This is a genomic window from Geminicoccaceae bacterium, assembly GCA_020638465.1.
In the GTDB taxonomy this organism is placed as follows: Bacteria; Pseudomonadota; Alphaproteobacteria; order Geminicoccales; family Geminicoccaceae; genus JAGREO01.
In genome coordinates, this window is the sequence record JACKIM010000001.1 from 1585987 (window position 1) to 1640781 (window position 54795).

Below are 54795 nucleotides of genomic sequence, written 5' to 3' on the forward strand. Positions count from 1 at the left end.
TGAATGGAGACGATCATGCGCGAAGTAATTCTCTCCCTGGCAAGTCGTGACGATGTGACCGGGCGGGCGCTCGCGGCGTTCAACGGCGAGCAACAGGGCCACCGCATCTCGTTCGCCTCGCCGGAACTGCTTTGGCAGACCCTGACGGCCAAGCGCTGGGAGTTGCTGCAAGCGATGATCGGTCAGGAACCGATGAGCATCCGCGAGACCGCCCGCCGGATCGGCCGCGACGTGAAGGCCGTTCACGGCGACATTCACGCGCTGCTCGATGCGGGCGTTCTGGACCGCCACGACGATGGCCGCATTCATTTCCCCTATGACGCGGTACGGGTGGATTTCATGCTCACCAAGGCGGCTTGAGACGTACGGAGACTATGCGGAATTCTGTGCCCTGGCGTGAGGGCTATGCCATCTGCAAGTTCCATAGAACGTCACCGGCTCGATTTCGCAGCGTGCCCCCCCCACCCAGCACAGACGATAAAAGCGCACTCTGATAGTCGTTTCCGGGCGATTACGGGCCATGCCATGTTTTTTTCGCCGCTCACGCTTGCGTCTGCTCGGAGAGAGCGGGCGGTACAGTCACCTGCTCGTCCCCACCTTCGCCAGTGACAGGAGCCTCGGCCAGCTCGCGGAACAGGTGCCCGCTCTCATGCAGCACGGTCGACAGGTTGGCCTTCTCGAACAGGCGGATGGTCGTCCGTTCGCCGAACGTGATCGAACCGCGCGCAGTGGCCCCCTTGTTTTGTTGATATGATGACCCGTTTTTGTCATTATTGGCTGAGCGTCGTGCCGGTAAGGTCACTCCGGCAGCCCCAAAAAGGTCTCGCAAGGTGCCGAATGTCGCTTGTGGGCGGCGCGCCTTTCTTCCTCTCTTGCCGCGCTCGGGCTTTGTCGCACGGTCTTCGGTATCGTAGGCGGTAAGCAACCACGCGCCCGACGTTCCTTTGTATTCGAGTTGCACGACGGCTTTCGTGGTCTTGCTCTCAAGGGTGATTTGTTGCTTGGGGCGGTTCCTGTTCTTGACCTTCATTCCGGCCAGCCGCTCGGGCAGGTCGGCTATGACTTCCGGGTGGTGGTCGATGAGCTTTGCCAGCCCGAAGCCCTTTCCCCGGCTGTCGCCGCTATGCCCCCATGCAAGGGAGATCGGACCGACTTCGGGGTGCCAGAGCGCTCCGGGCGCTTCGCCTTCCTGCCGCCGTTCGAGTTCGAGCGCGGCGCCGACATAGTCGCCGGCGAAGTCGCGCAACACCGGCCCGAATGGCCCGGTTTCCCCGTCCTCCTGAAACAGCGTCCTGCCTTCCAGTGCCTTCCGGATGCTGGCGGTTCTCCCGGAATGGGCCTGTCAGTGGGCCGCTTCTTGTCCCGGCAACGTTCCAGCGCTCCATCGCGCAGCGGCAAAGCCCTTGCCCGCATGCAACGAGGCTCCGGCCATGGCCAGTGCAAGGGCGGTCACAAGGTCGCCATGATGACCGCGTCCGCGAACATCGATCCTCCCGCCATTGCTGGTGAAGTCCATCATTTCCCCGGCCAGCGCGCCCGCTCCCGGCAACTCGCCCGGCACGGCAATGCGGCGTCCGGACAGCGCCGCCATGAGGGGGCGGAACAGGAGCACCTTGGGAATGGCAAGGGCATTGCCTGATATCTGCCTCGCCGTTCTCCCGCCCGTTATCGTGACACCCAGCGCCGGCAATCCTGCCAGCACGGCCATTTCGTGCACCGCCCGCCCGACTCCCGTCGCGTCGATGGACAGCGAGGCGGGCGCAAGCGAGGCGGCGCGTGCCACCATGGCCGCGTAGGATGTGCCGAGCGGCAGGCGTTCGAGATGACGGGCATGCCAACGCTCCCCGTCGGGCACGACGCCCGCCAGTGCGGCCGGGTCGCGGGCCTGCCCGACATCCAGCCCGAAAAACATGCTCACGGCCGGTCCCAGAGCTTCGCCCCCCACACGCTGGATGGGCCGGGCTGGGGGACGGTGAACACAGAAAACCCGTGCGGGCCTTGCGGACGGACGGAAAGCCCCTCATGCAGGGCCACGCCTGTCGCAATCACAAGGTTTTCACCGGCGTGGCCCGATACGGCGTCGAAGTCATCGTCATCGATACGTGGCGGTTTCTCGCGAATGGCTGCCAGCTGGGAGGTGAACCTTTCCGCCAGCGACAGGGCGCGGGCCACCTCGAATGTCTGCTGTTCGAGGGAAAGGCGAAGATCCTCGATGATCTGGCCTCGCCATATCGGCGCAGGATGCCGCCCCCTTGCATCCTGCGGTTTCGATCCGGTGACGTGGACAAAGGCCGTCCGCAGGCCCGCCCGGCTCCACAGCCCCCTTCCGGCGTCGCCAAGAGCCGATGCCTCGACCACGATCCGGACGGGCGTGGGGGCACCCTCGTCACGGCGAAGGCTCCGGGCAACCTCGCCGCTGTATTCCGCAATCGCCTGCAAGCCTGCATCGGCGGGGAACTCCTCAAGCGCACGCAGGGCAGCGGCGTTGCGCACCCCGCGCCCGGGTCGGATGTGCAACACCGCCAGTGCCGCGCGGGAAGGGTGGCAGGGAGGAACCACACCGATCACGTACATGATTGCCCGAACTCCGGAAGCCTGAGGGGAGCCACGTCGCCAAGGCCCCCGAGCCCGTGCCCGACCGGCACGGCGGAACCCGAGAGCATTGCCGCGATGTCATCGCCGGAAAACAGCGACCCGGCGGCATCGAGAAACCGGCAGCCATATTCCTGGGCGAACCAGTCCGCCCCGAGCGCCCGTCTTTCCGCCGCGAGGAACCCCGCCGAAATGCGTGGAACATCGCCGGCCGGGATCTCGAAACGCTGCCATGTCTCGCCGCCGTTCGTCCATTCGTCGAAGAAGTGGCCGCGCTTGCCGAACGGCGAGGACATGGTATCCATCACGAGCCTGTCAACAGCCGCCACGGCGAGCATGTCCGCGACAAAAGCTGGCACATCCAGAACGCCAACGCCCGCCACAGCCGCCTCAAGAGCTGGATCGCCGCCTTCAACGGCGTCGCCACGAAAAAATACCTGCCGAACTATCTGGCATGGCACCACGTGCTCGACAAAAAGCCCGATGTTCCGGACCATCGTGAATGGCTGCGGTTGGCCATCAACAGCTAAACTAAAATAGGAGATCCCCCGGCTATGCCGGGGCGGCAGCCCGAGTTTGACGTTTCCGGCAGTCCATCGCCGGGTTTCTTTCGTTTGCCACCACGCATACGGAAGGAACGTCAGCGATGGACACGTATCAGAGCCTAAGTCACAGCGTTTGGGACTGCAAATATCATGTCGTCTTTATCCCGAAATGCCGACGCAAGACGCTGTATACAGGCCTGCGCCCACATCTCGGCGCGGTTTTTCGACAGCTAGCCAAACAAAAGGAGAGCAAGGTCATAGAAGGTCATCTGCTACCGGATCACGTCCACATGATGCTCGCCATTCCCCCCAAATATGCTGTCTCCAATGTCGTCGGCTTCATCAAAGGGAAGAGCGCCATTCACTTAGCCCGTGTTTATGGCGAACGCCGACGCAATTTCGTTGGCCAACATTTCTGGGCAAGAGGATATTTTGTCAGCACGGTCGGGCGAGACGAAACGGTCATCCGCGACTACATTCGCAATCAGGAGAAGGAAGATCGCCGGCTCGATCAACTCGCGCTGTTACCCTGAACATGCCGCCTTCAGGCGGCGAACAGATTGCGGCCGCGCAGCGCCGCAAACCGCCGCTTTGAGCGGCTCTCAACCAAAGCCCCCGGCTCTGCCGGGGGATATTTACTGCGAACTAAGACAAAAATCCCAGGGTTTGGGCGATGGCAGGGTTGGCCTCTTCGGGATCGAGGCAGATCGCGAATGCATCGTTATCGGCCTGGGTCTGGCGCTCGGGCACGAGCCCGCGTTCCTTGACCACGGTTGGAGAGAGTACGAGGCCGGTGGGGCGGACATGGTCGAGCCATTCGAGATCGGAATCGCGGCGCGGTTCGTTGGTCATGGCTTTCATGCTGTTGCAGGCCAGAGATAGACGACGCCAACGGGCTCCCGGCGTTCCGCCTTGATCTGGTAGCCATCGCGGATGCGTTGGGGCTCGGTTTCGAGTTCTTTTGAAATGCGTTCCAATCGGGTCATCCATGCCCTGCGGTCGGCGCGCAATTGAGCCTGCTGGCGAGCGTCAACGTCGAACAGCTCACGCTGGCGATCGTCGAAGCCACTTTCGGCTTTGAGAATACGCTGACGCTGCTGGTCAAGCAGGGTGGCCAGCGATTTCGCCTCTTCCTCACCCCGGTGTTCGAGCATGACCCTGGCTTTCTCGATGGCGGCGTCGGCTTTGGCATGGAGGCTTGGCAGCAAGTCCTCGACATCCTGATGGAGGAAGGTCAGGGCGCGATCGATGGCGCTTTGCGACGGCTTGCGGGCATGGGTGAGCGCATCGGAGAGCTGATCGAGGGTCGTCTCCTGTCCGTGCGAGCCCAGTGCCGTGAGTGCGCGCTTGCCGCGCTCGGCCTCGCGCCAGATTGCGGTGACCGGCAGGATTTCCTCGTGCAGCCTTGCGGCGCCCGGGCCGTAGAGGGCGACACGGCCGAGCAGGATGATGCGTGGCTGGCTACCGGTACCGACGATCACCGTGGCGCGATTCAGCCCGCTTTGAAACCCTTGGCTGAGAAAGCGGCCCAAGAGACGGCGCACCAGGCGGTGTTCGAGGTGAACCTGGACGACGTGATCGGCATTCCGGTCATCGGGCAGCACGGGGGGCTCGAACGCGATGCGGCGCAAAGGTGCGCGGCTGCGCCAGAGGTTGACGGGTTCGCCACGGCGCCGGCGGCGTTCCCTGAGATCGTCGAATGCTTCCTGCCAGCCGCTGTCGTGAAAGGCACGGTGCTCGGGGTCGAGAGCGAAGCTTTGAACGTCACCAACAGGCTCGCCTTCAGCCTCGCCCAGGTCGAAAGCAGCACGCTTGAGAGCGACTGCAGTGACTCCCATGAGCTGATCCCGGTCAATTCCAACCTTCTTCTTGCTCTCGCCGAGCGTCCTGCGCAGTCGGTCGATCTCATTCTTGACACGGTCGAGGCGCCTGTCCTCGGTATCATCCATCTCGGTGCGAACCAGAGTCAGCCGCTCATCATCCTGCTCACCGCCGATCTCGCGGGCAAGCCGGGCGGCATCGGCGCGACGAATGCCCCCTGTAGCGAGCCGGTCGTGGACGCGCTCGGCTATGACCTGGCCGAAGGAACCGAGTTGGTGTTCGATGAGCTCGGTCTTTTTGACCAGTGCCTCCAGAACGGCGTCCTCGGGGCGCTGCTCGTACCGGAAATAGCGGCAGAAAACCTGTTTGGCCGGCTGTAGCTTGCGGTCGATGCGGCCGTTGCGCTGTTCGAGGCGCGCGGGATTCCAGGGCAGATCGATATGGACGAGGTCGGCGCAGCGGGTCTGCAGATTGATGCCCTCGCGCGCGGCATCGGTGCAGATCAGGATGCGAAGGGGCGCTTCTGCAGGGTCGGCATTGAATTGCTGTTTGATCTCCTCGCGACGTTCGATCGAGGTCGCGCCGGAAAAGACACCGATGCGCTCGCCCAGGTTGTCGGTCCCGGCGAGACCAGCGATGAGGCAGCGCTCAAGCCATCGCCGCGTGTCCTCAAACTCGGTAAAGAGAATCAGACGGCGGTCGTTCCATCGTTCGCCGTTGAGACAGTGATCGCGTACCCAACCAAGCAGCCAGCGGATGCGCGCATCGTGGCCGGTCGCGGCCATCCTGGCGACGTCCAGCATCGCGTCGACGGCAGCCAGCTCGCGGGCCAACGCTTGCTGCTCGATTTCTTGCATGCCAAACCGGGTCGCCTGTTCGACAGCCTCATCGTCGTCATGCTCGATCAGTCGTTCCAGTCGTTCTTCCTCGTCCGCGTCCACTACCTCCTCGAGTTCCTGACGATGCTTGGCAAAAGCACGGGCTGCCTCCTCGATGATGCCACGGCGGTCCTCAACGGCACCGGCGAGCGTCGTGCGGTGCTTGGCGAGCGTTTTGGCAAAAGCGGCAACCGAAGAGAGCAGGCGCTGCTGCAGGCCAGAGAAGATCAGGCGAGACTGTCCAGCTTGGCGCTCGCCGAGCAACACGATGCGCTCTTCGCGCAGGTCCTGGTAACTGGCCAGCATCTGAGCAAGCTTTAGCTCGGGTGCATCGCCCGGCAGCCCGCGTAGCACGATGGGTTCCACCACGCGCTCGGGGAAACTCTTGCCGAGCCGACGCAAATCCGATTTGAGCCGCCGGACCATTATTGGCTCCAGATCGCCGGGTCCGACCTTGACGCCGCGGGTAAAGCGCTGGGGGTCGAGCATCTCCAATAGGGCCGAGAAGCTGTTGGAATGACCGTTGTGCGGTGTGGCAGTCAAGAACAGGCGATGTTCGAAGCGGTGAACCAGTTCTCGCATGGCGCGGGTAAACTGACTGTCGACCGCATAGCGCGAGGCACTCGCAGGGGCGGCGTGGTGGGCCTCGTCGAGGATAAGCAGCGAACGCGGCCGGAACTCGCCTAAAAGATCCCGTAAGCCCGAGGTGTAGGTCTCGTCGGTGAGCAAACGGTGCGAGACGAGAAAGCGTGAACCCGTCGCCCAGGGATTGACCCCGAAACCGCGACTGCGGCGAAGTTCGGCCAGGCGGTCGCGATCGACCATGGTGAAGCTGAGGCCGAACTTGCTCTCAAGCTCGTCCTGCCACTGCAGCGTCATTGAGGGCGGTGCAGCGACGACGACAAAGTCGATCCGGCGGCGCAGAAGCAGTTCGCGCAACACGAGCCCGGCCTCGACGGTCTTGCCCAGACCGACATCGTCGGCGATCAGGAGATTGACCCGCGGCAGCCTCAGTCCCTTGGACAGCGGAGCGAGTTGATAGTCCTCCAACCGGATACCTGCGCGAAACGGCGCCTGGAACAGCGAGCGATCCGCGGCGCTGGCGGTGCGCCATTGCAGCGTCCGCAAAAAGGCGGCAAAAGTCTCCGGATCATCGGTCGCGTTAGCGCTGAACGCGTCCCAGGTTTCCTCGGAAGCGATTTTCGCGTCGATTTCGGCATCCCAAAGAACTGACAGCGATTCGCTCTGAGCATCGTCATCCACGCACGACACATGGACGATCGGGAAGGTTGGATCAGTGTCGTCGGTTGCATCGACGAGCCACCTGCGATTGCGAAGCTCGATGAACTGGCCGGGTTTGGGGGTGCCTCGATAGGCGCTATCAGCCAGTGACATTGCAATTCCTTGCCTCACCAAGAATGTTGGCAACATGGAGAAAAACCAGAACGTTGAAAAGTGTGGTGTTCAATCACCCTCCACGTTTCGGTGCGAATAATGGTGTGTGACATCCGGATTTTCACGGCAAAAGGCCTCACATCCATTTCGCCCATTGATAGGCCTTGTTCTCAATGAACGTGCAAACTGTCGACCTGGGCAGTTTTCCGCTGCCACACAGAAATCTACTGGGACATTCCTCGCTCATATCGTGACAATGGCAATCGGCAAGATCCTCGCGATATGCGGAGGCACCGGAGACTGTCAGCGATTTTGCGCGTCTACCCGGTCAGATCGTCCAGTGAAACGTCCAGAGCCGTTGCCAGACGTCGCAGGGTGGCGATGGAGCCCCTTTTGCGTCCGGTCTCGATCTCGGCGACGGTGACGCGGTTTACGCTGGCTTGTTTGGCGAGAACGGCCTGGGTCATGCCGCGCAGGTCACGATACACGCGAAGCGGGCTTTCGCCGTCGAGCAGGCGGTTTGCATAGCTCTCGGGGATCAGTTCGTCCTCGCCGGCGGCCAGCGCGTCTTTTGCACGGTCATAGGCCCGCAGGTCGGCAAGATCTTCGGCTGCGGCGTGCAGGCGATCATATTCCTCGCGGGTGATCGTTACCATCTCGTTCATGCCGTGTCCTTTCAGTCGTAAATGTCGCCGCGGGGACCGATATCCAGCACGGCCAGAACATGGCCCCGATCATCCATGATGACCCGCCAGTCACCAACCCGAAGCCTGACACCTTCACGCCCCTTCAGCGGTTTGACATTGCTGGATCGAGAGGCCGGATCGCTTGCATAGGCCTCGATCTTGGAACGGACCAGCTTCGAGGTGTTCGCAGGCATCCTGCGCAACGCCCGGATCGCCGCCTTGGTGTAGCTGATCTGCTTCATATGGTAGCTTTAAGCTACATCGTCGTTTGCGTCAAGGCAATTGTAGCCTGTTGCTACATTTGAGTGACGTTGCGACAAGCGCTGCTTCGATTTGGGGTTTGTCCGGGCCGGTTCGCAAGTGGTTCGATCATTCTCCTTGTTTTTCAATGCGGTGAACCACTGCACCAGTTGAACCACCAGTTTTTTTGTTCTGGCGAAAATTCGGAGATTCCAGGGTCGCGCGTTCCGATTTTTGCAAACAGCAGAAAAACTGCAGAATGAGTGGTGCAGTGGTTCACAATATTGGAATCATTGACGTTTTTGCGAACCACTTGTGAACCATGCCCTGCACATTCCGGTTCACAAGTGCGGTCGATGGTGCGGGTCGTCATCGTTGCCGCTGGGGCGGCATATACACCCAGGAGCGAGTGCCGTCGTCAAGCGTTCGTTGTTTCCTCATCCATCCTTCCGCCTTGAGCACGCGCGCGACGCGGTTGGCCCTGGAATTGTCGCGATCCTTGCGCTCAACACCCAGAGCCTGGAGAATCTCATCGAGCTGCACACAGGGTCCGGTCGGGGTCGCAGCCCGGCCAGCCGCCTTTTCCCGGGCGATAGCGATAACATCTTCATGCCAGGGATCGCGAACCGATCGTTCGGCCTGAGCAGCCGCAGCCAGATGCTCCATTTCCTTGTCGAGCCACCAGGGTTCGCCGGAGCGGTAGGCGGCAATGGCCTCGGCCCAGAGCTGGTCGCGATCCGTGTTCAACGCGACGATATTGATCCTTCCAACGCGAACGGGCCAAAAACGGCGGTTGCCGGTTTCATCGACGAGGTAGGCATCATCGTTGGTCGTGCCGGCAAAGACGCATTGGCGTGGAAAATCTTTCGACCACCGGCCAAAGGATGGCCGGTAGTGATCGACGCCTCGCGAGACAAAGGCTTTTGTTCGTTCGATCTCGCCACGCCGCATCGCCGACAGTTCGCTGATCTCGATCAGCCATTTGCCGCGGATATCCTGTGCCGAATCCTTGGTGCCGAGATCCGCAATCTGGTCGGCGAACCAGCGAATATCGGGCATGAGCGATGCGAGAGCCGTCGACTTGCCCGTGCCTTGACGTCCTTCGAGGATGAGGATGCAATCGGCCTTGCAGCCAGGCTTGAAGATTCGCGCAACCGCCGAGATGAGCCAGCGACGTCCGACTTCCGAAATATATCGACGGTCTCCATCAACGCAGCCGAGATATTCCGCAAGCCAGCTGTCGAGCCGTGGTACACCATCCCATTGCAGCGATTCGAGATAGTCGCGAACGGGATGGAACCCGCTCTCCTCGGCCACGAGGTCGCAAGCGTCCGCCACCATGCGGGGCTTGGCGGGAATGCCGCCGAGTTGCAGCCATTCCGTAAGACGCAAACCATCCAGGTCGGTCCATTCGCACCATTCGGCGCTCGACTCCCATGGCATACCGCGGCAGACAATAGCGTTGCGCAATTCGTCGAGGCGGATGTTGCCAGCAAACGGCGGATCATGGCGGAGGGCGCAGGCGACATTTGCGAGGCACTCGCGAGGAATTCCATTCTTGGTAGAGATGAGTCGCTGCCGCCAGTTCGGATCAGTCACCTTCAGACTGTCGGCATCCTGACGGATAGCTCTGGAATCAAACATTTGCCGTCACCCGATATTGATCGTTGACGTCATGCCCGCACACAGGGGGCAGCCAGCGGCGAACCTCGCGATCCGCGAGTGTCCAGCGGTTCGATACTTCGGCGGCGGCGGTAAGCCCGCGTTGTCGTCCCTGCATGTCCGGCTTGTCGTGATCCACGCACACGGTCAGTGCCTAGATGCCCGGCAGGACCGGGAAGGCGGCGAGATTGCCCGCATCGACCAAGCACCATACGGGCGTGATGCAGGCTCTTGAGCATCGTTGCGAATTCGCCTTCTATATCGTCCCGCCGGATCGACTTGCCGTAGCCCGCGCAGTCTGACACCCGGCAAAAATAGTAGGGATGCTTCTTGTTCGTTTTGCTCTTCGACCAACCGGCGGTCAGGGGCGTGTCGACATCGCCGCAGAGGACGAAACCGCGCAGGGGAAAATCCTCGTTGATGTTCTTGCGCGCCGGTGCCTTGGCACCGCGTTCACGACGCTCCTGAATCTTCTCGAAGGTCGAGAGCGATATCAGCGGTTCGCGATGACCCTTGATCCAATTCACACTCCAGGGCGCATGACTGAGATAACCCGCATAGGTCGGACGGGTGAGAATATCGGTTACTTCGGTCTGTCTGACCGTGCCCTTGGCTGTCTTGGGAAATTCGGGCTGGCTTTCGAGAAAGCGTTTCACTTCGGCCTGACTGTCGAAGCGTCCGCTGGCATAGCCTTCGAGTGCTTCGGTGATTTGGGTGGCCATCGGCTCATCGCGCACCAGCAGCTTTCCATGCGCCGGGCTTTTCTCATAGCGATAACCGACCGGTGGCTTGAACACCCAATAGCCGCCTTGTAGCCGGGCGCGCATTTTCTGCACGACCTGCCTGCCGTTCTGTTCGCGCTCCAGGGCTCCTTGCGCGGCGAGGATGGTTTCGATGAACTTGCCCTCGGGCGTGTCCTCGAACTTGAAGTTCAGACATTCGACGCGGGCGTCTCTCGCCTGAAAGGCCTTGCGCAGTTTCAGATGGAACTCGGTGTCGCGGGCGAAACGCTTGAGATCGTCGAAGATGACGACATAGCCTTCATCGGCGTCCTGCCCGGATTTTTGCGCATCGAGGTAACTCAGGAGAGCGACCATGCCGGGCCGCTTCATGAAATCGCCACCGCCCGATACATCGTCGGGAAGACCGACCCCGCCTGGCGCAACGCCTACCTCAACGGCGACGACCCCGGCCACAAGGCCGCCGTCGAACGCTTCGCAAGGCTGATGCAGGTCGCAGCCAGGGGGTGACGGGTCAGGCGGCGCTGCCTCGGCGCCGCCGTTCACCGTTCAGTTCCGCGATACGCACGGGATCGAGCCCGAGTTCCAGCGCGACAAGTTTTTCTACCGTCGACGGGATCGCCCGCTCGCCGGAACACCACCGCTGGATCGTGCGGATATCGACGCCCCAGCGGCGGGCGGCCGACGATTGCGTCAATGAAAGCTCGTCGAGCGCGGTCCGCAGCTCATCGGCTGTCACAGGCTTTTCCTTTCATGGACGCAATCACTCCAACAGCTTGAGGATTGCGACCGTCACAGCCCCGCAGGCACCAAATACCGTCGCGCACATGTTGCCCAGACCAACCCAACGTCGCCATCTCAGCTCGATGGTTTCATGTTCGATCTTCTGGCATTCCAGCTCGAGCTTTCGCAGGTCGGCATCGTGCATCAACTGATAGCCAGATAGACTATGACACCGGCGGTAACGCCTCCGACAGCGCTCAATGCCGCCAAACCCAGAACGAACCAGCCTTCGCGGTGACCCTTATCGACCATTTGAATTCTCCCTGTCCGTCTCGATATTGGCGAGCCGCTTCTCGAAGCGCTCCATGCGCTTGATGAGACCGTTCACAGCGTCATTCGTTCCGAATGTGCGCATGGCCATCCCGGTCGTCACTTGCATCTCGTCCTTGATCGTGCGGATATCGGTCTCGATGCGCTCGAACCGTTCGTTCATCTCGTCACGCATTGCATCGGTTTTCTGATCGAGCTTGCGCAACAGGGCGAGGACAAGGTTCTCTGGATCATTCATCGGTTTGTTTCTTTGTGGTCCGGCGTCATGCCGCTACTGGAAGTTAAATATAGCACTTACGGCCAATGGTCGCAATCATCGCCAAATGCGCATTGCTCGCCCCTGTTCTCAACGTCCGTGCGAAACGGCCACAAGGCGGCCTGCGGGGCGCGGACAGCGCCTTCGTGCCGGTTTGGGTCACACCGTTCATCCCGATCCGCTTTCGCCCGCTGACGGGCCGTTTGCGCCGGTTGAGGGCGCGGGCTCGTCTTCGCCTTTGTCAGGGGCTCCCTCCCTGCCGAACAGGTGCAGCCGCTGAAGTTCCCGCTCCATTATTTCATACCCGTAGTCCGCTTCAGCCTGTTCACCTTTCTCGCCAGCGATCCCACGGGCGTTCTCCCTCGTTTCGTTTCCCTGCCTTGGACAGTAGAGCACAGCACTTCGACTTGCGATCCGGTGAAGAGACTTTTCGAACGACTGTGCATCATCTTGCGCGGCGACAGTCGCCGGTCGCGAACTTATCCACAGCGCCAACATCAGACTCTGATTACCAGTATTAAGTTCCAATGTGTCATGGGAGGCCCATGGCCCCCCCCCCCCATTTCCAACCACACACATTTCAATGGGTTATCGCGAAAATACGTAACCGGTGCAAAAGTCCGGGCGATCAGACCTTGGCGGCGGTGACGAGCTGGGCGAGTGGTGGGATTTCTGTCGTGTATGGTACGGCGAGTCGGTGGCCGAGGAGCTGGAAGAAGGAGACGTCGAGTTTCTGGCAGGTTTTCATGCAGCCGAGCAGGGTATCGCGTGCCTGACGGCCGGCATCGGACCAGGTGCCGCCGGAGATCTTGCGTTTGGTGACGTGGCAGCGGATGTCGTTTTCCGAGCCGTTGGTGTGCAGGGGGATTTCGGGTCGGTCGAGGACCAGGAGGAGTTCCGGTTTGCGGGCATGCAGGCGTGCGAGCAGGCGATCGAGGGTGGCGAAACCGGTCTTGCGCTTGAAGATGCGGTCGAAGCGGGCACGGAGCTGGGCAGCTCGCGACCTTTGCGGGGCTTGTTTGTAAGCCTTGAGATCGGCGTAGAACCACCAGACGAGCTGGCGGAGGAGATCGATGGCACGTCTTTGGCTTTCATTGAAGCCGACGAGCTTGTGGATCAGGCGCTCGGCATGAACCCAACAGAGTGCATGTTGGCCGACGCGGAACTGTCCGGCGCCATCGGAGACGATGACGGTATCGTTCAGCAGACCGTGGTGGTGGATGCTGCCCCACAGTGCGGCCTCGGTGGCGATTTTGACCGGGTCGGGGTGAACATCGAGTTGATCGATACCGAGTTCGCCCAGATGGGCCGAGAAGGCGCCGCGATCGGCGAATGTCCTGGTGTCATGCGCCTCCAGCCGGGCGATCACGGAGCCCGCCAGCGCATGTTTGCGCATGTAGCTGAAGGCGTCGTCATTGAGGACATAACCGCCATGACCGGCGCGCAGCAGTTCGAGAAAATTCACCCGGCTCTTGGAAAACGTCGTCGCGAAGTGGGTGAAGCGGTCATCGCCGATCTGGGTGGTGAAGCCGTTTTTGGCGCCATGCCGGGCGCCGGTGTCATCGACGGTGATCCATTTCGCGCTCTCGAGACCGGCGCGGAACAGCTCCGTGGCCTCGTCATGCAAATCGCCTGGATCATTGTTCAACAGCCGGATGACCTGGCACTTGGAAATGACGATGCCGATCTCGTTCAGCATCGCCGTCAAGCGTTCCGTCGTGACCTGGCCCTGGACGTGCTGCAGAATGATGAACCGCACCAGTTCAGGCCCGAAATGCCCGCACAAGCCCTGGGGCAACGGCGCTGTCACCGTTCGCCCGTCCGGCGTCATCCAGCGCTCCTGGCGATAGCGGATCACCCGGCTCTCCAGCCGCAGATCCTGCACGACAAAATCCTCATACCCCTTGAACCGCGAGCCGGGCGGCGCCTCAACCCCGAGCTTCTGCTCCTCGCTCACCACAGGAACCCGCCGGCTGGCCTTCGACGAACCACCCCGCTTGCCCTTGCCGCCTCGCTTGCCTGTGGCCGTCGATGTTCCGGCCTTCGCTGCCATCCCCGACGGTTTGATCTTCGGCCGCCCTTTCAGCCCCTTGAGCCGGGCAATCTCATCCCGCAATGCTGCATTCTCCGCCTCCAGCAAAGCGACGCGCTCCAGCAGCGCCGCAACCAAATCGCGGAGATCATCAAGGCCGAGTGTGGCGAGGTTGGTGGCATTGGGCTTGGACATAACAAACTTGAATCACGTCCCATCGCTCTTGGGAATCGAGAACATATTCTTATTCCATGCGCGCAGATCAAGCCTCAAAAATCCAGTCCGCCCGGACTTTTGCACCGGTTACGAAAATACGGTGAATCTGCTGTTTTCCGTCATCCTGCCCGGCGGGATTTGCAGCGGTTGTCCACAAGCCGCGCCGTTCAATGGCCGAAGCGAGGCCGGATCGGGCCGGAACGGAGAGGATTTGCGACCATCAAGGCAGGGAAATGTTGCTCAATGGTTAACGGATGTGAGGAATTCCGCCCTGCTTTCGGGTCCAATTCAGGCTGCGGACGCGCGGAAGCGGCGCGCCCTTCCGGCCACGCCGCCAGTCCGGCCATGTCCATGAGCTATCCGGGCGGGCCGTCGCGCGCCCACATCTCGAAGAAGCGGCCGCCGAGATAGGCGGCGGCCCAGACATCGGCGTAACCCGACAAACCGCTCTCCCGCCAGCGGTTCACCAGCCAGTCGATCACGCCCGGCGGCACTTGCGGTGCCGGAATTGATTTGTAGATCTGTTTGCCCTGAGCATACATGCGCTGCGCCACGTTGGAGCGCATGAGCCGCGCATCCTTCATCGCCGCTTCGGCCTTGCGGGCACCGCGCTCGGCTCGGCTCCGGCTGCGGGCCATGAAGCCCACCAGAACCTTTTCCGCCCCCAGATCCTTGCGATCCTGCGTCATCCGCTCGTAAAGCGGATCAAGCCCCTTGAGCCTTTCGAGCACCTCCCTGTCCTTGCGGTGACGGGCGTCCCTTTGGTTCTCGCCGGGACGGATTTCCAGCGGTGCCCCGGCCATTCTATCAATCATCTGCTTTTCCTGGCCGAAGGTTCCCGACGAGGAGGCGAGCTTTTGATGTTTGCGGGACAGGTGCATGATCTTGAGGCTGAACATGCCGTCGTGGGTTTCGATCTGGTCGGCCATCGCCGCCCGCGTCTTCGCCCATTGCTTCGGTGTCTGCTGCGCGCACCGCGCAAGCAGCCCGTCATCGTCCGGCACCCACATGCCTTCGACCCGTTCCAGCCGTTCGGAAAGCAGGATGAATGCCTGGGCGACGTGGGGGCCGCGCCGGGCCATGTCGGCCAGCAGTTCCCGGTGGATCGGGTATCGGGTTGAAACGGGGAGGGCGAAGGCGTCCATGATCCGTCTCAATCCCCGCCAATGTCGCTGTTTAAGCGACTTTGCGCCGGAGACTTTCGCGCAACGGACCCCTTGTGCGCGCCGGATGGATGGCCGATTCTAGCCATCGCAGGTCCGTTGTTGTTGATGTATCCGTTGTTGATGCAGATGCGGGAATGGCTTGTGGAACCGGCCGCGAACCGGTTTTTTGAAGTTGAGGAAAAGCATTTCGTGACGAGCGCCGGGGTAACCCCTTAGGCGCTCGTTTTCGTTTGGCGTCGCCGGAAGCCGGGCGGCGGCCTCGGCATTGTCTCTGCCATCATACGGATATTCGAGCGGATGTTCAGGAGAGATCCCGAGATGCCCACTGTCCAGCTCAATCTCTGGTACCAGGACGGCCATCCGCGCATGTGGTGCGAGGTCACCAACAATGGCCGTACTACCCCGCTCGTCATCGAGGAGCTGCGCCTCATCCGCCCATGGACCGGCGGCATGAGCCGGATTTTCGGCACGACACCCATCGCCGGCCCGGCCCGGCGCCTGCCCATCGGCCTGATGATCGACCCCGGCCAGTCGCAGGATTTCCGCCTGCGCCTCGATCCCGCCCGCACCGTCAGGAGCGTCGTGCTGCTCGCCGTGCTGGAACAGCAGGATCCCACGCCCCGGACCCACAAGATCCGCGTCTGGCGCAAGCCCCGCCACTGATCGCCCCGCCACCGGCCGTCCGCTGTCTTGCAAGTGGAACCCTGTTTCGGGGACACGCGGCCGGTGTCTCATGAAGCCCGGTCCTGCGGCGAGCGCTGGCGAAGGGAACGGCGGGAGGCGGCGAGAGCGGTCTCATGCAGATCGGTGGAGAGCTTCACGCCTTTACGGCGCGCAAGGTCGAGCAGCGCCGGCCAGGCGTGCGCGGGGATACCGCGCTTAGGCCAGTTGCTTACTGTCTGCGGATTGATGCCCATCTCTCTTGAGATTCGGGTGGCTCCGCCAAGAGTTTCGATCAGAATTTTACCGTTCATGACGATCAATTTTGACACATAGTGTTTCTTTACGAAAGACCCGATTCGCTGCGTGTCCGGAAGCGTCTGTTTCAGTATTGGATCAAGGGTTAGACCTTATCCGAAAAGAACCATGCCACTACCCGAACGTAGCGCCGACTTAGTGCTTGTTGTCGGGGAACGCCTCGCCGCCACGCGGCGCGCGCTTGAACTCACCCAAGAGCAGCTCGCAGAGCAAGTCGGCGTTTCGCGAGGCGCGCTTGGGAATTGGGAACAAGGAACGAGGCTTCCCGATCCTGCCACGATGCTTCGCTTGAGACAGCGTTATGGCGTGACTCTCGACTGGATCTACGGGGGTGATCCGTCAGGTTTGCCGCAGCGTTTGGCATCCAAAATCCTGGGGCGAACGTCTATCCCATAGCGAGCCCGAAAAGACGCTCAGGCCTTCGAGAAGATGGAGGCTTTGACTAAGCAAATTCAATCATGACCCATAATGGGTCGATATGTAATTGATTTTTGAAACATGGTGTGTCATTTCTTGTTTATGCAAGAGGACACGCCCATGAACCCGCTCGCCCTTTCCGGCCCGGACGATACCGATGACACCGCACTGACGGAGAATGCTGCCTGGTCGGATGTGCATGTGGTCGGCGGCTCGATCATCACCTGGGCCGAATATCTCGACCTGATCGCCCGCGACGAATATGTCGGGCCGGACAATGACGACTGGCTGGATGACTTTGCCGTGCCGGACGAAGAGGGATGCTAGCCCGCCGGCTCGGCCTTGCCTTCGAGCGCGGCGATGCGCGCCTCGTGATCGTCGAGTCGATGATCGACGGGAATGCGGACGCCGCTCGCTTCCATCCTGCTGATGGTCGAGATTTCCTCGATCAGTTCGAGCCGGACGGCATCGATGCGCAGCTCGATCGACTGCCGTGTCAGGTCGAGCTTGCTGTCGAGCCGGGCGATCTGTTCGCGCATCGAAGCCATCTCGGTGCGCAACGAAGCCTGCTCGTTACGCATCGAAGCCATATCTTCGCGAAAGATGGCCTGTTCGGTGCGCATCGCAGCCTGTTCGGTGAGCACCCGCTCCAGCTGTCTGGCGATGAAGTTCAGATCGACCTTTTCCATGAGCCGCATTCTACCAGAAACGCCACACGGTGTGAAAGCGAACGAAGCTGCACGGAGGTGCGCCCATGAACCCGCTCGCCCTTTCCGGCCCATTGACCGAGCCGGGCGCCTACCGGATGCCCGCCGCCGAATACCATGCCGATCCGGCGCCGCGTCCCTCGCTGTCCTCGTCGCTGGCCTCGATCCTGCTGGAGCGCTCGCCGGCCCATGCCGCCGCGAGGCATCCGCGCCTGACCGATCCGGTGGCGTTCGAAACGACGAGGAACATGGATTTCGGCTCGGCGATGCACGAGCTGCTGCTGGGCGGCGAGGTGCGGGTGGTGACGGTCAATGCGCCGGACTGGCGCACCAGGGCGGCACGGGCGAGCCGGGAGGAGATCAGGAAAGCCTGCGGCATCCCGGTGCTGGCGGGCGACTGGCCGCGCATGGCGCGGATGCTGGCCGCCGCCCGCGAGCAGCTGGCCCGTGCGGGCATGGCCTGGGCGTTCTCGCCGGCGCGCGGCTTTTCGGAAGTCTCGGCCTTCTGGCAGGAGGAGGCGGCGGGCGCGCCGATCTGGGGCCGCGCCCGGTTCGACTGGATCGACCCGGAGGCCGGGCTGATCCTCGACTACAAGACGACCTCGATGCCGCTGTCGATGTGGAAGCGGCGGGCGCTGATGGAGCTGCCCGGCCGGGTGCAGCCGGCATGGTACCGGCGTGCGGCCGGGCGGCTGGGGGTGAAGCGGCCGCGCTTTGCCTTCGTCGTGCAGGAGACCGTCGAGCCGTTCGGGCTGATGGTCTTCGAGCCCGGCCCGCGCCTGCTCGAACGCGGCCGCGCGGACATCGATCACGCGGCGGCGAGCTGGTCGCGATGTCTCGGCCGGGGCGAATGGCCCGGCTACCCGGCGAAGGTCGAGACGATGGAGCCGCCGGCACCGCGCAAGCGGAGCAATCCGTTGCGCAAGGGGCGGCGCTGGGCCAAAAGCCGATGAATGATGTACCGAACTGCCTGAGCGGCGGCTTGCCGACCGTGACGCCGCAAAAACTGTTCGAGCTGATCGACGACTGCAAGCGGCGGGCGGCCATCCGCGGCCGCCTCCTCGGCCAGCCGAACGAGTGGGAATATCTGCAGGCCGCACTGGAGGAACTGCACCTGGCCCGCATTCAGGTCGGGCGGCTGGAACGGCACCTGCGGGCTTCCGCCCGCGATGCGAAGGCCGCATGAGCGCCAGCCCGTTCGGCGGACTGCCGTATTTCCGCAAGCTGTCGACCGGCTTCGGCCATCACCTCGTCGTGCGGATGCACGCCAGCGGAACGCTGCTCGTCGAGCATGGCGAGGAGATCGTCGGCTCGTTCACCGCCGTCGGCTGGTGCCAGCTCGACCGCCGCGAAGCCGCCGAACTCGCCCGCTGCCTGCTCGACTATCTCGCACTGCCGGAGGGGGATGAGGGATGAAGGAGGAGGACTGGCCCGACCTTGTCGAAGGCATGAACGACGAGTTTATCGCCGGGGAGGCCACGATGCTCGCCCGCGAGATCATGTTTTTTACGGAGGAGCGCATCCTTGAAAGCGCCCCGTCGGACCATGTCGCGCGCCTGATCGTGCTCACCGCGCTTTCCCGCTGCCTTGCCGGACTGTACGCCCGGCTCGCCTTCGATCATGGCGAGCATCCGTTTACCGCCAAGCTGGCGATGATGGGAAACGGCGTCACCATCGGCAATCTGGCCGAGAAGCTTTGCGACGATGCCTACAGGCTCAAGGCCGAGCGCGATGCGGGAACCCTCCAATGAGCCGCCGCCCCTATGCTCCCCATGAGCTGCCCGCCCTGCCGAACGCACCGAACTGGTCCTACGAGGTCGACGAGGGAACCCGCTTCGGCCTCAAGACCCTGCTGATCTACGAGAAGGTGTGGGGCAGGCGGGTCGGCCGGATGCAGTTCTTCTTCCGCGACGACCGCAAGCTCGATGCGAAGATCGCCGAGCTGATCGTCGCCGACCATCCCTCCGACCTCTGGCAGATCTACTTCGAGCCCGGCCGTCGTCGCAGGCCCGGCCTGCGCCTCGTCTGGTCGGCGGACGATCCATGAGTGACGGCCGCGCGCTCCACGAGATCGAGGTCGCCTATCGCTTCGACTTCAAGCGCTGGAAGGACTTCGAGAAGGCGCTCAGGGACAAGTGGATACCGGGGCCGGACCTGATCCTGCCCGACGGCCGGCGGTGGTTGGATACGTCGGTCAATCGACTGTTGCTCCCGAACGGCGACGAGATTGAATCGGTGCTCGGGGAAAACAAGGTCGTCCAAAGGCTGAGGAATGGTGAAAACGCCCCACCTCCGGGCACGAGGAAGGCGCGGCGCTAGCGTCCGGTTCTACTGGGAGCCGAGCCCCAGTCTTGCCCGGCTGGGCTTCAAATGCACCCGCCTGTCCGACGATCGCGCCCGCGCCGTCGTCGAGGCGCAGGAGATCAACGCCGAAGTCGACGAGTATCGGCACAAGCTGGCACGCGGCATGTTCGACGGTGCAAGAGCCGGAACCATCCGCGCGCTGATCGCCTTCTACAAGAGCCATGACGATTTCCAGCTTCTGGCCGACGCGACGAAACGGGACTATGCGCGCAATCTCGACCTTATCGCCAAGAAGCTCGGCGACGTGATGGCTGCGCAGATCACGCCGGTGATCGTGCAGGAACTCAAGCGGGCCTGGTCGGCGACACCCTCGCAGGCCAATCACATCTGCCGTGTATTCCGCCTGCTGCTGAGCTTCGCCAAGCGGCAGGGCATGATCCGCCAGAACCCGGCACTGGGCTTCCGCCAGTACCGGGAATCGCCGCGCCATTCGGTGTGGACGCATGACGAGGAACGGCGGTTTCTGGCGGTTTGCGGGCCGGAACTGGCGCTGGTCTACATGCTGGCGATCAGCACCGCCCAGCGGCAGGGCGATATCCTCGCCTTGCCCTGGTCGGCCTGCCACGACGGGCTGATCACCCTCAAACAGGCGAAGACCGGCCAGAAGATGGAAATTCCGATCACCGCCCGGCTCGGCAAGGTGCTGGAAGAAGCGCCACGCGTGTCGCCGGTGATCTGTACGCGCAACGGCCGCCCGTGGAAGGTCGACCACTTCCGCCATATGTTCAAGGCAGCGATGGTCAGGGCGCGGATCGAGGGCCGCACCTTCCACGATCTGCGGCGCACGGCGGTGGTCCGCATGGCCGAGGCCGGATGCACCATCCCGGAAATCGCCAGCCTGAGCGGGCACCAGCTCGAAACCACGAGCCGGATCATCGAGACCTATCTGCCGCGCAACCGACGTCTCGCCCAGGCGGCCGTCGCCAAGCTCGAGCAATGGCGGCCGGAGCCGGAATAGGCTCAAACCCGAAATTTATTTGACTGGCTTTTGACATTCACGAGCGGTTGCCCGCGAGAGAGCATTTCCGTGCCGTCTTGCCGGAGAACCGGAAGGCCGGATTTTGAGCAGTCCGCGGCGAAAAGTTGGATACGTTGAAGGTTGAGTTGGATACGCAGACTTTCAACCAAGAAATAGTCAAGTATTTTAATGACTTGGTGGGCGCACAAGGACTCGAACCTTGGACCCGCTGATTAAGAGTCAGCTGCTCTACCAACTGAGCTATGCGCCCCCGTAGGGTGTGTGGGAGCGCTATAGCGTCCGGGAGCGGGGTGCGCAAGAGGGGTTTGATGGATCATCGGGGAGATCTTGTCCTTCGGTGGTATCCTGATGCCTCATGGTTGTTCCGCCGGGCCGATGCCTACAACCGCTGTGGATCGCCAGCGAAGCCATCGGCGCAGAAGGATCCGCCCTGAAAGGTGTCGCCGATGGCATTGCGGGGCATCTTGGCCTGTTCGGCCAGCGCATGCTGCACATGATCTTCCGAACGGTGGGCAGGTGTATAGCCGAGCCCGTAGGCGATGTGGTTATCCCACCATGCCCGGTCGTTATCGGAGGCCCCGTAGACGATTTCGCAATGCAGGTCGGGGTGTTCGAGGCCGATGCGGCAGAGCTGGACCAGATCTTCAGGATGGATCCATATCGCCAGCCGACGTTCGTCGAGTGGCAGCATGCCGACATTGCCGATGCGGATCGACAGCACCCGCAGACCGTATTTGTCGGCATAGAGCGAACCCAGCGCCTCACCATAGGCTTTGCTGACACCATAAAGCCCGTCAGGGCGTACGCGCTGGTCGGTGCTGATGCGTTTCGTACGCCGGTAGAAGCCGACGGCGTGGTTGGAGGAGGCGAAGACCACGCGCTTCACTCCCTTGCGACGCGCCGCCTCGAACAGGTTGAAACAACCGACAATGTTCGCCTCGTGAATGGTCTCCCACTCGGCCTCGACCGAATAGCCGCCGAGGTGGATGATGCCGTCGACGCCTTCGCAGATACGCTCGCATGCCGCCATGTCGGACAGCCGTGCCTCGATGAAGGTCTCATTGGCCGCGAGGTCATCGACCGGCGCTATGTCGCTCAGCACCATTTCCGGATAGATGTCGCGCAGCATCGGCCGAATCATCGTGGCGACGCCTCCTGCGGCACCTGTCAACAATACCCTTTTCATTTCATTCCCCCTCGAACACAGAGCCGTGTCATGGCCGATCCTGTCGATGCCGGCGTGACAGGGTCACAAACAGTCCACTGCCGATGACGATTGCCGCACCAATGATCGTCCAGATATCTGGCAGATCGCCAAAGATGACGAAACCCAAAATCGTTGCGCTGATCAAGGCGAGATAGGTGAGTGGCGCCAATGTCGAGGCCTCGGCGTGAACATGAGCGACAGTCATCATGACGTGGCCGATACTTGACAGCAGGCCGACGGTTACCATGAGCAGAAAGTTCCAGGCCGTCACCGGTTGCCAGACGAAAGGGGCCGCCATCGACAGGGTGATGGCACCCACCAGCGCGGTCACGGCCTGCGTCGCCACCGGCGAGGAACCTCGCACCAGCCATCGGGTGAGGACCAGATAGGCGGCAAACAGCAACCCGGAGCACAACGGCAGCAGGCCGGCAAGCTGGAAACTGCCGGCGCCGGGACGGACGATGACGAGCGCGCCGGCAAAACCGATCGTGACGGCAATCCAGTGCGCTGGGGTGATGCGTTCGCCCAGAATGGGCGCCGATGCAGCCGTCACGGCCAGAGGTGCAATGAATACCGTCGCCAGAGCATCGGCCAGCGGCACATAGCGTATACCGAGGATGAAGGTCAGATTGCCGGCGATGATCAGCAGCCCGCGCAATACCTGCAGGCCGGGATTGCGTACGGTCAGCCCGGGCCGCCCGCGGCATGCGAAGGCGTAGGGGACGATGAACACCGAGTTGAAGAAGAACCGTGCCCAAGCCACCTGAATGGCAGGCAGGGTGGCGACGAGATATTTGGCCACCGCATCGTTCATCGGCATGACCACCTGAACGGCCAGCATCAGGGCTATCCCAAGCGATGCGCCCTTCAACAAGGCACCGCTCCACAACCGACAGACCCCGCTTCCATGAGACTTCCCCCCAAGCTACCGGACATCGAAAGCTAGTGGATTGAATCCAACATTTGGAACCCTCGATTTCTTGCAGCGATGATTTCGTCCGGGTTTGCCCTCCAGATGAATGGCTTTGCTTCGGTTTGATTGTGCTCGCTGATGAAACGGGTGATGGCGTCCTCAAGTTCGGTGACGGAACGGAAGACACCGTGCTTGAGCCGGCGTCGCGTCAGCTTGGCAAAGAAACCCTCGACCGCGTTGAGCCAGGAGGCAGATGTCGGTGTGAAATGAAAGGTCCAGCTCCAGCGTTTGTGGCGCGCAAGCCACGACATGACTTCGGGGGTCTTATGCGATGAGACGTTGTCCAGAACCACATGAATTTCCTGCCCTTTGGGAACGCTCTTTTCGATCCCGGCAAGAAAGGCGATGAAGTCCTGATGCCGGTGGCGCTGCATGGTCTGGCCCGTGACCTCGCCGGTCAGCACGTTCAGGGCGGCAAACAGCGTGGTTGTGCCGTTGCGTTTATAGTCATGGGTCATGGTCTGCGCGCGACCCTTCTTCAGCGGCAGCCCGGGCTGGGTGCGGTCAAGCGCCTGAATTTGCGTCTTTTCATCGACCGCCAGCACAACCGCATGAGTGGGCGGGGCAACATAGAGGCCGACGACATCGTTCAGCTTCTTCGCGAATTCAGGGTCGCGCGACAGTTTGAACTGCCGCCAGCGATGCGGGCTGAGGCCATGTTCCTTCCAGATCATCCGCACCGTCGAGGCCGCCAGCCCCACCTTTGCCGCCATCGCGCGCAACGTCCAGTGCGTGGCCGCGTGAGGTGGCGGTTCCTGCGTCAGCTGGATCACCTCCGCCACCTTGCCGGCATCGGTTTTGGGCGTCCCCGGCGGGCGGGTCTTCTCACGCAGCAGACCATCAACGCCCTCGGCCTGAAACCGCGCCTGCCAGCGCCAGACGGTTTTCTTCGATGTGCCGCTGGCCGCGCAGATCGCCGTCGTTCCCAGCCCGTCGGCACTCAGAAGAACGATCCGGCACCGCCAGACATGACGCTGCGGTGTCGAAGGATGAGACACGATCCCCTCAAGCCGTTTGCGGGCTTCGGGAGTAAGCTGAAGGAGGGGGTGTTTGCGCATGACTACACATAGCCCAAAAGGAGGTAAATGTCTCGCTCAATCCACTAGCCTGCCCAACTGGAATACATGGTTGATGCAGCAGGCCGAGGCCGGGAGTGCGGACGCACTCGCCGTTCTCCGCGCCCACGTCGAGCGTGAAGAACGGATGCGCGGCGACTTGTTGACAGCCGAACGAGCCGAGAAGGCCAAGATCCATATCATGGAAAGCTTGAAGCCGCAGGCGCGCAAAGACGGCACGATGGCTTACCGGACCGCAGACGGCGGTCTTGTGCTGGACCGGGCGAACCACGTCAAAGCCGAGAGGGCGACCGCCGGAGCGGCGCTTGTCGCCCTGTCTTTGGCGGTCGAGCGGTTCGAGGGACAGGCGCTCGATGCGCAGGGCACCGAGCAGTTCCGTCACGACGTGGCCAAGCTGGCCGGGATGCACCACGTCGACGTGACGTTTACAGACCCGGCGATGGAAGCCTTACGCGAGGGCTTCGCGCTGTCGAAGAAGGCCGCAGCGGCCACGGGCCCTGCGGCGGTTGGAAATCCGACGATTGTTCGCTGGATCGACGCCCGCAACTCACACCAGGGAAGTGCCCCAACCACGCCTCGTAACCGACTCTGGACCCCGGACGACGTGGGACGTGCGACCTATCAAGGGCGGCGGCGCATGGAGGACGGCAGCGAGGTGCTATTGCTAAAACGCGGGGATGAAATTCTGGTGAAGCCCTCAGGTCCACGTATCGTTGCGAAGTAACCGGTGCAAAAGTCCGGGCGATCAGACCTTGGCGGCGGTGACGAGCTGGGCGAGTGGTGGGATTTCTGTCGTGTATGGTACGGCGAGTCGGTGGCCGAGGAGCTGGAAGAAGGAGACGTCGAGTTTCTGGCAGGTTTTCATGCAGCCGAGCAGGGTATCGCGTGCCTGACGGCCGGCATCGGACCAGGTGCCGCCGGAGATCTTGCGTTTGGTGACGTGGCAGCGGATGTCGTTTTCCGAGCCGTTGGTGTGCAGGGGGATTTCGGGTCGGTCGAGGACCAGGAGGAGTTCCGGTTTGCGGGCATGCAGGCGTGCGAGCAGGCGATCGAGGGTGGCGAAACCGGTCTTGCGCTTGAAGATGCGGTCGAAGCGGGCACGGAGCTGGGCAGCTCGCGACCTTTGCGGGGCTTGTTTGTAAGCCTTGAGATCGGCGTAGAACCACCAGACGAGCTGGCGGAGGAGATCGATGGCACGTCTTTGGCTTTCATTGAAGCCGACGAGCTTGTGGATCAGGCGCTCGGCATGAACCCAACAGAGTGCATGTTGGCCGACGCGGAACTGTCCGGCGCCATCGGAGACGATGACGGTATCGTTCAGCAGACCGTGGTGGTGGATGCTGCCCCACAGTGCGGCCTCGGTGGCGATTTTGACCGGGTCGGGGTGAACATCGAGTTGATCGATACCGAGTTCGCCCAGATGGGCCGAGAAGGCGCCGCGATCGGCGAATGTCCTGGTGTCATGCGCCTCCAGCCGGGCGATCACGGAGCCCGCCAGCGCATGTTTGCGCATGTAGCTGAAGGCGTCGTCATTGAGGACATAACCGCCATGACCGGCGCGCAGCAGTTCGAGAAAATTCACCCGGCTCTTGGAAAACGTCGTCGCGAAGTGGGTGAAGCGGTCATCGCCGATCTGGGTGGTGAAGCCGTTTTTGGCGCCATGCCGGGCGCCGGTGTCATCGACGGTGATCCATTTCGCGCTCTCGAGACCGGCGCGGAACAGCTCCGTGGCCTCGTCATGCAAATCGCCTGGATCATTGTTCAACAGCCGGATGACCTGGCACTTGGAAATGACGATGCCGATCTCGTTCAGCATCGCCGTCAAGCGTTCCGTCGTGACCTGGCCCTGGACGTGCTGCAGAATGATGAACCGCACCAGTTCAGGCCCGAAATGCCCGCACAAGCCCTGGGGCAACGGCGCTGTCACCGTTCGCCCGTCCGGCGTCATCCAGCGCTCCCGGCGATAGCGGATCACCCGGCTCTCCAGCCGCAGATCCTGCACGACAAAATCCTCATACCCCTTGAACCGCGAGCCGGGCGGCGCCTCAACCCCGAGCTTCTGCTCCTCGCTCACCACAGGAACCCGCCGGCTGGCCTTCGACGAACCACCCCGCTTGCCCTTGCCGCCTCGCTTGCCTGTGGCCGTCGATGTTCCGGCCTTCGCTGCCATCCCCGACGGTTTGATCTTCGGCCGCCCTTTCAGCCCCTTGAGCCGGGCAATCTCATCCCGCAATGCTGCATTCTCCGCCTCCAGCAAAGCGACGCGCTCCAGCAGCGCCGCAACCAAATCGCGGAGATCATCAAGGCCGAGTGTGGCGAGGTTGGTGGCATTGGGCTTGGACATAACAAACTTGAATCACGTCCCATCGCTCTTGGGAATCGAGAACATATTCTTATTCCATGCGCGCAGATCAAGCCTCAAAAATCCAGTCCGCCCGGACTTTTGCACCGGTTACCGTTGCGAAGGCCTCGCGCTGGAAAGTAGGGAGAGCGGTTACGCTCGACGCACGCGGCCGATTCATTGACAGGACCAAGGGGGTTGAGCTGTGAATATCCAACCCATTCGTGGTTTCAGATACGCCACTTCTGTTCGTGGTTTTAGGAACACGGGATGGCCGGTTCGTGGTTTCAGGAACGTTTATAGGTGCACGGCCCTTATCTTGCCCGGCCTCCCATCCGGGCAGGCGATAATGGGACCGCCAGCATCGCCCCGACCAGCCGAACGGGGCCGTGCTGCAAAGGGTCGCCTTGTTGCTGGTGTGCTATGCTGAGTGGATTTCTATGACCTCAACCCCAAGGCTGTTTTGTAAGGAGCGCAGGCTATTGGGGAAATCTCGTCCCACCACCAAAACAGCATCGGTTGAATACCGTGCGCCCTTGAAGCCGCGCTCGGCCTCCATGACGGCGCGATACTTGACGCACTGGAACAGTCCGCGTGTTAGGTCGACATCGTTGGAAATCTTCGATTTGACCTCCACAGCGACAAGCCTCTTGGCTACGGCGAACAACACGTCAATCTTATCGCCTGAGGGCAGAGGGGCCTCTTTCGTAGCATGCGCATTGCCGGGCAGGCCAACGATACTGGGGTGCCCCGCTATATACTCCTTGAGGGCACGATGCTCCTCGCCCTCGCCGCCACCCCCGCTCTTTCCGGTCTTGGCCTTCTCGACAATGTCGGAAGCGCCACCCGAGGCGGGGGCGAGGTCGCAGGCTTCGAGAACATCGCACCAGTAGGGATAGGCATAGACTTCGTGCCAATATGCATCAAGATACGCTCGCTTGTCAGCAAGCGAGAGGTTCTGATACGCCCTCATCCTCTCAGCAAGAAACCCCTCGAAGCCCGCTCCCGGAAGCCGACGCTGCTGATTTATTACCAGCGATTGGATGTGAGGTATTTTGCCCCCATCCCACTCTCGTTTGCGGGAAAGTCTCTGCAGAGTAGTGCCCACGCAGCCCAAGACATAATTCAGGTTGCGCGGATTAGGCATCCCTAGTTCACCGGCCAATGCCTCGTAAAATATCGGCTTACGGGAAGCGGCTTGCCGCACGAGTATGGGTAGCGCCGCCTTTGCGCGCGTCTGGTAGAGTTTGTCGCCAAACATATCTTGGCTTTGCGATGCCGTCTCTGCCACTTATGTTCCCCCTATTGGGTTTAGGGCCTTTGCCAGACTGCAACGGCTCCTGAGGCTGGCAAAACTCATCGACTAAGCCTGTCGGTTTTCTCGCTCTTGGATGATAATCTTGGTGTCGGCCAGCTCATAGAACGCGGATAACCTCGTCTCCTGCTTCTTCGAAGCGGACCAACTCCCGGCGGCCATCCGGCCACTGCTTGATTTGAAGCCCTTCGGGCGTGTCATCGTGGCCGTAGTAGATCGGAAAACCGGCTGCCAAATGCTCCCTTGCGGCGCTGTCATCGCCCTCAAGGGTTCCCAGTAGGAGTTCGAGAATAATCCAGGCATTTGGATCTTCTTCACCCCTATGTTTTGCAAGGCGTGCGCGGGCCTTCTTCGCTACAGCAATGACGCTGGCGATGTACTCCGGGTCATAACCGCCATCTTCCATGGCGGTCTCAAGAAAGCGGGTAATGTCTTCCACGGACTTCAGATGATCGGCGCTCTCGTTGCCGGTCAGTGGACGCTTCACAGTCTCAAGCTCCCTTCTCATCTGGATCGCGCACCTTCGCGAGGCGCTCGCGGGCACGGGCGACATCGTGACGAGCGGATTCCAGTGCCGCCGGGTCATTTTCTTCGGCCGCGGCGATGAGATATTCCTCAATTGCCACCTCGCTGGTCAGATAGTCCACTGGATCGAAGCGTCTTAGCTTTATGTCGTCGTGGTCAATCATATGTGTCACTATATCTCGGGCCAGCGTTCGTTGGCGTCCCGCCGCGAAAGTCACTGACGGCAACCTTCTCGCGGGCTTTAACCAAAACGCGATACCCGAGACGGTCAAGACGATATTTGCTGTACACGCCGACGCCCTTCCTACTCATCGAACAGGTCCGAATGGGTGCCTGTTCGGGCGAGGTGAAGCTCGTCGCCCACTACCCTATAGATCAGCAGCCAACCTATAGATCAGCAGCCAATCAGGCCCAATGTGGGCGTCACGATAACCTGACCAATCCCCTTTCAGAGCATGGTCACGGTAGCGTTCCGGCAGCGTCGCGCCCTCGATTAGCAGCAGCAGGAGTGCCCGGAGCTTGCCCATGTCCTTGCCGCATTTCTCGGCACGCTTCACATCGCGCTTGAAGGCCCCGGAGCGAACGGGTGTTAGCACGTCAGACGCCTAGTGGATTGAATCCAACATTTGGAACCCTCGATTTCTTGCAGCGATGATTTCGTCCGGGTTTGCCCTCCAGATGAATGGCTTTGCTTCGGTTTGATTGTGCTCGCTGATGAAACGGGTGATGGCGTCCTCAAGTTCGGTGACGGAACGGAAGACACCGTGCTTGAGCCGGCGTCGCGTCAGCTTGGCAAAGAAACCCTCGACCGCGTTGAGCCAGGAGGCAGATGTCGGTGTGAAATGAAAGGTCCAGCTCCAGCGTTTGTGGCGCGCAAGCCACGACATGACTTCGGGGGTCTTATGCGATGAGACGTTGTCCAGAACCACATGAATTTCCTGCCCTTTGGGAACGCTCTTTTCGATCCCGGCAAGAAAGGCGATGAAGTCCTGATGCCGGTGGCGCTGCATGGTCTGGCCCGTGACCTCGCCGGTCAGCACGTTCAGGGCGGCAAACAGCGTGGTTGTGCCGTTGCGTTTATAGTCATGGGTCATGGTCTGCGCGCGACCCTTCTTCAGCGGCAGCCCGGGCTGGGTGCGGTCAAGCGCCTGAATTTGCGTCTTTTCATCGACCGCCAGCACAACCGCATGAGTGGGCGGGGCAACATAGAGGCCGACGACATCGTTCAGCTTCTTCGCGAATTCAGGGTCGCGCGACAGTTTGAACTGCCGCCAGCGATGCGGGCTGAGGCCATGTTCCTTCCAGATCATCCGCACCGTCGAGGCCGCCAGCCCCACCTTTGCCGCCATCGCGCGCAACGTCCAGTGCGTGGCCGCGTGAGGTGGCGGTTCCTGCGTCAGCTGGATCACCTCCGCCACCTTGCCGGCATCGGTTTTGGGCGTCCCCGGCGGGCGGGTCTTCTCACGCAGCAGACCATCAACGCCCTCGGCCTGAAACCGCGCCTGCCAGCGCCAGACGGTTTTCTTCGATGTGCCGCTGGCCGCGCAGATCGCCGTCGTTCCCAGCCCGTCGGCACTCAGAAGAACGATCCGGCACCGCCAGACATGACGCTGCGGTGTCGAAGGATGAGACACGATCCCCTCAAGCCGTTTGCGGGCTTCGGGAGTAAGCTGAAGGAGGGGGTGTTTGCGCATGACTACACATAGCCCAAAAGGAGGTAAATGTCTCGCTCAATCCACTAGCAGCGAAGTCCGCAAGCTGCGAGTGCCCTGCCGGGGGAAAAGCAACGGGCGGGGATTGTCGCCTCCCGCCCGCCAGTGCGGATCCAGGTCCGGAGCCGTCAGCCTATTTTACCAGTGCCGGGTTCATGATCGGCCGGAACCCGAATACTTCGGGCGAATCCGTGTCGACGTCGATCTGCACCCCGTGCATGTCGCTCTCTCCGAAGACTTCGAGACCGATCAGGTTGGGTGCGGTATTCTTGAAGGGGCGGTCGATCCTGTAAATGTGGCTGTCGCCATAGACCAGCAGTACCGGCTTGCCGAATGCTGCCGCACGTTTCGCGAGTTTTTCGCCGAAATCCTTGAAACCGGAGTGCCGCAGGAAACCTTCCTTGCCGAACTCGTTGAAATCGAACTCGAACATGTCGGCCTGCATCGCGAGCACGACGGCCCGCGCATTCGTCGCGACGGCCTTGTCGAAGCTGTCCTCAAGCCAGGCGATGTTCGCTTCGTTGCGCCCGAAGAACTCGTTGACGGCAGCCGGGTCGCGAATTTCGAAGTTATTGTTCGATCCGACGACATGGGTCGTCATGATCATCACGCCCTTCATGTCGAAGCGGGCATTTTCCGGATAACCGGAGTACCTGTCGGCCATCACCACGGCCTGGCTCTCGACCTCGATGGGCTTCGCGCCGAGGCTGGTCGACGGATCGGCAAAATATGTCTGGCGAACGAAAGCCAGGCGTTCGAGAGGGTCCATGCTGCCTGCGGCCTTGCGATAGCAGTCGGTCCACTCGTTGTCGCCGGGCGTGTAGATCAGCGCGCTGCCGAAGCTGTTGAAAAAGCCCAGTTGCTCCGTCAGCCACTGGTCGCTGCATTCGCCCGAGCCCGACTTGGTGTCGCCGATATGGATCGTGAAGGCCGGCTCGCGCTTGTTGATCTCGGCAATGAGCGATTCGTATTTTGGGTAGACATCAGCCTTCTTGCCATAGGGCATGTCGCCGATGGCGACAAAGCTGAACGTTTCGGCGAAGGCCGGAGGGGCCATGCCGATGCATGCGGCGAGGCAGGCCGCTGTGACGATACGGGTCATGATTGCGTTTCCTGACAGTTGACTGCACGGGGTAGCCCCTACAACGGGTCGATGACAACCGCATGATCTTCGATCTAGATTGCCGCTCGGACCCGCGCGACGCACAGCTTGTTCATCGAGGGAGGAGTGCATGAAGCGTATCCGGCAATGGCGGTTGAAATCCCATCCGCAAGGCATGCCCGTACCCGATGACTGGGAGCTTTGCGAGGTGGAGGCGCCGGTGCTGCGGCCCGGAACCGTTCGCGCGCGTGCGCTCCTGCATGATGTTGCGCCCTACATGCGCGGGCGGATCAGCGGCAGGGCAAATTATGCCGCGGGTGTGGCTCCGGGCGATGTCATGGTCGGCGGCGCGATCGCGGTGGTGGAGGAAAGCACGCTCGACGGGTTTCGTCCGGGTGATCTGATCGTCAGCGATTTCGGTTTCGGCTGGCAGGAACAGGCCGTGCTGGCACCTGCTGACTTCCGCCGCGTGGACCTTGGGATAGGCCCCATCGAATGCTGGCTGGACGTGCTCGGGCTCAACGGCGTCACCGCCTATTTCGGCCTGCTTCACCGGGGGGAGATGAAGGCCGGCGATCGTGTCGTGGTTTCGGCGGCTGCCGGATCGGTGGGGCAACTGGTCGGCCAGATCGCGGCCCTGGCCGGGGGTACTCCCGTCGCCCTGACCAGCACCGGGCGAAAGCTGGCGTTCTGTCGCGAGATCGGCTTTGCCGACGGTATCGCCTATCGTGAGGTGGGGAATGTCGCGGACGCCCTGAAGGAACTGTGCCCGAATGGCGTCGATGTCTTTTTCGATAACAGTGCCGGGCCGTTGCACGATGCGGTGATGAGGAATCTTGCCTTCGGGGCGAGGATCGTCATCTGTGGACAGGTCAGCCTGGCCGGGCGCTTCGAGGAACCCGACACGGGCGAACGGTTCCTGCGCCAGATCATGATTGCCCGTGCAAATGTGTGTGGATTTCTCGCCATCGACTATGCCGACCGCTACGATGAGGCGCGACGGCGGCTGGGGCAATGGTTGTCCGAGGGCAGGATCCGCACTCGGTATGATATTGTCGACGGGTTTGAAAAGCTTCCCCAGGCGTTGATCGGCCTGTTTCACAGCGACAATGTCGGGAAACGTCTGGTCAGAACGGGTGATTTATGACTGAAGCAAGAAATGTGCTGGGTGAAGAACTCCGATCCTGTTCTGATCGTCCCCTGACGGGATTCTACCGCGACGGGTGCTGCAATACGGGGGAGGAAGATGTCGGCTCGCATACGGTCTGCGTCGTCATGACGACCGAATTCCTTGAATACAGCCGCTCGGTAGGCAATGACCTGTCGACACCGATGCCAGCCTTTGGCTTTCCCGGCCTGAAGGAAGGTGACAGGTGGTGCCTGTGCGCACCAAGGTGGCAACAGGCGTTGCAGGCCGGTTCCGCCCCGCGGGTCGTGCTCACCAGCACCCACGAGGGCGCGCTCGACCATTGCCAGCTCAAGGACCTGAAGGCGCATGCGATCGATCTGAGCTGAGTGCCGGGTGGCGCCCGAGGCGGATTTCCGATCCGTCAGATGTGAATGTCGAGGACGAGAAGCTGGCCCCTGATGCCGTTGTCGAGAATGGTGCCAACGTCGGAACTTTCCGTGACATCAACCAGTCCGAGACGCTTCAGATCCTCGATCTTTGCCTCGTAGCCATCGGCGGCATACGCCTCGCCGTTGCACAGGATCAGCGCCTTGCCGCCGGGACGCACGACGCGGACAACCTCGTCGAGCCCGTCGGGGCCGACATGCCGGTGGGTGAAGGTTCCAGCACTCACGGCGACATCGTAGCGATTCTCGTTGATCGGGATTCGTTCCAGAAGGTTGCCGCGCACCAGTCTCGTGTAGCAGTCCTTGGCGGCGGCCTGGTCGAGCATCTCCTGAACGAGGTCGACACCATCGACATGCCGAAAGCCGCGGCGGCCGAGATGGTACCCGACGAGACCCGTTCCGCAGCCGACATCGACGATCCAGCTCGTCTTGTCGCCGATCCGCTCGTCGACCAGCGATGCCAGCATCTCCGGTGCGCGGTAGCCATGGTCCTCGACCATTTCCACATCGTAGTCGGCAGCCCATGCCCCGTAGAGTTCGCGGGCGTCGTCCGGTCCTTCCAGATCGTAGGCTTTTCCATACAGCTGCTTGCGCGACATCACACTCCCTCCCTCGTGCGGCCGGCTATGACATGGTCGAGTCTCGCATCCTCGATGCCCGCCGGCTCCTGGTGTATGATCACTTCGGCATCGGGAAAGGCGCGGAACAGCTCGCTCTCCAGTGCATCGGTGACCTTGTGGGCCTCGTTGACCGTCATTTCGCCATCGAGTTCGATGTGCATCTCGATGAACTGGGTCGATCCGGCCTCGCGGGTCCTCAGGTCGTGCAGGTCCTCGACTGCCGGATGGTGGCTGATGATTCTCTTGATGGCTTCCCGCTTGTCGCCGGACAATTCATGATCCATCAGCACATCGACGGCGCCGCGGCCTATGGCTACCGCATGATAGAGCAGGTAGCTGGCGATCAGCAGGGCCGTGATCGGATCGACCCATGTCCAGCCCAGCGTCGACGATCCCCAGATCGATACGAGTACGGCAACGTTGGTCATCAGGTCGGCGCTGTAGTGCAGGCTGTCTGCCGCGATGGCCTTGGAGCCCGTCCTGCGGATCACATGACGCTGAAAGGCGACGAGAACGAAGGTCAGGACGATGGCCACCGCCATCACCGAATAGCCGATGGTCGATGCCCGCATGGCAACGGGTTCGATGAAGCGCTGGACGGCTTCGATCAGCACGAACAGTGCTGTACCGGAAACGAGTGCGGCCTGCGCCAGTGCGGAGAGACTCTCCGCCTTGCCGTGGCCGAACCGGTGGGTGCGATCGGGCGGCTGCTGGCTGACCCGCACGGAAAACCAGGTGATGGCGGATGCCACGATGTCGGCGAGACTGTCGATCAGCGAGGTCAGAATGGCGAGCGAACCTGTCGCGATCGCCGCAGCAAGCTTGAGAAGGGTGAGGAACAGGGCCAGTCCCAGGCTGGCTTTCGCAGCGATCCGTCTCAGGGCATTTCCGTCCATCACGACTCCCGAAGCTCGTTTGGGCCTGCGATCTACGGCAGAAATGGCGACAGCGCAAATCTTGACAGAACGGCCCATGGTGTTGAAGCAGTCCCAACCCGCCGACGCCAGTTCAGAGGATCGACATGCTTGCTCCCGTTGCCGTGAAGAAACCCGTGGTCATCGAACGCCATGGTTTTCGCTGGAGCGACGATTACGCATGGCTGCGCGATCCCCGCTATCCCGAGGTCGCCGACAACGAGATCCTCGACTATCTGAAGGCCGAAAATGCCTGGTTCCAGAATGCCATGGCGCCGCACCGGCACTTTGTCGAAGATCTTCATCGGGAGTTGAAGGGGCGGATCAAGGACGACGATTCGTCGGTACCGGTGCCACATGGACCTTTTTCCTATGGCTGGCGCTTCAGGCCGGGTGCCCAGTATCGCACATGGTTCCGGACCCCGAGGGAAGGCGGTGACGAGGAGGTGATGGTCGACGAGGTGTCACTGGCTGCGGGCAAGGATTATTTCAACCTGCGGAGCATCGCCGTCAGTCCCGATCATCGGCTGGTGGCCTATTCCACGGATGACGATGGTTCCGAACGTTATGTCGTTCACTTCCGCAATCTGGAGACGGACGAGGAAAGTCTCGATCATGTGCACAACACGTCGGGTGGAGTCCTCTGGTCGGCCGATGGTACTGTCCTTTTCTATGTGGAGTTGAACGACAACCTGCGACCGTTCCGGGTCAGGGCCCATCGCCTCGGAGAGGACGAACTTGAGGACCGGATCGTCTTCGAGGAGGGCGATCCCGCCTATTTCGTAAGTCTGTCACGCACCTCCGATCGCCGCTGGATCATCATCTACAGTGGCACCCATGTGACCCGGGAAGCCCTCCTGATCGATGCGAATGTCCCCCTGTCGGCACCTCGCACGATATCCCCCCGGCGTGATGGCCACCGGTATGATGTCGACCACGCCCATGGCCGGTTCTGGATCCTGACCAACGACCGGCACCGGAACTTCCGTCTTGTCAGCGCTCCCGTCGACGATCCTTGCGAGGCGGCGTGGCGCGAGGAGATCGCCGGGTCGGATCATCACTATCTGCTCGATGCATCCTGCTTCGCCGGTTTCCTCGTCATCAGCGAGCGCGTGGACGGTCTCTCCAACATCCGCATCCGCAGCTATGACGGCAGCAGCGAACACAGCGTCGATTTTGGCGAGGAGGTGTACACGGCGGTTCTCGGCGACAATCGCGAGTTCGAGACGGAAAGCATCCGCATGGCGTTCAGTTCGATGATCACGCCCGGTACCGTCTACGATTACTGTATCGACCGTCGCGAGCTTGACATTCGCAAGGTGCAGGAGATCCCTTCAGGCTACGATCCCTCACTCTATGAAAGTCACCGCATCTGGGCGAAATCGCCCGATGGCACGGACGTTCCGATCTCCATCGTCCACCGTCGCGACTTCGAGAAGAACGGCAAGGGGCGGGCATATCTCTACGGCTATGGCTCCTACGGCATGAGCTCCGATCCGAACTTCAACCCCAATCGCCTGAGCCTTCTCGATCGCGGTTTCGCCTGTGCGATCGCTCACGTTCGCGGTGGCAGTGAACTGGGCTACGGCTGGTACGAAGACGGCAAGCTGGCGAGAAAGCCTAATACGTTCGTCGACTTTATTGCATGTGCGGAGAAGCTGATCGGGGACGGCTATGTCGCGCCGGGGCAGATAACCATCGCGGGGGGGAGCGCCGGCGGCATGTTGATGGGCGCCGTGGCCAACATGCGACCTGAATTGTGGGGTGCTGTCGTGGCCCAGGTACCGTTTGTCGATGTGCTCAACACCATGCTCGACGAGTCCCTGCCGCTGACGCCCATCGAGTGGCCGGAATGGGGCAATCCTGTCACCAGTCGGGAGGATTTCGAACTTATCCGGAGCTATTCGCCGTATGACAACGTCACGGCCCAGGACTATCCGCCGATCCTGATCACCGCCGGCATCAGCGATCCCCGCGTCACCTATTGGGAACCGGCCAAGTGGGTTGCCGCCTTGCGGTCCAGCCGGACCAATGACAATCCGCTTTTCTTCAAGATCAACATGGGCGCGGGACATTTCGGTGCGTCCGGCCGCTTCGACGCGCTGAAGGAGCTTGCGGAGATCTACACCTTCGTCTTGAAATGCAGCGATTTGTGAGGGGAGGAATCATCACATGGGTGATCGTCTGAAGGGCAAGAAGGCACTCGTCACGGCAGCGGGCCAGGGCATCGGCAAGGCAAGCGCCGAACTCTTCGCCGCCGAGGGGGCGACAGTGATCGCCACGGATATCAACGAAGCAGCCCTTGCTTCCGTGCGCGGCTGCGAGACCCGCAAGCTCGACGTCCTGGATGCCGCGGCCATTGAGGAGATTGCCGCCGAGCTGGGAACGGTCGACGTCCTGTTCAACTGTGCGGGATTTGTGCATCACGGCACCATTCTCGAATGTAGCGAGAAAGACTGGGACTTCTCCAACGATCTCAATGTCCGGGCCATGTACCGCATGTGCAAGGCTTTCCTGCCGGCCATGATCGCGGGTGGTGGCGGCTCGATCGTCAACATGAGCTCGGTCGCCGGTGCGCCCAAGGGCATCGTCAACCGCTTTGTCTACGGGACGACCAAGGCCGCCGTGATCGGTCTGACCAAGTCGATTGCCATCGACTTCGTGCAGAAGGGGATCCGCTGCAACGCGATCTGTCCTGGAACCGTGGAAACGCCTTCGCTTGAAGAACGTATCCATTCGCAGGGCGACTATGACAAGGCCCGCGCCGCCTTCATCGCCCGCCAGCCGATGGGTCGCCTTGGCACGGCTGCCGAAATCGCCAACCTCGCCCTCTACCTGGCTTCCGACGAGAGCAGCTACACCACCGGCACCGTCAACATCATCGACGGTGGTATCGCAGTCTAGGTCTTTCCGGTTGAAGGGCATGTACCCCGGTTCGGACGGGCCGGGGTGCCTTGACGAGATCTTCGCATCCTGTGCCGTGTTACAGGCCGGCCAGTCCGTCCGTGATCAGCTTGAGGCCGGTCAACAGCACGAGAACATAGCAGATCCTGTAGAACAGGAGTTCGTTGACCATGCCGTGCAGGCGGATGCCGAGCAGCATGCCCAGGGCAGCGACCGGCGAGAGGGCAAGGCAAGCCCACAGGATCGCGGGATCGTAAAGGCCGAGCGCGATGTAGGGCGGGATCTTGCAGGCGTTGATGGCGGCAAACAGGACCACCATGGTCCCGACGAACAGCGTCTTGTCGAGCTTGCGCGGCAGGAGATACATGTTGGCGGGCGGTCCGCCGGCATGGGCAATCGTGCTGGTGATGCCCGCGAGCATGCCCCAGAAGGCGCCCGCCATGGCATTGGGGGGCTGTGCCGCACGCCTGTTTCCTCCGCGCAGGAAATAGTTCGCGCAGAATGAGACCGCGACAAGGCCCAGCAACAGGCGGACCACGTGCTCCGACAGATAGCCGAAAGCCAGGCTGCCGATGGCGATCCCGACCACGGCACCGGGCAGCATGCACTTGAGCGAATGGCGATCCCAGTCACGCCTGTAACGGCCGATGCCGATGAGGTCCATCAGGCACAGCAGCGGCAGCAGCAGGGCCGCAGCCTGTGCCGGCGGGATCACCAGGGCCATCAGCGGAACGGCGACGATGCCGAGCCCACCGCCGAAACCACCCTTGGAGATGCCGAAGATCAGCAGGGCGGGGATGGCAGCGAAATAGAACTGCGGATTGTCGAGCATGCGACCTCTTTGACATGGAGGCGCAACGTCAAACCCGTGTGCCGGGCCTGTCAAGCGAGGCCGTGGCCGGGTGAGGGTTTTACCGCCAACCGGAAAAGCCGATGCCCGACATCAGCCTGAAAGACGCACTTTCGAGATCTGCTTCGCGATGTCGCCGAAGGCGTCGCGCAGCTTGTTGGTGTTGGGTGCATGCTGGTAGTGGTCGTCATCCGTGGCGCATGCCCGCATCGCATTGGAGACCGATGTCGACGGACCGGCATCGTTGCCGAAGGTCACGGTGAAGACCTCGATGGCGCCGTCAACGGCTGCACCGGCGTCCTTGACTGCCTTGCAGGCATCGATGAGCAGCAGGTCGAACTGTTCGACGGCCGATTTCCCGGTATAGCTGACGCCGGTGCTGCTGGTCAGGCCGCTGAACGGCTGGCTGTCCTCAAGATATCCGTAGGCCGTCCAGATGTCGGCAGGGCCATTCGTCTGGAGACGGGAGCCGGACATACCGAAGGACGCCGGATCGAACTGGTAGGGCGTTCCGCTGTTCTGGGCCGTGGGGCAATTGGGTGCCTTGCCGTCGTTGATCTGCTCGCCATCCGTCAGTACGATCATGATCTTGCGGGTTCCCGGAGAATAGGCCGCCCCCTCGGTGAATGGCGCTGAAGGAGACAGGACGCGCAGCCCCCAGCTTACTCCCGGCGCTATGACCGTGCCCTTGTTGTAGGCGGCATAGAGATATCGGATCGACTGGCGTACCGTCGTAAGATTGTCGGTCAATGGCTTGATGGGCTGTCGCGGGCAGTTCAGGTTCGGGCCTTGTGTTGAGACCGTAAAGGCGGGCTTTGCCTGTTCTGGATCCACGGTTTCATAACTGCCATTGCCTCCCTGCCCGGGGTTGTTGCAACTGCCCGCGGGGGTGTTCGGTTCGGGTGGCCAGATATAGGCATGCCAGCGGCCGGAACTGTCGGTTGCGAGGCTGTCGTACCGGTCGCTGATATGATCGGGCACTGCCCGTTCCTGCACGCAGCCGACCCAGTTGGTGCCGGCGAACAGTGCGTGATTGGTTCCCGTCACGTATGCGGTATTGGCCGTTCCGATGTTGACCACGACATTGTAGGGGACGATGGCGAACCGCAACCGGGTGCCGGAAGGCTTGTTCTGTTCCATGATATCGACAAGGTCGGCCGCTGCTGCCCGCAGTGCTTCGATCCTGGTCATGCCGTTTCCGGCGTTGGCGTACATCGAGCCGCTTATGTCCACGACCAGTGCCACCTCGATGTCGAGAAGAGCGCGACGGGATCGGCTCGATGCGTTGATCTCCAGCGAGTTGGTCTTGAAGAGCCGCATGAAATAGGTGTCGAAGGTCGCCGAGCCCGTGACGGTGATTTCGCCATCGTTGCTGAAGGTGATGACCGGTTCGACCGGCGGGGCGAGGAAGCCCGTGCCATAGTTCGAGGCGAAAACGTTTTCGGCCAGGGTCCTGCGCTCATCCTCGGTCGCCAGTGAGGAGGCGCCGGCAAGCGATGCCGCATCGACCGATTGTTGTATCCTTTGCTGCACGAGCATGCCGCGGACGGCATCGAATCCCAGTCCCATGAAACCGATGATGATGGGTAACACGATGGCAACGAGGACAGCGACTACGCCGCGCCGATCATTTACGATTCGCATGGGAGACCTGCAGCTAACTGAGAAAGTCAACTGCATAGTGACGCCTTGGCGTTAACGAACGGTAAACCGGGGCGGCGGTTCGACCGCAGGCGGTGTCGTCAGGGTAGGCTGCTACAGCATCTCCAGCGGTTCCGCACGGCGCGGCGGCGGGAAATCGCGGTCGAGCAGGGCGAGATCATCCGGTTGAAGCACGAGGTCGGCGGCGGCGCGGTTGGCCTCGACATGCCTGACGTTCGCGGATTTGGGGATGGCGATCACGCCTGGACGGGCAAGCACCCAGGCAAGTGCTATGGCATGACGGTCCACGCCATGGTTGCGGGCAACGATGTCGAGTGCGGTGCCCGCGGGGAGGCGCCCCTGCTCGATCGGGCTGTAGGCCATGAGCGGCATGCCGCGATCCTGGCACCATGGAAGGAGATCCCATTCCGGCCCTCGTCTCGTGATGTTGTAGAGGATCTGGTCGGCAGCACAGCGATCGCCGCTGCCGATACCCGAGAGCTCCTCCATGTCGTCGATGTCGAGATTGCTCACGCCCCAGGCGCCGATATGTCCGGTGGCGCACAGATGTTCGAAGCCCGCTACGGTTTCGGCCAGCGGATGGCTGCCCCGCCAGTGGAGCAGGTAGAGATCGATGTGATCGGTGCCCAGTCGGGCGAGGCTGCGCGCGCAGGCTTCCTCCACACCGCGCCTGCTGGCATTGTGGGGATAGACCTTGCTGACGATGAAGACCCGGTCGCGTATTCCGCGAATGGCCTCTCCGACCACCCGTTCCGCTCCACCTTCGGCATACATCTCGGCAGTGTCGATCAGTGTCATGCCGAGATCGATGCCATGTCGGAGGGCCCGGATCTCGGTCGCGCGCCGGTCATTGCGCTCGCCCATGAACCATGTGCCCTGGCCGAGGGCCGGGACGGTGCGGCGGTTGGCGAAAGTGATCTGATGCATCTGGCATGACTCCCCGAAATCACGACGTCTCATTCTGCCACGTGTTGCCCATGATCGGAAATCAGAACCGACGGTAAATTTACCCCGATGTGGCGGAGCTACGCCTGATCTCGGGTGACAGCGGGTTCAGGGAGACTGTCCTGAATTTTGTGCGCAAACGTGGTAAATGCTCGAAGGGGATCTTCGATACCTTGCGGTCGACTTCGAATTTGTTGGATCATGCACTCAAAGATTGGAAAGTGAAAAGACGTCGGTTCCCCGTTTATTGCTATTATCTATCAATGGTAGAATATGTGGGGGTATCTCGGGGCTGCGTGGCAGAAACATTCCGCACTGGTTGATGATTTCACGCAAGCAGGGCCTCTTTGAGTGTCGTTCCAGAACGACGCGCGAAGCAGTCGGTTTTCCGGTCGCGCTACTGTATGAATTTTGTATTCCGACAATATATTTTTGTCCTGGACGCTGAAGGTTCGAAAATGCTGCGTGGCCCACGCAACTTTTCATGATTGTTTCATACTCCACATTGAATATGCAACCTGAAAGAGCCACGAGAACTCCCGCATATTTGTGTGTGGTTATTTCGTTTGTACCGTTCGACCGGTGTTGAAGTCGTTCAAGCAGCTTCGTGACGAAAAGGCCGTTCGATTCCGAAATGAAGAATATGCTGCGAACGACGCGCCCGGAACCATCGAAGGCATAATTGTAGCGGAAGTAGCATCCAACATAGCGCCTGAGAGTCATTGCGTCGGAGTGAGACATTCGCAGCAAGATGTCAGTCAGGACCTTCAGGTTTGGCCCATTCTCGTAACCTTGGATTTTGAAGTTAAAATTAGATGATCTCTTGATTTCAAAGATGATGCGCAATTCATCAGTTGGAAGGAACATTTCATCGACATTAAGATTAAAAAAATCGGCAATTCTCCGCAAAAGATGTATCGAAGGCTGCACACTTCCAATTATATATTTATTGAATTGTTGCCGGTTTATGCGAGTTTCCCGGCAAACATGTGAAATAGACGGATAAAATGAACAGAGATAGCGAATGTTCTCGGGCAGTCGATCGACATCCCGTATTGGTTTGCCATTCGCACTCGGAGCAGCCTTCTCCAAACTTCCATGTCGATCTGCGACTGACATCGAACAGCAACTCCAATCGCCTGTAAACCGCTTCCTCCATTTCAGCAGCTTTACACCCCGTCTGGCAGCCATCAAGCGCAAATAAACATAAGAGAGCGAAATTGCGGCGGCGAAACCAGCCGCTAGACTTGCTTGGGGTTCTAGGAGGAAAAATGCCTATGAAAAGCGACGCGGTGGTCATCGGCGGCGGGGTTGTCGGTCTTGGCGCGGCGCTCACGCTCATCGAATCCGGGCTGGAGAAGGTCACCCTACTTGAAAACAAGGTGATCGCATCAGGCGGGTCCGGCCTTGGAACCGGATCGGTCCATACCCAGCGCTGGTACGCCACGGATTCGGACCTGATCCAGCGTACTCGAAGCATCGTCAAGCGGCTTGCCACGACCACGAACGGTGTATTCGACCTCTATCCGGTCGGGCGGCTTACGGTTGTCGGGGGTGCTGATGGCGAGATTGTCTCGGCCTATGGCAGGCATCTGCGCACCATCGGGATCGATGCGGTCGAGTTGTCGCGGAACGAGCTGAAGGCACGTTTCCCGGAGATGAATGTCACCGATATCGATCGAGCACTCTTTACCAGGGAGGATGGTGTGCTTTACCCGCCAGCCCTGAGTTGGGCGCTGGCGGGATTCTTTCGCAAAGCCGGCGGGACGATCTGGGAAGGTTGTGCGGCGACCGGGCTGAAGATCGCGGGCAACAGGATCCGCGGCGTCTCGTTGTCGAACGATGACATTATCGAAACGGATCGTGTCATTGTCGCGGCTGGGGTCTGGTCGCGGAAATTGTTGCAGACGGCGGGGCTCGATCTCGCGTTAACGCACGCAGTGACGCATAATAGCGTAATGACGATCGGACGCAGGGACTTGTGGTCGCAGGTTCCTTCGCTGCTCGACGGCGTTCTTGGCGTCATCGCCATTCCACGCAATCCCGGTACGATCATGGCCGCAAACACGGCCGGCGAATATCAGGCGCCGATATCCAGATCAGAGAACGTCATGCGTTCGAGTACGGTTGAATTGATCGAGCGCGACGAGGAATTCAAGGCGGAAACGCTGCAACAGCAAGCTAGCGTGCTGGCACAGCTTCGGCATCGCTACTCAGGCTATGATATCCGCGGTATAGTCGGTCATTGGGCCGGGCTGTTGGATGGCACTCCGGACAACCATCCCTTGCTGGGCGCATTTCCAGGCATTGACGGCCTTTGGGTTGGCTGTGGCCTTACAGGCTACGGGGTCCAGCGTGGTCCCGGTGTGGGCGAAGCATTGGCGCATCTGGCACTCGGGAAAGAGCCGCTTGTGGATGTTTCGGCATATGCGGTCGGTCGTTTCGACGATCACGAGGACTTCGCGCTCGATCTGAGCAGCGACAACCCCTTCGAAGGTTTTAGGAATATGGGCGTGCATGTCCCGACCTCCTGATTTTTCCGACTTTCACGGCAACCCATGAGGAGAATGGCTATGAACTTGTTGAGGAAGATCCAGGCAACGGCATGCCTGGCTATGCTTGGAATGAGTTTGATGGCATCGGATCCTGCAGGAGCGGCCGATGTCAGGATTGCCTACCAGCCTTTAGTTGCGATTCCGCAGGGCGCAATGAAACGCGAGGGTTGGTACGAAGAGGCGACCGGCGCGAATGTCGAGTGGGGGAATTTCAGTTCCGGCGGTGATGTCAATACGGCTTTCGCGGCCGGTGCCATCGATATCGGTCTGGTCGGGCTGCCTGTCTTCGTGTCCGGCATAGCCCAGGGAATCCCGTATCGCCTCATCATGCTTTACGATGTGCCAGGCTCAATGTCCGGTCTGGCCGTGCAAAAAGACTCGGGAATCGAGGCAATAGCAGACCTGGAAGGCAAGAGGATCGGCGTGCCGTTCGGATCCGGTGCCGATTACATGTTGCAAGCGGCGCTGAAGGAGAACGGCGTTTCCCCTGACGATGTCACGCTCGTCAACCTTCAACCGCAGCCCATCGTTGCCGCCTGGTCCACCGGACAGATCGATGCTGCCTATATCTGGTCGCCGATCCTGACGGAACTGATGGCTCAGGACGGAAAGCTGATTCTCAATGACAGCGATCTTGCAAAACTGGGTTATTTCGCGGGCGATGTGGGGCTCGTGACGGATTCGTTCGCAACCGGGCATCCCGATCTGGTCACGGGCTGGGTGGAGCAGAATCTGCGTGCCGTGAACTGGGTCAACGACAATGGGGCTGGAGCCTATGACTCGATGATGGCGGAATACGAGCTGACGCCCGATCAGTTCAGGGACACGGCACTTCCGCCGGCAACGTCATTTCCGGATTTGGAAACCCTGACCAGTGATCAGTGGTTTGGCAATGATGCGGAAACAATCAAGAAGGCAAGTCTGCGCATCGGCGAGTTCCTGGCGAATAACAAGCTGATCGCGAGGGCGCCAACTCCTGATGAAATCGCCAATGCAATTGATGCGAGCTTCCTGGAAACTGCAAAGGTACCTCCCTACAAATAGGAAGCCTGCGGACATAACTGAGGACCGGGCGGAGATACTCGCCTGGTCCCGTCACTATCGCGACAGTTGCACGACGACAACAGGAGAGGATGCCGATGTCAGCAGCAGATACGACGACCGATGCGGTACAAGTATCCGATCGGTATCTGAAAAGATCTGGTGTGCTGAGAAGAGCCCGCAATTTCATAATCAGTGCCGCCAGTGTTTTCGTGTTCTTTGCTGTCTGGACAATCATTGCGAATTCCGGCGTCATTTCGCCCACATTCCTGCCGTCGCCCGCGGCAGTATGGGCTTCACTCGTCGATGCGCAAGTTGACGGCTACAGGGGGCACACTCTGGCCGCGCACGTGGCTTACAGCCTGTTCCGGGTATTTTCCGGTTTTACCGCGGCCATCGTTATCGGTGTACCTGTGGGCCTCATGATGGGGCGAAGCGACACGGCCAATGCAATCATAGATCCGTTCGTGCAGTTCTTCCGGCCGTTGCCGCCACTTGGATATTACATGCTTTTGGTGTTGTGGTTCGGTATCGGCGAGATGTCCAAGGTGGTGCTGCTTTTCCTGACCGGCTTTCCGGTGATGGTCGTTTCGGCCGCTGCTGCGGTGCGCAGTGTTCAGGAAAGTCATCTCAGGGTCGCGCGATCGCTGGGGCTCTCCGAACGGCAGGTTTTCTGGTCGGTGATTTTTCCATCGACGTTGCCGGCACTTTTCACCGCCGCACGGCTGACCATAGGCGTAACGTTTGGATCACTGGTCGCGGCGGAAATTGTCGCAGCTTCAAGGGGAGTAGGCTTCATCATTCTGAATTCAAGCCAGTATCTACGGACGGAATATGTATTCATGGGCATTTTCGTCATCGGTGCGATCGCGCTGCTGCTGGACAAGGCGGCCTCGGCGATCGAGCGCGTCGTTGTGCCGTGGGCTGGGAAAGGATGAATTCGACGATGAGCTTCTCCAATCCCGTTATCTTCGAGCCCGACTCGGGGAAAGAGCTGCTTAGCATTCGCGACCTTTCGGTGCGCTTCGACAAGGCCGAGGCGCTCAGGGCCGTAAACCTCGATGTCCGTCAGGGTGAGTTCATTGCGGTGGTCGGTCCCTCCGGCTGCGGGAAAAGCACGCTCCTGCACGTCATTGCAGGATTCCTCCAGCCAACCTCCGGGTCGGCCAAGCTGAACGGAGAGGAAATTCGCAAGCCCGGCGCGGACAGGACGGTTGTGCTCCAGCAGCCCGCATTGTTTCAGTGGTTGAACGTTTACGAAAATGTCGAACTGGGACCGAAAGCGCGCGGTGTTCCAAAAGCGGAACGGCATGAAACGGTGCAGAAATATCTGGATCTTGTCGGCCTGTCGCACGTTCAGAAAAGTCATTCCTATGAGTTATCCGGTGGCATGCAGCAACGGGTCTCGCTCGCTCGCGCGCTTGCCAACGACACCAGCATCCTGCTCGTAGACGAACCTTTCGGTGCGCTGGATGCCCTGACGCGGGATCGCATGCAGCGCGAAATCGTCCGGATCTGGCACGAAACCGGAAAAACCGTACTGTTCATCACCCATGACGTCGAGGAAGCCGTTTTCTGCGCAACCTCGATTGTGGTGATGGCGGCTTCACCCGGCCGGGTGCTGGAGCAACATCCGGCGCCGTTTTCACGCATGTATGCCGAGCATGATCTTGGCGCGCGCGCTGTGAAGTCGCGTCCTGACTTCATCGAGCTCCGGGAGAAGATCCTGGCACAGATTGTCGGGGAGGATCTGGATTAGTCACGTCGCTCCTTGAATCGGAATCGGCCATGTGTGCGTCGCCGTGACGATCTGGAAAGGTTTGCCTCAATTCTCTTCGGGAACGAAAGGTCTCGCCATGTCGAATGCCGGTACATCTGAAAGGCCCAAGACGGACGCCAGTGCTCGGGTTGTTGTCGTAGGCGGAGGGGTGATCGGCTGTTCCGCAGCTTATCATCTGGCGGAGCGTGGATGGCAGGATATCATTGTCCTTGAGCGCAGGACGCTTGGCTGCGGCACGACATGGCACTCACACGGACTGATCGGGCTCATCCGCAGCAGTCCGAACATGACCAGGCTGGCGCTGCACACGAACAAGGTCCTGAGGCAACTTGAGGCCGAGACCGGACTCTCGACCGGTTTCAAGCAAAACGGGTCATTGATTCTGGCGACGTCCGAGGCGCATCTTCTACAATTGCGTCAGGTTGTCTCGATGATGAAGCCGACGGGGCTGGAACTGCACGAGATCAGTGTGACCGAGGCGAAGCGCCTCTGGCCGCTGGCCAGCATGGAGGACGTCATTTCCGTGTTCTCGATGCCGGCGGAAGGCCAGGTCAACCCACTCGACACGCTTCAGGCTTACGCAAGAGCGGCGCGGATGAGGGGTGTAAAGATCTACGAGCAGACTCCTGTCATTTCGATCGAGAGCGACAAGGGCCGTGTCACAGGCGTGCGAACCGGAGATGGACTTATCAGGGCAGAGAAGGTTGTCATCGCGTCAGGGCTATGGTCCTGGGAATTGGGCCGCGCGTCGAATATCGACATTCCGCTGATGGCGGTCGAGCAATCCTACATGGTCACCGAGCCGATCGACGACATCGTGCCCGGGCTTCCGATATTGCGTGACTTCGAGTGTGGCCTGCTCGCTCGGGAAGATGCAAGGCAGCTTGCCATCGGTGCCACGGCCTTCCCTGAAAAGCCGTGGGGGTATGATGGAATCCCCGGTGATTTCGAGTTCGACGAACTCGACGGTGAGCCGGATCGCTTCGAGCAGATGTTCGCCCATCTCCTCCACCGGATACCGGCGATGGCTGATATCGGTATCCGCAAGTTTCTGACCGGACCGGAATCCGTTGCTCCCGACTCCCGGTATCTACTTGGCGAACCGCCGGGGCTTGGTGGCTGTATCGTCGCCACCGGGATGAGCGGTGTCGGAATTGGATCCTCGGGGGGAATTGGTCGCGAAATTGCCTGCTGGCTGGATGAGGGCAGTCCTGGTCTCGACATGTGGGATTGTGACATCCGTCGAACGATGGCGTTTGAAGTCAACAAGCGCTATCTGTTCGACAAGGTGACCGAGACAGGCGGCGCCCTCTTCGCCATCCTTTCTCCCGAGTATCAGCCGAAGGCTGCACGGAATGTGCGCCATTCACCTGTGCATGATCGCATGGCCGCGGTGGGCGCGGTTTTCGAAGTCATGGCGGGGTGGGAAGTTCCGTCCTGTTTCGTGGTCCGGGAGGCTCAGCGCGACATCTCGCGGCATGAGATGTTTTCCTCGATGCTCGACGAACAAAGGTCTCTTGAAGACGGTGCATCCTTTTCGGATCTCAGCAGCCATACGAATCTGATCGTCAAGGGCAGGGATGCCGGAGCCACGCTTGCGCGACTGGCGGCGGGGCCGCTTCCTGAGGAGGTCGGGCGGCATCGCCTGGTTCCGTTCCTGAACGGCCTCGGCAGGATTGAATTCGTCGCTGACATCATCCGGCTGGGCGATCAACACTTTCACGTGCTGGCGGACGCTTTGCAGCAGACACGGGCATTGAACCTCCTGGAAGCCGGGCTTGAGGGAACCCATGCCTCGTTGTTCGACGCATCGTCGGGCTTTGCAATCTTCTCGCTGACGGGCGGAGCGGCCGGATCCCTGCTTCGCTCCGTCGGGGTACGGGAGCTGCCAGGACCCGGCGAAAGTGCGGTGTGCGATTTCGGATATTCGCGCTCGATCGTGATCGGGTTTCCGGAAAGCCCGTTTGCCACCTGGCAGGTATTGGTGCCAACGGAATTTGCGCAGTGCGTCTATGATCAACTTGTGCAGGCGGAAGCTGTCGCACCGCTGACTTTCCTGGGACGCAATGCACGGCTAGGTCTCATGATCGAAGCTGGTGCACCACATCGGGAGATGAAGATCGATCCCATGCTCTCAATCAATGCGAATGGGCTTGCCGGCTGCGTGAACTGGGAAACATCCATTGAGTTTGCCGGAAAGCATGCCGCAGCGGCAATGGAGGAACAGTGCGGTCGATTGCCCGTCACGCTTGCCTTGAGAAGTTCAGGTCCTCGCCTGTTTGGCTATGAGCCGATCTGGTCAGGCGACCGGATGGTGGGGCATATCCTGCGAGCGGGCTATTCGGCAAGCCGGAATGCAGCAGTCGGATTTGGAGCTGTCTTGGCAAGTGCGAGGGAAGGGAACCTGTCAATAGAAGTGGCCATGGAGCAGTTTCCCGCCGATATTATATTTGGGTGATGCAGTTTTCTTCGATGCCGTCGGGGATCGGGGGCAGGGGGGCGGCATCATGGCCCTGTGGCGCTTTGCGTATCCGTTCCGTGATTTGTGCCGCACGGTGACAGGCCTCTGTTGCGTGACAGTTCAAATTTGTGCGAAATGGAGTGGTGAGTTGGACGCGCGGCGGGGAATTTCCGCGTAACGGGAAAGAGCTCACGATCGAGCAGGATATGGCACGCCTCTATATTCATCCAAAATTCAAGGATCTCGCGGACAGGTATCGCTTCGTCGACCTCGGGTTGAGGTTGGTGGAAATGGCCACGATACGCACCCTATGGCTGGTGTCGCGGGCCATCGGCATCGATCGTGCATCGGATCTGGGTGCCGTGTTTGGTGGTGTGGTCGGTCGCCGGCTTCGCAAGAACAAGCACGTGATGCGCAACCTGAAGATCGTCTTTCCGGATCGCGACCAGGGTTGGATCGAGGAGACGGCCCACAAGACCTGGCGCCAGATTGGCCGCGTGCTGGCAGAATATCCCCATATCGATGAACTTTGCCGCATGGGTGAAGGTGCCCGGGTGACGCTGGTGAGCGAGGGACCGCTTGAGGATATCCGCAATGCGCCGGTTGGCATGGTGTTTCTCGCCATGCATCAGGCCAACTGGAATCTTCCGGCGCTTGCGGGAGCGCTTGGCAATTTTCCTCTGGATGTGATTTTTGCGGAGCAGAAACATTCCGCATTCGAGGCCATGATCGCCTCGCATCGCAACCGGATGCCCTGCGGTTTCATCCATGTCCGGGATGTGCCGCGCAAGATGATTGCGGCGCTGCGGCAGGGGCGCGGCGTCGGTCTGTTCGTCGATCACCGGATCGACGGGGGCGATCCCGTACCCTTCTTCGGCCACGATGCGCAGACCACGACCATACCTGCGCGCATCGCCTGCAAGCTGGGTACCGGGGTGGTGCCGACCCGGATCGAGCGGCTGGATGGTGCGCATTTCCGTCTCACGCTTGGTCGGCCTGTCTATCCGGACCCCGACATTGCCGGTGACCATGAGGCAGCGCATTCCCTGATGTGCAAGGTGCATGAGCGGTTCGAGGAATGGGTCCGTGCCAGGCCAGAAGACTGGTGCTGCGTGAAGCGGCGTTGGTCGAGCTCGATCTCGAAACCGGCCCGCAGAGGGATTGCCGCCGGCATGGACAAGCCGCCGGAGATCGTCGTCTGATCCGATGGTTTCCATCGTCATTCCGGGATCTGTTTCTTCGATTTTCTTGTGATAACCCTCTCCCTCGCGCAAGTGAGATGGCGCACAATGCCACCACGGGCGGTTCCTTGGCTTCTGTGTCAGCCTTGACGCGGCGGCACGGAACGATCTGCAATGAAGGCGCCGCTTCGGTAGACGGCAGGGTGACAGTCAGGAGGGGAGGCACGGTTGGTACAGCCACAGACAGCAGGGGCAGGCATCGCCGGCAGGATCGAAGCCGCCAATGGCGAGGCTCTTGCACGCATGCTCGCGGCCGATCCGGTACTTGTCGACGTCGTTCCCGCGGCATCCGTCATGCCGCATCTGGCTGACCGTATGATTCTCCATGCCGGCCCGCCGATCGGTTGGGAGCGGATGTGCGGGCCGATGCGCGGTGCCGTCACGGGTATTGCCGTATTCGAGGGATGGGCGAGGGATCTGGCCGAAGCCGAGGGGCTCGCCGGTGAGGGGGCCTTCGTTTTCGAGCCGAATCATCACCACGATGCGGTGGGGCCGATGACGGGCATGACCACCAAAAGCCAGTGGGTGATGGTGGTCGAGAACCGGAAGTTCGGCAACCGCGCCTACTGCACCGTGAATGAAGGGCTTGGAAAGGTCATGCGGTTCGGTGGCAATGACGATGAGGTGCTGGACCGCCTGCGCTGGCTGCGCGATGTGCTGGGACCGGCGCTGGGGCGTGCCCTGCGCGAATGCGGAGGCGTTCCCTTGAAGAACCTCGTCGCGCGCGGCCTGACCATGGGTGACGAGATGCACCAGCGCAATGTCGCCTGTTCCGGCCTTTTCCTGCGGGCGCTCGCTCCTGTTCTCGCGCGGACCTCGGGCGCTCGCGAAGAACTGGCACGGGCGCTCGCGTTCATCGCTTCCAACGACCAGTTCTTCCTCAATATCGCGATGGCGCTCGGCAAGGCGATCATGGACCCGGTGCGTGATATCGAGGGGTCGAGCGTGGTCACGGCCATGTGCCGCAACGGTACCGATTTCGGCATCCGCGTTTCGGGGTGCGGCGACGAATGGTTCACGGCTCCGGTCGAGCAGCCGCGCGGCCTCTACTTTCCCGGCTACACGGAGGCTGATGCCAATCCCGACATGGGTGATTCGACCATCGTCGAAACGATCGGACTGGGTGGCTTCGCCATGGCCGCCTCGCCGGCCGTGGCAGGTTTCGTGGGTGCCGGTTCGGCGGCCGATGCGGCAATCTTTACGCGAGAGATGGGTGAAATCACCCTGGCCTCGAACCCCGAATGGACGATTCCATCCCTGGACTATCAGGGAGTTCCCACGGGTATCGACATCCGCCTCGTCGCGGACAGTGGCATCACGCCCACCATCAATACCGGCATCGCCCACAGGAAACCCGGCGTCGGGCAGGTCGGTGCGGGTGTCGTCAACGCGCCCCTCGCCTGTTTCACACAGGCCGTGCGGGCTTTCGCCGATCGGATGGGAGTGCGCTGATGGCCGTGATCGTCAATCTGGTCCGCAAGGGTTTCTACCTCGATTCGGTCGGACTCATGCGCATGTCGCGCGAGATAGCCGGCATGGATGGGGTCGAGGATGCCGCCTTGATGATGGCGACGCCAGCCAACAGGGAAATCATGAGGCATGCGGGCGTCCTTGCCGCCGAAGGCGATATGGCGGCCGCAAGCGATCTGGTGCTGGCTGTGCGTGCGCGTGACGAGGCTGTGGCCCATCAGGTGTTGAGGGAGGCTGAAGCGCTGCTCGACCGGCCCAGACGGTCCAATGCGGAAGCGGCGCAGTGGCGGCCGCGGAGCCTGCGGGCTGCACAGGCAGCGCGGCCATCGCTCAATCTCGCGCTTATCTCGGTGCCGGGCGAATATGCAGTGGCCGAAGCGCGCAAGGCGCTCGGACGCGGTCTCGACGTGATGATCTTCTCGGACAATGTACCGATCGGGGACGAGGTCGAGCTCAAGACCGAAGCCCGCGCGATGGGCCGGCTGGTGATGGGGCCGGACTGCGGCACGGCCATCATCGGAGGAGCCCCTTTGTGTTTTGCCAACCGGGTGCCCCGCGGATCCATCGGGATTGTCGGGGCGTCGGGGACGGGCACGCAGGAAGTGAGTTGTCTCATCGCCCGGCATGGCGGCGGCATCAGCCATGCGATCGGAACGGGCGGCCGGGATCTCAAGGAAGCTGTCGGGGGCATCACGACGCTGATGGCCATGGACATGCTCGACCGCGATCCGGGCACGGAGACTATCGTGCTCGTTTCAAAACCGCCTGCCGCCAGCGTCGTCCAGACCGTGCGCCGGCGTGTCGCGGAAAGCGGCAAGCGGTTCGTCATCTGTTTCCTCGGCAGTGACGGTATCGATTTGCCCACCAACGCCGTGGCCGCCTCCACCTTGCGTGACGCCGCGTTGCTTGCGCTCGGCAGGACCGTTTCGGCACCTCGTCAACCCGGCCACGGTGGTGGTTCGGCCGGGAGGATCGTCGGGCTTTTTGCTGGCGGCACACTTTGTGCCGAAGCGCAGATCATCCTCCAGCGTGCAGGGCTTGCGGTCGCATCCAACGTTCCCGTACCCGGTGCTTCGGCGACCGGCGGGCCGGGTCATCTGTTGCTCGACCTTGGCGATGACGAATACACCCGTGGGCGCCCCCATCCGATGATCGATCCGTCGGTGCGGGACGAACCCCTTGCCGCCGCCTTGCGCGATCCCGCCAATGCCGTCGTGCTCATTGATGTCGTGCTGGGCCATGGCGGCCATGCCGATCCGGCAGGTGCTGTCGCAGATGTGCTGAAGCGGCATCGCGGGCCGGGACCCGTGGTGGTGGCCTCGGTGACGGGCACGGACGAAGATCCTCAGGGACTGGCGGGCCAGATTGCCAGGCTCGAGGCTGTCGGTGTCGAGGTGCAACCGTCCAATGCGGATGCCGCCGAGGCCGCTTGCGCCCATCTGGACCAGACCCATGGCAGGTAACCGTTCCGATGGCATTCCCGGACGGTTGCTGATCGCCATCGGGGGCAATGCGACCCATCCGGACGACATCGAGGGGACTTCCGCCGAACAGAAGGCCGTCGCGGAAAGGACAGCGAAGGCTCTCCTGCCCCTGGCCCTCATGGATGGCGAGTTGATCATCACGCATGGCAACGGTCCCGTTGTAGGCAAGATCCTCATGCGCCAGGTTCTGACACGTGATCGTATTGCCCCGATGCCGCTGGATATCTGCGTCGCCCACAGTCAGGGCGGCATCGCCTATCTCCTCATGCAGGCGCTGGAAAATGCCCTGCGGGAGGCCGACAGTGGGAGGCATGTCGCCTGCCTGCTTACCCAGGTCGAGGTCGATCCCGACGATCCGGCATTCTCCAATCCGACAAAGCCCATCGGTCCGTTCTTCAGCGAGGAACAGGCAAGGGCCGTCTCCGCCGAGCTCGGCTGGGAGATGCGCGAGGACGCCGGACGCGGCTGGCGACATGTCGTGCCATCCCCCAAGCCGCGGCACATCTGCGATATCTCGCTGGTGCAGGTACTGGCCCGGCGGGGAACTGTCGTGATCGCGGGTGGTGGTGGCGGGATCCCCGTGGTGCGGGGACCCAAGGGCGTACGGCACGGTGTCCAGGCCGTTGTCGACAAGGACCTGAGTTCGGCTCACATGGCCAACGTGCTGGGCATTGACACGCTGATGATCCTCACGGCTGTGCGCCGGGTCGCGGTGGACTGGGGCAAGCCCGGCCAGCGCGATCTCGAACGGGTCGGTCTGCGCGAACTCAGGCAGTTGCATGCGGACGGACAATTCCCGGCGGGTTCCATGGGCCCCAAGGTCGAGGCGGCCATCCGCTTCCTCGAAGGCGGCGGCGATCACGTGGTCATCGGCCATCTTGAGGAGTGCATGGATGCGCTGGAAGGCCGTAGCGGCACCCATGTCTTTGCCGATGATCCTTGAAGCCATCAGCGTCGGCCCTCTGGCCGCGTGCATCCTCGACGCTCGCCCGAACGGCTGTATACAGGGCCGGGTCATGGCCCGTTTCGAGCGCAGCGCCTATGTCGCGGTCGACGGGGAACTCGTCTGTATCACCGACCCTGCGCTGTATGATGGCGCGATCAACATGCGTTGCCGGAGATTGCCCGCCGCGGGAGCCGACGTCTGGCTCGATGGCCGGTCTGCTCGTCGTTGGCACCCCGACCCATGGCCGTCGCCGGACTGTATACAGGGCTGTATGCAGCTTGTGGCCGGACGGTGCCGCGATGTTCCGGTCGCTTCCGGCGGGCTGTCGCTGCTGGGACGCGGAGAGGGACTGACTCCGGACGGCGATGATATCATTGCCGGGATGATGCTGGCATGGCGCGCGGTCGGTGCCCGTTTCGATGCGACGCCCGTGCTCGCCGCCGCCGCTGAACGGACTCATGCCATTTCGCTCGCCCATCTGCGTGCGGCCGCCCATGGCTATGCCAGTGCGCCGGTGCATGCGGCACTGGCGGCTCTGCTCGATCCTGAATACAGCTACAGCGACCTTGCACCGGCCATGGCCGGTCTCGATGCGGTCGGTCACAGCTCGGGGCGAAGCACGCTCACGGGCATAAAACAGGCGCTGGTCGCCTGGGCCGCCGATCCCACTGCCTGCATGAAGGTCTGAAGACGATGCTGCAATCCGTTTGTGCCTATGGTGGCATGGTCACCGCTCCTCACCATCTGGCTGCCCGTGCCGGCCTTCGGGTGCTCCAGGAGGGAGGTAATGCGGTCGAGGCGATGCTGGCCGCCGCGGCGGTGATCACGGTCGTCTACCCGCATATGAACGCTCCCGGTGGCGATAATTTCTGGTTGATAGCGGAACCCGGCCAGGCTCCTGTCGGCATCGATGCATGCGGCGCGGCGGCCGGCATGGCCAGCATCGATTTCTACAGGGCGCAGGGGTATGATGCCATTCCCAGCCGCGGTCCCCTCGCCGCACTGACCGTCGCCGGGGCGGTGTCGGGCTGGGCCCGGGCCCACGAGCTTGCGCGGGGACGCCTGCCCCTCTCGCGCCTGTTCGAGGATGCCATTCATCTTGCCCGCGATGGTGTTGCCGTAACCGCTACACTGGCCGACAATGCGGCATCCAAGCGCGATCAGCTCGTGGATGTGCCGGGTTTCCTCGACACCTACGGAGACTGCATGCAGGGCAGCCGGCTGCACCTGCCGAAGCTGGCCGCCACGTTCGAGCATCTGGCCCGATCCGGTCTGGACGATTTCTACCGTGGCGACCTCGCCCGCGCGATGGCGGGGGATCTCGAAGCCATCGGCAGCCCTCTGCGCTTGGCCGACCTTGAGCGGCATC

64 protein-coding genes, 1 tRNA gene and 1 pseudogene (2 of these 66 cut by a window edge) are annotated in these 54795 nt (G+C 61.3%); 30 read left to right on the forward strand and 36 right to left on the reverse strand.

Features of this window, described 5'->3' with window-relative positions:
• Both H6851_07530 and H6851_07535 read left to right on the forward strand, forming a co-directional pair.
• Positions 1 to 28: the 3' portion of a hypothetical protein gene (locus H6851_07530; GenBank protein MCB9943456.1), read on the forward strand. 266 nt of this gene lie to the left of the window's left edge; only the last 28 of its 294 coding nucleotides appear in the window; its start codon lies beyond the left edge, outside the window; it ends in the stop codon at positions 26 to 28.
• On the forward strand, positions 16 to 360 hold the full coding sequence (locus H6851_07535; GenBank protein ID MCB9943457.1) for a transcriptional regulator: 345 nt from the start codon (positions 16 to 18) through the stop codon (positions 358 to 360). The genes H6851_07530 and H6851_07535 overlap by 13 nt, the downstream gene beginning before the upstream one ends.
• Before the next feature lie 181 nt (positions 361 to 541).
• Here the strand turns inward: H6851_07535 and H6851_07540 are convergent, their stop codons facing one another.
• The 4 genes from H6851_07540 to H6851_07555 all read right to left on the reverse strand — a co-directional run bounded on the left by H6851_07540 (position 542) and on the right by H6851_07555 (position 2888).
• Positions 542 to 1249, reverse strand: a complete 708-nt coding sequence (locus H6851_07540) for a hypothetical protein (protein ID MCB9943458.1) — start codon at positions 1247 to 1249, stop codon at positions 542 to 544.
• 93 nt (positions 1250 to 1342) lie between these two features.
• Positions 1343 to 1918 carry a hypothetical protein gene (locus H6851_07545; protein MCB9943459.1) on the reverse strand — a complete coding sequence of 192 codons (576 nt, stop codon included), beginning with the start codon at positions 1916 to 1918 and terminating at the stop codon, positions 1343 to 1345.
• Complete coding sequence (locus H6851_07550; GenBank protein MCB9943460.1) at positions 1915 to 2574, reverse strand: hypothetical protein; 660 nt, start codon at positions 2572 to 2574, stop codon at positions 1915 to 1917. Before H6851_07550 ends, H6851_07545 begins: the two co-directional genes overlap by 4 nt.
• Positions 2565 to 2888 carry a hypothetical protein gene (locus tag H6851_07555; protein ID MCB9943461.1) on the reverse strand — a complete coding sequence of 108 codons (324 nt, stop codon included), beginning with the start codon at positions 2886 to 2888 and terminating at the stop codon, positions 2565 to 2567. The genes H6851_07550 and H6851_07555 overlap by 10 nt, the downstream gene beginning before the upstream one ends.
• Here H6851_07555 and H6851_07560 point away from each other — a divergent pair.
• Together H6851_07560 and tnpA are read left to right on the forward strand one after the other, a co-directional pair.
• Positions 2859 to 3122 carry a hypothetical protein gene (locus tag H6851_07560; GenBank protein ID MCB9943462.1) on the forward strand — a complete coding sequence of 88 codons (264 nt, stop codon included), beginning with the start codon at positions 2859 to 2861 and terminating at the stop codon, positions 3120 to 3122. The two genes, H6851_07555 and H6851_07560, sit on opposite strands and share 30 nt — an antisense overlap.
• Positions 3123 to 3238: 116 nt before the next feature.
• Entirely contained in the window at positions 3239 to 3670 is a 432-nt protein-coding gene (tnpA, locus tag H6851_07565; protein MCB9943463.1) for an IS200/IS605 family transposase, read from the forward strand.
• 112 nt (positions 3671 to 3782) lie between these two features.
• On the opposite strand, the gene H6851_07570 is transcribed toward tnpA, so the two are convergent.
• The 12 genes and pseudogenes from H6851_07570 to H6851_07625 form a co-directional block, all read right to left on the reverse strand.
• The gene (locus H6851_07570; protein MCB9943464.1) at positions 3783 to 3989 is read right to left on the reverse strand and encodes a hypothetical protein; all 207 of its coding nucleotides are present in this window, start codon (positions 3987 to 3989) and stop codon (positions 3783 to 3785) included.
• A 5-nt stretch (positions 3990 to 3994) separates the two neighbouring features.
• Positions 3995 to 7231 (reverse strand): ATP-dependent helicase, encoded by a 3237-nt coding sequence (locus H6851_07575; protein ID MCB9943465.1) that lies wholly within the window; start codon positions 7229 to 7231, stop codon positions 3995 to 3997.
• Between the two features lie 320 nt (positions 7232 to 7551).
• On the reverse strand, positions 7552 to 7896 hold the full coding sequence (locus H6851_07580; protein MCB9943466.1) for a helix-turn-helix transcriptional regulator: 345 nt from the start codon (positions 7894 to 7896) through the stop codon (positions 7552 to 7554).
• 11 nt (positions 7897 to 7907) lie between these two features.
• Complete coding sequence (locus H6851_07585; protein MCB9943467.1) at positions 7908 to 8159, reverse strand: type II toxin-antitoxin system RelE/ParE family toxin; 252 nt, start codon at positions 8157 to 8159, stop codon at positions 7908 to 7910.
• Positions 8160 to 8302: 143 nt separating this feature from the next.
• The gene (locus H6851_07590) at positions 8303 to 8530 is read right to left on the reverse strand and encodes a hypothetical protein (protein ID MCB9943468.1); all 228 of its coding nucleotides are present in this window, start codon (positions 8528 to 8530) and stop codon (positions 8303 to 8305) included.
• On the reverse strand, positions 8527 to 9801 hold the full coding sequence (locus H6851_07595; protein MCB9943469.1) for a hypothetical protein: 1275 nt from the start codon (positions 9799 to 9801) through the stop codon (positions 8527 to 8529). Before H6851_07595 ends, H6851_07590 begins: the two co-directional genes overlap by 4 nt.
• Before the next feature lie 242 nt (positions 9802 to 10043).
• Positions 10044 to 10931: pseudogene (locus H6851_07600) on the reverse strand (recombinase family protein).
• A gap of 142 nt (positions 10932 to 11073) precedes the next feature.
• Positions 11074 to 11298 carry a helix-turn-helix transcriptional regulator gene (locus tag H6851_07605; protein MCB9943470.1) on the reverse strand — a complete coding sequence of 75 codons (225 nt, stop codon included), beginning with the start codon at positions 11296 to 11298 and terminating at the stop codon, positions 11074 to 11076.
• 24 nt (positions 11299 to 11322) lie between these two features.
• Complete coding sequence (locus H6851_07610; GenBank protein MCB9943471.1) at positions 11323 to 11487, reverse strand: hypothetical protein; 165 nt, start codon at positions 11485 to 11487, stop codon at positions 11323 to 11325.
• A gap of 96 nt (positions 11488 to 11583) precedes the next feature.
• Positions 11584 to 11850, reverse strand: coding sequence for a hypothetical protein (locus H6851_07615; protein ID MCB9943472.1), 267 nt, complete (start codon positions 11848 to 11850; stop codon positions 11584 to 11586).
• 646 nt (positions 11851 to 12496) lie between these two features.
• Complete coding sequence (locus H6851_07620) at positions 12497 to 14095, reverse strand: transposase (GenBank protein ID MCB9943473.1); 1599 nt, start codon at positions 14093 to 14095, stop codon at positions 12497 to 12499.
• Positions 14096 to 14472: 377 nt separating this feature from the next.
• Positions 14473 to 15261, reverse strand: a complete 789-nt coding sequence (locus tag H6851_07625; GenBank protein ID MCB9943474.1) for a hypothetical protein — start codon at positions 15259 to 15261, stop codon at positions 14473 to 14475.
• A gap of 339 nt (positions 15262 to 15600) precedes the next feature.
• On the opposite strand from H6851_07625, the gene H6851_07630 reads away from it, so the two are divergent.
• A complete protein-coding gene (locus tag H6851_07630; GenBank protein ID MCB9943475.1) occupies positions 15601 to 15945 on the forward strand; it encodes a hypothetical protein in 345 nt (114 codons plus the stop codon).
• Between the two features lie 68 nt (positions 15946 to 16013).
• On the opposite strand, the gene H6851_07635 is transcribed toward H6851_07630, so the two are convergent.
• Complete coding sequence (locus H6851_07635) at positions 16014 to 16256, reverse strand: hypothetical protein (protein MCB9943476.1); 243 nt, start codon at positions 16254 to 16256, stop codon at positions 16014 to 16016.
• Positions 16257 to 16368: 112 nt separating this feature from the next.
• Here H6851_07635 and H6851_07640 point away from each other — a divergent pair, with 112 nt between their 5' ends.
• Together H6851_07640 and H6851_07645 are read left to right on the forward strand one after the other, a co-directional pair.
• Positions 16369 to 16656 carry a helix-turn-helix transcriptional regulator gene (locus H6851_07640; GenBank protein ID MCB9943477.1) on the forward strand — a complete coding sequence of 96 codons (288 nt, stop codon included), beginning with the start codon at positions 16369 to 16371 and terminating at the stop codon, positions 16654 to 16656.
• 141 nt (positions 16657 to 16797) lie between these two features.
• Positions 16798 to 17004: a hypothetical protein gene (locus tag H6851_07645; protein ID MCB9943478.1), complete on the forward strand. Its 207-nt coding sequence runs from the start codon at positions 16798 to 16800 to the stop codon at positions 17002 to 17004.
• Here H6851_07645 and H6851_07650 read toward each other — a convergent pair.
• Complete coding sequence (locus H6851_07650) at positions 17001 to 17366, reverse strand: hypothetical protein (GenBank protein MCB9943479.1); 366 nt, start codon at positions 17364 to 17366, stop codon at positions 17001 to 17003. The genes H6851_07645 and H6851_07650 overlap by 4 nt on opposite strands.
• A gap of 65 nt (positions 17367 to 17431) precedes the next feature.
• Between H6851_07650 and H6851_07655 the strand changes: the two genes are divergently transcribed.
• From H6851_07655 to H6851_07685, 7 genes are read left to right on the forward strand one after another with little or no spacing between them, the layout of a single operon-like run.
• Positions 17432 to 18337: a PD-(D/E)XK nuclease-like domain-containing protein gene (locus H6851_07655; GenBank protein MCB9943480.1), complete on the forward strand. Its 906-nt coding sequence runs from the start codon at positions 17432 to 17434 to the stop codon at positions 18335 to 18337.
• A complete protein-coding gene (locus tag H6851_07660; protein MCB9943481.1) occupies positions 18334 to 18570 on the forward strand; it encodes a hypothetical protein in 237 nt (78 codons plus the stop codon). Before H6851_07655 ends, H6851_07660 begins: the two co-directional genes overlap by 4 nt.
• The gene (locus H6851_07665) at positions 18567 to 18800 is read left to right on the forward strand and encodes a hypothetical protein (GenBank protein MCB9943482.1); all 234 of its coding nucleotides are present in this window, start codon (positions 18567 to 18569) and stop codon (positions 18798 to 18800) included. The genes H6851_07660 and H6851_07665 overlap by 4 nt, the downstream gene beginning before the upstream one ends.
• A complete protein-coding gene (locus tag H6851_07670; GenBank protein ID MCB9943483.1) occupies positions 18797 to 19135 on the forward strand; it encodes a hypothetical protein in 339 nt (112 codons plus the stop codon). Before H6851_07665 ends, H6851_07670 begins: the two co-directional genes overlap by 4 nt.
• Positions 19132 to 19431, forward strand: coding sequence for a hypothetical protein (locus tag H6851_07675; GenBank protein ID MCB9943484.1), 300 nt, complete (start codon positions 19132 to 19134; stop codon positions 19429 to 19431). Before H6851_07670 ends, H6851_07675 begins: the two co-directional genes overlap by 4 nt.
• Positions 19428 to 19703, forward strand: coding sequence for a hypothetical protein (locus H6851_07680; GenBank protein ID MCB9943485.1), 276 nt, complete (start codon positions 19428 to 19430; stop codon positions 19701 to 19703). Before H6851_07675 ends, H6851_07680 begins: the two co-directional genes overlap by 4 nt.
• On the forward strand, positions 19657 to 20706 hold the full coding sequence (locus H6851_07685) for a site-specific integrase (GenBank protein MCB9943486.1): 1050 nt from the start codon (positions 19657 to 19659) through the stop codon (positions 20704 to 20706). The genes H6851_07680 and H6851_07685 overlap by 47 nt, the downstream gene beginning before the upstream one ends.
• Positions 20707 to 20901: 195 nt before the next feature.
• On the opposite strand, the gene H6851_07690 is transcribed toward H6851_07685, so the two are convergent.
• The 4 genes from H6851_07690 to H6851_07705 form a co-directional block, all read right to left on the reverse strand.
• Positions 20902 to 20977, reverse strand: a tRNA-Lys gene (locus H6851_07690).
• Between the two features lie 129 nt (positions 20978 to 21106).
• Positions 21107 to 21913: an NAD(P)-dependent oxidoreductase gene (locus H6851_07695; GenBank protein ID MCB9943487.1), complete on the reverse strand. Its 807-nt coding sequence runs from the start codon at positions 21911 to 21913 to the stop codon at positions 21107 to 21109.
• 28 nt (positions 21914 to 21941) lie between these two features.
• A complete protein-coding gene (locus tag H6851_07700) occupies positions 21942 to 22808 on the reverse strand; it encodes a DMT family transporter (GenBank protein MCB9943488.1) in 867 nt (288 codons plus the stop codon).
• A gap of 68 nt (positions 22809 to 22876) precedes the next feature.
• Positions 22877 to 23965, reverse strand: coding sequence for an IS630 family transposase (locus H6851_07705; protein ID MCB9943489.1), 1089 nt, complete (start codon positions 23963 to 23965; stop codon positions 22877 to 22879).
• Here H6851_07705 and H6851_07710 point away from each other — a divergent pair.
• On the forward strand, positions 23964 to 24707 hold the full coding sequence (locus H6851_07710; GenBank protein ID MCB9943490.1) for a hypothetical protein: 744 nt from the start codon (positions 23964 to 23966) through the stop codon (positions 24705 to 24707). The two genes, H6851_07705 and H6851_07710, sit on opposite strands and share 2 nt — an antisense overlap.
• A 21-nt stretch (positions 24708 to 24728) precedes the next feature.
• Here the strand turns inward: H6851_07710 and H6851_07715 are convergent, their stop codons facing one another.
• The 8 genes from H6851_07715 to H6851_07750 form a co-directional block, all read right to left on the reverse strand.
• Positions 24729 to 26327 (reverse strand): transposase, encoded by a 1599-nt coding sequence (locus tag H6851_07715; GenBank protein ID MCB9943491.1) that lies wholly within the window; start codon positions 26325 to 26327, stop codon positions 24729 to 24731.
• Positions 26328 to 26745: 418 nt separating this feature from the next.
• A complete protein-coding gene (locus tag H6851_07720; GenBank protein MCB9943492.1) occupies positions 26746 to 27585 on the reverse strand; it encodes a hypothetical protein in 840 nt (279 codons plus the stop codon).
• Positions 27586 to 27739: 154 nt separating this feature from the next.
• Positions 27740 to 27934 carry a hypothetical protein gene (locus tag H6851_07725; GenBank protein MCB9943493.1) on the reverse strand — a complete coding sequence of 65 codons (195 nt, stop codon included), beginning with the start codon at positions 27932 to 27934 and terminating at the stop codon, positions 27740 to 27742.
• Positions 27935 to 28130: 196 nt separating this feature from the next.
• Complete coding sequence (locus tag H6851_07730; GenBank protein MCB9943494.1) at positions 28131 to 28328, reverse strand: hypothetical protein; 198 nt, start codon at positions 28326 to 28328, stop codon at positions 28131 to 28133.
• A gap of 140 nt (positions 28329 to 28468) precedes the next feature.
• Positions 28469 to 28555, reverse strand: coding sequence for a type II toxin-antitoxin system YafQ family toxin (locus tag H6851_07735; GenBank protein ID MCB9943495.1), 87 nt, complete (start codon positions 28553 to 28555; stop codon positions 28469 to 28471).
• Positions 28533 to 28691 (reverse strand): type II toxin-antitoxin system YafQ family toxin, encoded by a 159-nt coding sequence (locus H6851_07740; GenBank protein ID MCB9943496.1) that lies wholly within the window; start codon positions 28689 to 28691, stop codon positions 28533 to 28535. Before H6851_07740 ends, H6851_07735 begins: the two co-directional genes overlap by 23 nt.
• A gap of 78 nt (positions 28692 to 28769) precedes the next feature.
• Positions 28770 to 29858 carry an IS630 family transposase gene (locus H6851_07745; protein ID MCB9943497.1) on the reverse strand — a complete coding sequence of 363 codons (1089 nt, stop codon included), beginning with the start codon at positions 29856 to 29858 and terminating at the stop codon, positions 28770 to 28772.
• Between the two features lie 151 nt (positions 29859 to 30009).
• A complete protein-coding gene (locus tag H6851_07750) occupies positions 30010 to 30933 on the reverse strand; it encodes a hypothetical protein (GenBank protein ID MCB9943498.1) in 924 nt (307 codons plus the stop codon).
• A gap of 175 nt (positions 30934 to 31108) precedes the next feature.
• Between H6851_07750 and H6851_07755 the strand changes: the two genes are divergently transcribed.
• Positions 31109 to 32125, forward strand: coding sequence for an NADP-dependent oxidoreductase (locus H6851_07755; protein MCB9943499.1), 1017 nt, complete (start codon positions 31109 to 31111; stop codon positions 32123 to 32125).
• Complete coding sequence (locus H6851_07760) at positions 32122 to 32493, forward strand: DUF2237 domain-containing protein (GenBank protein ID MCB9943500.1); 372 nt, start codon at positions 32122 to 32124, stop codon at positions 32491 to 32493. The genes H6851_07755 and H6851_07760 overlap by 4 nt, the downstream gene beginning before the upstream one ends.
• 35 nt (positions 32494 to 32528) lie before the next feature.
• Here H6851_07760 and H6851_07765 read toward each other — a convergent pair whose 3' ends face one another.
• Positions 32529 to 33152, reverse strand: coding sequence for a class I SAM-dependent methyltransferase (locus H6851_07765; GenBank protein MCB9943501.1), 624 nt, complete (start codon positions 33150 to 33152; stop codon positions 32529 to 32531).
• The gene (locus H6851_07770) at positions 33152 to 34069 is read right to left on the reverse strand and encodes a cation diffusion facilitator family transporter (GenBank protein ID MCB9943502.1); all 918 of its coding nucleotides are present in this window, start codon (positions 34067 to 34069) and stop codon (positions 33152 to 33154) included. Before H6851_07770 ends, H6851_07765 begins: the two co-directional genes overlap by 1 nt.
• Before the next feature lie 125 nt (positions 34070 to 34194).
• On the opposite strand from H6851_07770, the gene H6851_07775 reads away from it, so the two are divergent.
• Both H6851_07775 and H6851_07780 read left to right on the forward strand, forming a co-directional pair.
• Positions 34195 to 36243, forward strand: a complete 2049-nt coding sequence (locus H6851_07775; GenBank protein ID MCB9943503.1) for a S9 family peptidase — start codon at positions 34195 to 34197, stop codon at positions 36241 to 36243.
• Positions 36244 to 36259: 16 nt separating this feature from the next.
• Positions 36260 to 36991: an SDR family oxidoreductase gene (locus H6851_07780; protein ID MCB9943504.1), complete on the forward strand. Its 732-nt coding sequence runs from the start codon at positions 36260 to 36262 to the stop codon at positions 36989 to 36991.
• A 79-nt stretch (positions 36992 to 37070) separates the two neighbouring features.
• Here the strand turns inward: H6851_07780 and H6851_07785 are convergent, their stop codons facing one another.
• The 4 genes from H6851_07785 to H6851_07800 form a co-directional block, all read right to left on the reverse strand.
• Entirely contained in the window at positions 37071 to 37823 is a 753-nt protein-coding gene (locus H6851_07785; GenBank protein ID MCB9943505.1) for a sulfite exporter TauE/SafE family protein, read from the reverse strand.
• Positions 37824 to 37934: 111 nt separating this feature from the next.
• A complete protein-coding gene (locus H6851_07790; GenBank protein MCB9943506.1) occupies positions 37935 to 39485 on the reverse strand; it encodes a hypothetical protein in 1551 nt (516 codons plus the stop codon).
• 111 nt (positions 39486 to 39596) lie between these two features.
• Entirely contained in the window at positions 39597 to 40430 is an 834-nt protein-coding gene (locus tag H6851_07795; GenBank protein ID MCB9943507.1) for an aldo/keto reductase, read from the reverse strand.
• Positions 40431 to 40655: 225 nt separating this feature from the next.
• Entirely contained in the window at positions 40656 to 41567 is a 912-nt protein-coding gene (locus H6851_07800) for a helix-turn-helix transcriptional regulator (protein MCB9943508.1), read from the reverse strand.
• Between the two features lie 158 nt (positions 41568 to 41725).
• On the opposite strand from H6851_07800, the gene H6851_07805 reads away from it, so the two are divergent.
• The 11 genes from H6851_07805 to H6851_07855 form a co-directional block, all read left to right on the forward strand.
• Positions 41726 to 42982 carry an FAD-binding oxidoreductase gene (locus tag H6851_07805; protein MCB9943509.1) on the forward strand — a complete coding sequence of 419 codons (1257 nt, stop codon included), beginning with the start codon at positions 41726 to 41728 and terminating at the stop codon, positions 42980 to 42982.
• Positions 42983 to 43021: 39 nt separating this feature from the next.
• On the forward strand, positions 43022 to 44047 hold the full coding sequence (locus H6851_07810; GenBank protein MCB9943510.1) for an ABC transporter substrate-binding protein: 1026 nt from the start codon (positions 43022 to 43024) through the stop codon (positions 44045 to 44047).
• Positions 44048 to 44142: 95 nt separating this feature from the next.
• Entirely contained in the window at positions 44143 to 44982 is an 840-nt protein-coding gene (locus H6851_07815) for an ABC transporter permease (protein ID MCB9943511.1), read from the forward strand.
• Between the two features lie 8 nt (positions 44983 to 44990).
• Complete coding sequence (locus tag H6851_07820) at positions 44991 to 45803, forward strand: ABC transporter ATP-binding protein (GenBank protein MCB9943512.1); 813 nt, start codon at positions 44991 to 44993, stop codon at positions 45801 to 45803.
• A 169-nt stretch (positions 45804 to 45972) separates the two neighbouring features.
• A complete protein-coding gene (locus H6851_07825; GenBank protein ID MCB9943513.1) occupies positions 45973 to 48282 on the forward strand; it encodes an FAD-dependent oxidoreductase in 2310 nt (769 codons plus the stop codon).
• A gap of 146 nt (positions 48283 to 48428) precedes the next feature.
• The gene (locus H6851_07830) at positions 48429 to 49487 is read left to right on the forward strand and encodes a lysophospholipid acyltransferase family protein (GenBank protein MCB9943514.1); all 1059 of its coding nucleotides are present in this window, start codon (positions 48429 to 48431) and stop codon (positions 49485 to 49487) included.
• A 282-nt stretch (positions 49488 to 49769) separates the two neighbouring features.
• Complete coding sequence (locus H6851_07835) at positions 49770 to 50978, forward strand: DUF1116 domain-containing protein (protein MCB9943515.1); 1209 nt, start codon at positions 49770 to 49772, stop codon at positions 50976 to 50978.
• Positions 50975 to 52459: an acyl-CoA synthetase FdrA gene (fdrA, locus tag H6851_07840; GenBank protein ID MCB9943516.1), complete on the forward strand. Its 1485-nt coding sequence runs from the start codon at positions 50975 to 50977 to the stop codon at positions 52457 to 52459. The genes H6851_07835 and fdrA overlap by 4 nt, the downstream gene beginning before the upstream one ends.
• Entirely contained in the window at positions 52449 to 53423 is a 975-nt protein-coding gene (locus H6851_07845) for a carbamate kinase (protein MCB9943517.1), read from the forward strand. The genes fdrA and H6851_07845 overlap by 11 nt, the downstream gene beginning before the upstream one ends.
• Positions 53374 to 54114 carry a DUF2877 domain-containing protein gene (locus tag H6851_07850; protein ID MCB9943518.1) on the forward strand — a complete coding sequence of 247 codons (741 nt, stop codon included), beginning with the start codon at positions 53374 to 53376 and terminating at the stop codon, positions 54112 to 54114. The genes H6851_07845 and H6851_07850 overlap by 50 nt, the downstream gene beginning before the upstream one ends.
• 5 nt (positions 54115 to 54119) lie before the next feature.
• Positions 54120 to 54795, forward strand: the beginning of a protein-coding gene (locus H6851_07855) for a gamma-glutamyltransferase family protein (protein MCB9943519.1). The gene runs 893 nt beyond the window's last position; only the first 676 of its 1569 coding nucleotides appear in the window; it begins with the start codon at positions 54120 to 54122; its stop codon lies off the right edge, out of view.

Coding starts and splice junctions, on each gene's coding strand:
- H6851_07535 (MCB9943457.1), top strand. CDS start 16: ATGCGCGAAGTAATTCTCTCCCTGGCAAGTCGTGACGATGTGACCGGG.
- H6851_07550 (MCB9943460.1), bottom strand. CDS start 2,574: ATGTACGTGATCGGTGTGGTTCCTCCCTGCCACCCTTCCCGCGCGGCA.
- H6851_07555 (MCB9943461.1), bottom strand. CDS start 2,888: ATGTCCTCGCCGTTCGGCAAGCGCGGCCACTTCTTCGACGAATGGACG.
- tnpA (MCB9943463.1), top strand. CDS start 3,239: ATGGACACGTATCAGAGCCTAAGTCACAGCGTTTGGGACTGCAAATAT.
- H6851_07570 (MCB9943464.1), bottom strand. CDS start 3,989: ATGACCAACGAACCGCGCCGCGATTCCGATCTCGAATGGCTCGACCAT.
- H6851_07575 (MCB9943465.1), bottom strand. CDS start 7,231: ATGTCACTGGCTGATAGCGCCTATCGAGGCACCCCCAAACCCGGCCAG.
- H6851_07580 (MCB9943466.1), bottom strand. CDS start 7,896: ATGAACGAGATGGTAACGATCACCCGCGAGGAATATGATCGCCTGCAC.
- H6851_07585 (MCB9943467.1), bottom strand. CDS start 8,159: ATGAAGCAGATCAGCTACACCAAGGCGGCGATCCGGGCGTTGCGCAGG.
- H6851_07590 (MCB9943468.1), bottom strand. CDS start 8,530: ATGACGACCCGCACCATCGACCGCACTTGTGAACCGGAATGTGCAGGG.
- H6851_07595 (MCB9943469.1), bottom strand. CDS start 9,801: ATGTTTGATTCCAGAGCTATCCGTCAGGATGCCGACAGTCTGAAGGTG.
- H6851_07610 (MCB9943471.1), bottom strand. CDS start 11,487: ATGCACGATGCCGACCTGCGAAAGCTCGAGCTGGAATGCCAGAAGATC.
- H6851_07615 (MCB9943472.1), bottom strand. CDS start 11,850: ATGAATGATCCAGAGAACCTTGTCCTCGCCCTGTTGCGCAAGCTCGAT.
- H6851_07620 (MCB9943473.1), bottom strand. CDS start 14,095: ATGTCCAAGCCCAATGCCACCAACCTCGCCACACTCGGCCTTGATGAT.
- H6851_07625 (MCB9943474.1), bottom strand. CDS start 15,261: ATGGACGCCTTCGCCCTCCCCGTTTCAACCCGATACCCGATCCACCGG.
- H6851_07630 (MCB9943475.1), top strand. CDS start 15,601: ATGCCCACTGTCCAGCTCAATCTCTGGTACCAGGACGGCCATCCGCGC.
- H6851_07635 (MCB9943476.1), bottom strand. CDS start 16,256: ATGAACGGTAAAATTCTGATCGAAACTCTTGGCGGAGCCACCCGAATC.
- H6851_07640 (MCB9943477.1), top strand. CDS start 16,369: ATGCCACTACCCGAACGTAGCGCCGACTTAGTGCTTGTTGTCGGGGAA.
- H6851_07645 (MCB9943478.1), top strand. CDS start 16,798: ATGAACCCGCTCGCCCTTTCCGGCCCGGACGATACCGATGACACCGCA.
- H6851_07650 (MCB9943479.1), bottom strand. CDS start 17,366: ATGGAAAAGGTCGATCTGAACTTCATCGCCAGACAGCTGGAGCGGGTG.
- H6851_07655 (MCB9943480.1), top strand. CDS start 17,432: ATGAACCCGCTCGCCCTTTCCGGCCCATTGACCGAGCCGGGCGCCTAC.
- H6851_07660 (MCB9943481.1), top strand. CDS start 18,334: ATGAATGATGTACCGAACTGCCTGAGCGGCGGCTTGCCGACCGTGACG.
- H6851_07665 (MCB9943482.1), top strand. CDS start 18,567: ATGAGCGCCAGCCCGTTCGGCGGACTGCCGTATTTCCGCAAGCTGTCG.
- H6851_07670 (MCB9943483.1), top strand. CDS start 18,797: ATGAAGGAGGAGGACTGGCCCGACCTTGTCGAAGGCATGAACGACGAG.
- H6851_07675 (MCB9943484.1), top strand. CDS start 19,132: ATGAGCCGCCGCCCCTATGCTCCCCATGAGCTGCCCGCCCTGCCGAAC.
- H6851_07680 (MCB9943485.1), top strand. CDS start 19,428: ATGAGTGACGGCCGCGCGCTCCACGAGATCGAGGTCGCCTATCGCTTC.
- H6851_07685 (MCB9943486.1), top strand. CDS start 19,657: ATGGTGAAAACGCCCCACCTCCGGGCACGAGGAAGGCGCGGCGCTAGC.
- H6851_07695 (MCB9943487.1), bottom strand. CDS start 21,913: ATGAAAAGGGTATTGTTGACAGGTGCCGCAGGAGGCGTCGCCACGATG.
- H6851_07710 (MCB9943490.1), top strand. CDS start 23,964: ATGACTACACATAGCCCAAAAGGAGGTAAATGTCTCGCTCAATCCACT.
- H6851_07705 (MCB9943489.1), bottom strand. CDS start 23,965: ATGCGCAAACACCCCCTCCTTCAGCTTACTCCCGAAGCCCGCAAACGG.
- H6851_07715 (MCB9943491.1), bottom strand. CDS start 26,327: ATGTCCAAGCCCAATGCCACCAACCTCGCCACACTCGGCCTTGATGAT.
- H6851_07720 (MCB9943492.1), bottom strand. CDS start 27,585: ATGTTTGGCGACAAACTCTACCAGACGCGCGCAAAGGCGGCGCTACCC.
- H6851_07730 (MCB9943494.1), bottom strand. CDS start 28,328: ATGATTGACCACGACGACATAAAGCTAAGACGCTTCGATCCAGTGGAC.
- H6851_07740 (MCB9943496.1), bottom strand. CDS start 28,691: ATGGGCAAGCTCCGGGCACTCCTGCTGCTGCTAATCGAGGGCGCGACG.
- H6851_07745 (MCB9943497.1), bottom strand. CDS start 29,858: ATGCGCAAACACCCCCTCCTTCAGCTTACTCCCGAAGCCCGCAAACGG.
- H6851_07750 (MCB9943498.1), bottom strand. CDS start 30,933: ATGGCCCCTCCGGCCTTCGCCGAAACGTTCAGCTTTGTCGCCATCGGC.
- H6851_07755 (MCB9943499.1), top strand. CDS start 31,109: ATGAAGCGTATCCGGCAATGGCGGTTGAAATCCCATCCGCAAGGCATG.
- H6851_07760 (MCB9943500.1), top strand. CDS start 32,122: ATGACTGAAGCAAGAAATGTGCTGGGTGAAGAACTCCGATCCTGTTCT.
- H6851_07765 (MCB9943501.1), bottom strand. CDS start 33,152: ATGTCGCGCAAGCAGCTGTATGGAAAAGCCTACGATCTGGAAGGACCG.
- H6851_07770 (MCB9943502.1), bottom strand. CDS start 34,069: ATGGACGGAAATGCCCTGAGACGGATCGCTGCGAAAGCCAGCCTGGGA.
- H6851_07775 (MCB9943503.1), top strand. CDS start 34,195: ATGCTTGCTCCCGTTGCCGTGAAGAAACCCGTGGTCATCGAACGCCAT.
- H6851_07780 (MCB9943504.1), top strand. CDS start 36,260: ATGGGTGATCGTCTGAAGGGCAAGAAGGCACTCGTCACGGCAGCGGGC.
- H6851_07785 (MCB9943505.1), bottom strand. CDS start 37,823: ATGCTCGACAATCCGCAGTTCTATTTCGCTGCCATCCCCGCCCTGCTG.
- H6851_07790 (MCB9943506.1), bottom strand. CDS start 39,485: ATGCGAATCGTAAATGATCGGCGCGGCGTAGTCGCTGTCCTCGTTGCC.
- H6851_07795 (MCB9943507.1), bottom strand. CDS start 40,430: ATGCATCAGATCACTTTCGCCAACCGCCGCACCGTCCCGGCCCTCGGC.
- H6851_07800 (MCB9943508.1), bottom strand. CDS start 41,567: ATGTCAGTCGCAGATCGACATGGAAGTTTGGAGAAGGCTGCTCCGAGT.
- H6851_07805 (MCB9943509.1), top strand. CDS start 41,726: ATGAAAAGCGACGCGGTGGTCATCGGCGGCGGGGTTGTCGGTCTTGGC.
- H6851_07810 (MCB9943510.1), top strand. CDS start 43,022: ATGAACTTGTTGAGGAAGATCCAGGCAACGGCATGCCTGGCTATGCTT.
- H6851_07815 (MCB9943511.1), top strand. CDS start 44,143: ATGTCAGCAGCAGATACGACGACCGATGCGGTACAAGTATCCGATCGG.
- H6851_07820 (MCB9943512.1), top strand. CDS start 44,991: ATGAGCTTCTCCAATCCCGTTATCTTCGAGCCCGACTCGGGGAAAGAG.
- H6851_07835 (MCB9943515.1), top strand. CDS start 49,770: ATGCTCGCGGCCGATCCGGTACTTGTCGACGTCGTTCCCGCGGCATCC.
- H6851_07845 (MCB9943517.1), top strand. CDS start 52,449: ATGGCAGGTAACCGTTCCGATGGCATTCCCGGACGGTTGCTGATCGCC.
- H6851_07850 (MCB9943518.1), top strand. CDS start 53,374: ATGCGCTGGAAGGCCGTAGCGGCACCCATGTCTTTGCCGATGATCCTT.